At 71.8% G+C, this 40998-nt stretch carries 38 protein-coding genes; 19 read left to right on the top strand and 19 right to left on the bottom strand.

Going from position 1 to position 40998, the window contains the following annotated elements; genetic code table 11:
* Positions 1-825, bottom strand: an 825-nt coding sequence (locus EAD98_RS21905; RefSeq protein WP_147457463.1) for an AfsR/SARP family transcriptional regulator, incomplete at its 3' end; no start/stop codon positions are given.
* A 148-nt stretch (positions 826-973) separates the two neighbouring features.
* On the opposite strand from EAD98_RS21905, the gene EAD98_RS21900 reads away from it, so the two are divergent.
* Positions 974-1798: a hypothetical protein gene (locus EAD98_RS21900; protein ID WP_121655883.1), complete on the top strand. Its 825-nt coding sequence runs from the start codon at positions 974-976 to the stop codon at positions 1796-1798.
* 69 nt (positions 1799-1867) lie between these two features.
* On the opposite strand, the gene EAD98_RS21895 is transcribed toward EAD98_RS21900, so the two are convergent.
* From EAD98_RS21895 to EAD98_RS21870, 6 genes are all read right to left on the bottom strand, one after another.
* A complete protein-coding gene (locus EAD98_RS21895; RefSeq protein WP_121655884.1) occupies positions 1868-2986 on the bottom strand; it encodes a branched-chain amino acid ABC transporter permease in 1119 nt (372 codons plus the stop codon).
* Positions 2983-3873, bottom strand: coding sequence for a branched-chain amino acid ABC transporter permease (locus tag EAD98_RS21890; RefSeq protein WP_121655885.1), 891 nt, complete (start codon positions 3871-3873; stop codon positions 2983-2985). Before EAD98_RS21890 ends, EAD98_RS21895 begins: the two co-directional genes overlap by 4 nt.
* Positions 3873-4643 (bottom strand): ABC transporter ATP-binding protein, encoded by a 771-nt coding sequence (locus EAD98_RS21885; protein WP_121655886.1) that lies wholly within the window; start codon positions 4641-4643, stop codon positions 3873-3875. The genes EAD98_RS21890 and EAD98_RS21885 overlap by 1 nt, the downstream gene beginning before the upstream one ends.
* A complete protein-coding gene (locus tag EAD98_RS21880) occupies positions 4640-5383 on the bottom strand; it encodes an ABC transporter ATP-binding protein (RefSeq protein ID WP_121655887.1) in 744 nt (247 codons plus the stop codon). The genes EAD98_RS21885 and EAD98_RS21880 overlap by 4 nt, the downstream gene beginning before the upstream one ends.
* Positions 5384-5385: 2 nt before the next feature.
* The gene (locus tag EAD98_RS21875; RefSeq protein ID WP_121655888.1) at positions 5386-6591 is read right to left on the bottom strand and encodes a substrate-binding domain-containing protein; all 1206 of its coding nucleotides are present in this window, start codon (positions 6589-6591) and stop codon (positions 5386-5388) included.
* Positions 6592-6826: 235 nt separating this feature from the next.
* Positions 6827-7066 (bottom strand): hypothetical protein, encoded by a 240-nt coding sequence (locus tag EAD98_RS21870; RefSeq protein ID WP_121655899.1) that lies wholly within the window; start codon positions 7064-7066, stop codon positions 6827-6829.
* Positions 7067-7373: 307 nt separating this feature from the next.
* On the opposite strand from EAD98_RS21870, the gene EAD98_RS21865 reads away from it, so the two are divergent.
* A complete protein-coding gene (locus EAD98_RS21865; RefSeq protein ID WP_121655900.1) occupies positions 7374-7604 on the top strand; it encodes a GntR family transcriptional regulator in 231 nt (76 codons plus the stop codon).
* Positions 7605-8082: 478 nt separating this feature from the next.
* Here the strand turns inward: EAD98_RS21865 and EAD98_RS21860 are convergent, their stop codons facing one another.
* Entirely contained in the window at positions 8083-9204 is a 1122-nt protein-coding gene (locus EAD98_RS21860) for a glycerophosphodiester phosphodiesterase (protein ID WP_121655889.1), read from the bottom strand.
* A 140-nt stretch (positions 9205-9344) separates the two neighbouring features.
* On the opposite strand from EAD98_RS21860, the gene EAD98_RS21855 reads away from it, so the two are divergent.
* Together EAD98_RS21855 and EAD98_RS21850 are read left to right on the top strand one after the other, a co-directional pair.
* Complete coding sequence (locus EAD98_RS21855; RefSeq protein ID WP_121655890.1) at positions 9345-10679, top strand: TrkH family potassium uptake protein; 1335 nt, start codon at positions 9345-9347, stop codon at positions 10677-10679.
* A 17-nt stretch (positions 10680-10696) separates the two neighbouring features.
* A complete protein-coding gene (locus EAD98_RS21850) occupies positions 10697-11365 on the top strand; it encodes a TrkA family potassium uptake protein (RefSeq protein WP_121655891.1) in 669 nt (222 codons plus the stop codon).
* A gap of 47 nt (positions 11366-11412) precedes the next feature.
* Here the strand turns inward: EAD98_RS21850 and EAD98_RS21845 are convergent, their stop codons facing one another.
* From EAD98_RS21845 to EAD98_RS21815, 7 genes are all read right to left on the bottom strand, one after another.
* The gene (locus tag EAD98_RS21845) at positions 11413-13080 is read right to left on the bottom strand and encodes a serine/threonine-protein kinase (protein WP_121655892.1); all 1668 of its coding nucleotides are present in this window, start codon (positions 13078-13080) and stop codon (positions 11413-11415) included.
* 71 nt (positions 13081-13151) lie between these two features.
* Positions 13152-14714, bottom strand: coding sequence for a fused MFS/spermidine synthase (locus EAD98_RS21840; protein WP_233583916.1), 1563 nt, complete (start codon positions 14712-14714; stop codon positions 13152-13154).
* 36 nt (positions 14715-14750) lie between these two features.
* Positions 14751-15764 carry a hypothetical protein gene (locus EAD98_RS21835; RefSeq protein WP_121655894.1) on the bottom strand — a complete coding sequence of 338 codons (1014 nt, stop codon included), beginning with the start codon at positions 15762-15764 and terminating at the stop codon, positions 14751-14753.
* Between the two features lie 193 nt (positions 15765-15957).
* On the bottom strand, positions 15958-16767 hold the full coding sequence (locus EAD98_RS21830; RefSeq protein ID WP_121655895.1) for an inositol monophosphatase family protein: 810 nt from the start codon (positions 16765-16767) through the stop codon (positions 15958-15960).
* Entirely contained in the window at positions 16760-17212 is a 453-nt protein-coding gene (locus EAD98_RS21825; RefSeq protein WP_121655896.1) for a response regulator, read from the bottom strand. Before EAD98_RS21825 ends, EAD98_RS21830 begins: the two co-directional genes overlap by 8 nt.
* Positions 17209-18888 carry an ATP-binding protein gene (locus tag EAD98_RS21820; protein WP_199723490.1) on the bottom strand — a complete coding sequence of 560 codons (1680 nt, stop codon included), beginning with the start codon at positions 18886-18888 and terminating at the stop codon, positions 17209-17211. The genes EAD98_RS21825 and EAD98_RS21820 overlap by 4 nt, the downstream gene beginning before the upstream one ends.
* Before the next feature lie 62 nt (positions 18889-18950).
* Positions 18951-20150 carry a PP2C family protein-serine/threonine phosphatase gene (locus EAD98_RS21815; protein WP_121655898.1) on the bottom strand — a complete coding sequence of 400 codons (1200 nt, stop codon included), beginning with the start codon at positions 20148-20150 and terminating at the stop codon, positions 18951-18953.
* A gap of 698 nt (positions 20151-20848) precedes the next feature.
* On the opposite strand from EAD98_RS21815, the gene EAD98_RS21810 reads away from it, so the two are divergent.
* The 7 genes from EAD98_RS21810 (at position 20849) to EAD98_RS21780 (ending at position 29586) form a co-directional block, all read left to right on the top strand.
* Complete coding sequence (locus tag EAD98_RS21810) at positions 20849-22048, top strand: PP2C family protein-serine/threonine phosphatase (protein ID WP_121655898.1); 1200 nt, start codon at positions 20849-20851, stop codon at positions 22046-22048.
* A 62-nt stretch (positions 22049-22110) separates the two neighbouring features.
* Positions 22111-23790 (top strand): ATP-binding protein, encoded by a 1680-nt coding sequence (locus tag EAD98_RS21805; RefSeq protein WP_199723490.1) that lies wholly within the window; start codon positions 22111-22113, stop codon positions 23788-23790.
* Positions 23787-24239, top strand: coding sequence for a response regulator (locus tag EAD98_RS21800; RefSeq protein ID WP_121655896.1), 453 nt, complete (start codon positions 23787-23789; stop codon positions 24237-24239). The genes EAD98_RS21805 and EAD98_RS21800 overlap by 4 nt, the downstream gene beginning before the upstream one ends.
* Positions 24232-25041 carry an inositol monophosphatase family protein gene (locus tag EAD98_RS21795; protein WP_121655895.1) on the top strand — a complete coding sequence of 270 codons (810 nt, stop codon included), beginning with the start codon at positions 24232-24234 and terminating at the stop codon, positions 25039-25041. The genes EAD98_RS21800 and EAD98_RS21795 overlap by 8 nt, the downstream gene beginning before the upstream one ends.
* Before the next feature lie 193 nt (positions 25042-25234).
* The gene (locus EAD98_RS21790) at positions 25235-26248 is read left to right on the top strand and encodes a hypothetical protein (protein WP_121655894.1); all 1014 of its coding nucleotides are present in this window, start codon (positions 25235-25237) and stop codon (positions 26246-26248) included.
* A 36-nt stretch (positions 26249-26284) separates the two neighbouring features.
* A complete protein-coding gene (locus EAD98_RS21785; protein ID WP_233583916.1) occupies positions 26285-27847 on the top strand; it encodes a fused MFS/spermidine synthase in 1563 nt (520 codons plus the stop codon).
* Positions 27848-27918: 71 nt separating this feature from the next.
* Positions 27919-29586, top strand: coding sequence for a serine/threonine-protein kinase (locus EAD98_RS21780; RefSeq protein WP_121655892.1), 1668 nt, complete (start codon positions 27919-27921; stop codon positions 29584-29586).
* Positions 29587-29633: 47 nt separating this feature from the next.
* Here EAD98_RS21780 and EAD98_RS21775 read toward each other — a convergent pair whose 3' ends face one another.
* Positions 29634-30302 (bottom strand): TrkA family potassium uptake protein, encoded by a 669-nt coding sequence (locus EAD98_RS21775; protein ID WP_121655891.1) that lies wholly within the window; start codon positions 30300-30302, stop codon positions 29634-29636.
* Positions 30303-30319: 17 nt separating this feature from the next.
* Positions 30320-31654, bottom strand: coding sequence for a TrkH family potassium uptake protein (locus EAD98_RS21770; protein ID WP_121655890.1), 1335 nt, complete (start codon positions 31652-31654; stop codon positions 30320-30322).
* Positions 31655-31794: 140 nt separating this feature from the next.
* On the opposite strand from EAD98_RS21770, the gene EAD98_RS21765 reads away from it, so the two are divergent.
* Positions 31795-32916 (top strand): glycerophosphodiester phosphodiesterase, encoded by a 1122-nt coding sequence (locus EAD98_RS21765; protein ID WP_121655889.1) that lies wholly within the window; start codon positions 31795-31797, stop codon positions 32914-32916.
* A 478-nt stretch (positions 32917-33394) separates the two neighbouring features.
* Here EAD98_RS21765 and EAD98_RS21760 read toward each other — a convergent pair whose 3' ends face one another.
* Positions 33395-33625 carry a GntR family transcriptional regulator gene (locus tag EAD98_RS21760; RefSeq protein ID WP_121655900.1) on the bottom strand — a complete coding sequence of 77 codons (231 nt, stop codon included), beginning with the start codon at positions 33623-33625 and terminating at the stop codon, positions 33395-33397.
* Between the two features lie 307 nt (positions 33626-33932).
* Between EAD98_RS21760 and EAD98_RS21755 the strand changes: the two genes are divergently transcribed.
* From EAD98_RS21755 to EAD98_RS21730, 6 genes are all read left to right on the top strand, one after another.
* Positions 33933-34172 carry a hypothetical protein gene (locus EAD98_RS21755; RefSeq protein WP_121655899.1) on the top strand — a complete coding sequence of 80 codons (240 nt, stop codon included), beginning with the start codon at positions 33933-33935 and terminating at the stop codon, positions 34170-34172.
* 235 nt (positions 34173-34407) lie between these two features.
* Positions 34408-35613, top strand: coding sequence for a substrate-binding domain-containing protein (locus tag EAD98_RS21750; protein WP_121655888.1), 1206 nt, complete (start codon positions 34408-34410; stop codon positions 35611-35613).
* A gap of 2 nt (positions 35614-35615) precedes the next feature.
* The gene (locus tag EAD98_RS21745; protein ID WP_121655887.1) at positions 35616-36359 is read left to right on the top strand and encodes an ABC transporter ATP-binding protein; all 744 of its coding nucleotides are present in this window, start codon (positions 35616-35618) and stop codon (positions 36357-36359) included.
* On the top strand, positions 36356-37126 hold the full coding sequence (locus EAD98_RS21740) for an ABC transporter ATP-binding protein (protein WP_121655886.1): 771 nt from the start codon (positions 36356-36358) through the stop codon (positions 37124-37126). The genes EAD98_RS21745 and EAD98_RS21740 overlap by 4 nt, the downstream gene beginning before the upstream one ends.
* Positions 37126-38016, top strand: a complete 891-nt coding sequence (locus EAD98_RS21735) for a branched-chain amino acid ABC transporter permease (protein WP_121655885.1) — start codon at positions 37126-37128, stop codon at positions 38014-38016. The genes EAD98_RS21740 and EAD98_RS21735 overlap by 1 nt, the downstream gene beginning before the upstream one ends.
* A complete protein-coding gene (locus EAD98_RS21730; RefSeq protein ID WP_121655884.1) occupies positions 38013-39131 on the top strand; it encodes a branched-chain amino acid ABC transporter permease in 1119 nt (372 codons plus the stop codon). Before EAD98_RS21735 ends, EAD98_RS21730 begins: the two co-directional genes overlap by 4 nt.
* A gap of 69 nt (positions 39132-39200) precedes the next feature.
* Here EAD98_RS21730 and EAD98_RS21725 read toward each other — a convergent pair whose 3' ends face one another.
* The gene (locus tag EAD98_RS21725; RefSeq protein ID WP_121655883.1) at positions 39201-40025 is read right to left on the bottom strand and encodes a hypothetical protein; all 825 of its coding nucleotides are present in this window, start codon (positions 40023-40025) and stop codon (positions 39201-39203) included.
* A gap of 148 nt (positions 40026-40173) precedes the next feature.
* On the opposite strand from EAD98_RS21725, the gene EAD98_RS21720 reads away from it, so the two are divergent.
* Positions 40174-40998, top strand: an 825-nt coding sequence (locus EAD98_RS21720) for an AfsR/SARP family transcriptional regulator (protein WP_147457463.1), incomplete at its 3' end; no start/stop codon positions are given.

Raw genomic sequence — 40998 nt, 5'->3', positions numbered from 1 at the left:
GGTGGGGGTCGGTGCCGGCTCGGCTGCATCCGACACTGGCACGGCGGTGGGCGGCAACAACGCCGGATCGGCGCGCAGGACGCGGCGGTGCAGGTCCTGGAGCGCGTCACCCGGCTCGATGCCGTACTCGTCGCGCAACAGCCCGCGGAATTCCCGGTACGCGGCCAGCGCCTCGGCCTGCCGGCCGCTGCGGTACAGGGCCAGCATCAGCTGGTGCCGCAGCCGCTCCCGCAGCGGGAACTCAGCGGCCAACTCCTTCAGTTCGCCCACGAGTTCCCGTTGCCGGCCCAGCCGCAGCTCCAGATCGGCCCAGCTCTCCAGGGCGGTGGCCCGCAGCTCGATCCAGCGCTGGCGGGCGGAGTCGAAGAAGAGCCCGGTGAATCCGGTGAACGGGTCACCCCGCCACAACTCCAGCGCGGCCTTCAGCTCGGTCACCGCCTCGGCGGCCCGGCCCTCGGCGCGGAGCCGCTCCGCCCGACGGATCCCCCGCTCGAACCGGGTGGCGTCGACCGCCTCCGGCCCGACCCGAAGCTGATAGCCGGCGTCGGTCAGCGTCAGCACCTGACCGGGACTGCGGGGTGGGCGCTCGGGCTCCAGCACCCGGCGCAGCCCGGCGACATACTTCTGCACCACGTTCGCGCCGTTGGCCGGCGGCTCCTCGGGCCAGACGGCGTCGACGACCTGTGCGGTGGTGACCGGGCGACCGCCGGCGAGCAGCAGCACGGCCAGCACGGCCCGCTGCTTACCCGGCCCGAGGTCGACGTCACGATCGCCGTACCAGGCCCGCTGAGGCCCGAGAATCTCGAAGCGCAGCTCCCCTGACATGCGAGTTTCCGCTCCCTGACACCCCGCTGACCGCGTCTTGGCAGTGCACGGCAGTCGGACCGCAGCATATCGGCAGTGGTTCCGCCGTACCGCCCGGCAGTCTCTGTCTCGGCAGAAGCCAGGCACCGTCAAGGAAAGAGATTCAGTGATGACGAACGGAACCGGCCGCGCCGGCACCATCCGACGGACCGTCAGCGCCCTGGTTGGCGTCCTCACCGCGACCACCCTGCTCGCCGGTTGCGGCGCGGACGGGTCGGGTACCGGCGCCGACGCGGCCAGCCCCAGCCCGACCGCGACCCCCCGGGAGGAGTTGCTCGCGGCGGTGCCGGACGGCACCGAAGGCGCCTTCCGGTTCGCCGGCAAGGACTCCAGCTCGGACATCTCCGGCGTGGTGGACCCGGCTGCGAAGGGCATGGACCTCACCGCGGCGGTCAAGGACCCGGAGCACGGGTTCACCACCCGGATGTCGTTCCTGGTCGTCCAGGAACAGCTCTGGATGAAGGTCAAGTTCACCGGCACCGAGGGACTGACCGGGCTGCCCAAGCTGCCGAGCCGCTGGATGGAGCTGGACCGCACCAAGCTGACCGACGCCGAAAGCGCTCCGACGTACGAGGGCGTGGACGTCGGCAACGCCGGCCCGATCATCGAAGCCGCCACCTCGGTGCAGGAGAAGGCGGACCACACCTACACCGGCGTGGTCGACCTGACCAAGGGTGAGGCCAGCAAGGCGGTGGGCGAGGCGGAGGTGGCGGCTCTCGGCGAGGCGGCCCGGCAGGTCCCGTTCACGGCCGTCGTCGGCCCCGACGGCAACCTCGCCTCGCTCACCGTGGACGTCCCGGCCGCAGGCAAGGCAAAGGCCTGGACGTACGTGGTGAAGTACGTCGACTACGGCTCGGCGCCGAAGCTCGCCGCGCCGACCGGCAACGCGGCCCAGCAGGCGCCGAAGGTGGCGTACGAGATGCTCAACGGCTGACCGTCCACGCAGCAGGGAGACGGGGTCGCGGCCGCACGGGGGGTCGCGACCCCGTCTCCCTGTCGACGATCAGCGGGGGTCGGAGCGGGTGCGCAGGCTCCGGCGGAGATGGGCCAGGCGGGGTGCGAGGCTGGTCAGACCACCGGGGAAGAAGTAGACCGCCAGGATGAAGACCGTGCCCAGAACGAACAGCGGCTGGCTCAGCGGGTGGCTGAGAAAGGCTGGCAGGGAGTCGACCGCCTCGGAGGTGCCGAACGCGGTGAGCCGGTGGTCCAGGTACATGTAGAGGACACCGCCGAGCACCGGGCCCCACCGGGTGCCCGGCCCGCCCAGCACCACCATGACCAGCAGCGACAGGGTCAACTCGGACGAGGTGATGTGGGGTGACGCCCCGCCGACGATCAGGCAGTAGACCACCCCACCGGCCGACGCCAGCCCGCCGGCGAGGGTGAACGCCACCAGCTTGTAGCGGTACGGGTCCAGCCCGAGCACGCCGATCCGCCGCTCGTCGTCCCGCAGCCCGGCCAGGACCCGCCCGGTCGGCGAGCCGGAGACCCGGTGCACCACGAAGACCACCAGGGTCAGGTACGCGAGCGCCAGCCAGTACAGGTTGACCGTGTTGGTCACCCCGACCAGCCCGGCGGGCAGCCCGGACACGTCCAGCGGCAGGCCCTCCTCACCGCCGGTGAGGCCGCCGAAGTCCCGTGCCACCAGGATCGCCCCGACCTGGGCGAAGGCCAGCGTGACCATGGCGAACGCGATGCCCACCGTACGCAGCGCCACCGCGCCGAGCAGCGCCGCGAGGATGGTGCCGCCGGTGATCGTCAGCAGCGCCGCCTGCCAGAGTGGCAACCCGGCCCGGGTGACCAGGATGTCCGTGCCGTACACGCCGGCGGCGAAGTAGAGCGCGTGCCCGAAGGAGAGCATCCCGGTACGGCCGAAGAGCAGGTCGTAACCGGCGGCCAGCCCACCGAAGATCAGGCAGATGGCCAGCAGTTGCAGGGTGCCGGGCGAGTTGACCGGCCCCTCGAAGATCCCCGGCAGGGAGATCGTCGAGTACGGCAGGATCGCGAGGACGGCCAGCGCGACCAGCGGCAGGAACGGGCGTACCCGGTGCCACCGCCCCCGCTGCGGGGTCAGCTCGGCGGGCACCCGCGCCGGGGGCGCGTCGACCACGGAGTTCGTCATGCCGTTGCCACCTTTCCGGCGATGCCCTGCGGGCGCAGCAGCAGCACCACGGCCAGCAACCCGACCACGCAGATGTCGCCCAGCCCGGACGTGCCGTAGTAGTTGACGAACTGTTGCACCAGCCCGACCACGACCGCCGCGTACGCGGAGCCGACCACCGAGCCCATCCCGCCGATCACCACCACGATGAACGCGAAGATCAGCAGCGAGCTGCCCTGCCCGGGCGAGACGGTGCCGAAGTAGACCCCACCGAGCGCGCCGGCGAGCGCGGCTGCCGCCCCGCCGATCGCGAAGACGAGCGTGAACGCCTTGCGCACGTCGATGCCGAGCGCGGTCACCATCTCCCGGTTCTCCACCCCGGCCCGGATCACCAGGCCGTACCGGGTCCAGCGCAGGAAGGCGAGCAGCGCGCCGAGCACCAGCACCGCCGCGATGATCAGCAGCAGGCCACCGTTGGGCACCTGCGCGCCGAGGATCCCGGTGACCTGCCGGGTCCAGTCCGGCCGGGGGAACGGCCGGGCGTCGGCGCCCCACGTGGCCTGGAGCAGCGCCACCCCGGCCAGCGACAGGCCGACGGTGACCAGCACCTGCTCGATGGTGCGCGAGTAGAGCGGCCGGATCAGCACCAGCTCGACCAGCACCGCGACCAGCGTGCCGGCGGCCACCCCGAAGACGACCGCGAGCACGAAGCCGAACCCGTCCGACCCGGCGCCCGGCAGGTTGCCCGCCGCCCACCAGGTCGCGTACGCGCCGACGCCGAGGAACAGCCCGTGCGCGAAGTTGAGCACGTCGGCCAGGCCGAAGACCAGCGACAGCCCGGAGGCGACCAGGAAGTACAGCGCCGCCAGGCCGAGCCCGGTCAGCGTCAACAGGATCAGGGTGCCCATCAGTGCTGGTCCTTCCCCGCCGCGGCGCGGCCCGGCTCGGCCACGTGCTGCGATTCGCCGCTGCCCACGCCCAGCAGGGACCTGGTCAGCGCCGTCTCCAGCAGCAGCTCCTGCGCGTCACCGGTCCAGGCCACCTTGCCGGCGGCGAGCACCACGGCGTCCCTGGCGAGCCGCCGGACCACCGCCAGGTTCTGCTCGACGAGCAGCACCGGCACCGACTCCGCGACCCGTTCCAGCACCTCGGCCACCTCGGTCACCACCTTCGGCGCCAACCCCTTGGTCGGCTCGTCGACCAGCAGCAGCCGGTTGTCGTTGAGCAGCACCCGGCCGATCGCGAGCATCTGCTGCTGCCCGCCGGAGAGCGACCCGGCCCGTTGCCGTCCGCGCCGGTCCAGCTCCGGAAAGAGCGCGAAGACCTTGTCGTACGCCGGGCTGACGCCGCGCCGCTCGGCCAGCCGCAGGTTCTCCGCGACGGTCAGGCCGGCGAACACGCAGCGGTCCTCCGGCACGTAGCCGAGCCCGCCGCGGACCAGCCGGTGGGTGGGGCGGGCCAGCAGGCTCTGCGCGCCCATCCGGACGGTGCCGCGCACCTCTCCGGCGGGCGGGGTGAGGCCGACGATCGCCCGCAGCGTGGTGGTCTTGCCGACGCCGTTGCGGCCGAGCAGGACGGTCACGCCGGTGGGTGCGACCGTGAAGGACACGCCCTGGAGGATGTGCAGCCCGGAGATCCGGACCGACAGGTCCTCCACGTTCAGGATCGGCTCGGTCATAGCGCCTCTCCGAGATACGCCTCTTGCACCGTGGGGTTGGCCATCACCGTCTCGGGGGTGTCGCAGGCCAGCAGCGCGCCGTGGTGCATGACGGCGATCCGGTCGGCCAGCTCCAGGATGACGTCCATGTGGTGCTCGACCATCAGCACCGCCCGGCCGCTGTCCCCGGTCAACGACTTGATCACCGAGACCAGCTCGGGCACGTCCTCGGCGCTGACCCCGGCCATCGGTTCGTCCAGCAGCATCACCCGCGGTTCGCCGGCGAGCAGCAGGGCGATCTCCAACTTGCGCTTCTCGCCGTGGGCCAGGGTGCCGGCCAGCGCCGTACCCCGGTGGGCGAGGCCGACCCGGTCGAGCGCCGCGTCGGCGGCGGCGGCCACCTCCCGGTCGGCCGCCGCCCGCCGCCACAGTGCCATCGAGCCCCCGCGGTGCGCCTGCACGGCGAGCCGGACGTTCTCCCGCACGCTGAGCGAGCCGAAGACCGACGACGCCTGGAAGGTACGGCCCAGTCCGAGGCGGGCCCGCCGGTGCGGCGGAAGCGCCCCGATGTCCTGCCCGTCCAGGGTGATCCGGCCCTCCGTGGCCCGGCGCAGGCCGGTGATCAGGTTGAACAGTGAGGTCTTGCCGGCGCCGTTCGGCCCGATCACGCCCAGGAACTCCCCGGGCGCCAGGTCGAGGTAGACGCTGTCGACGATGGCGACCTCACCGATCCGCCAGGTCAGACCGCGGGTGGCGAGCATGGTCAGCCCTTCATGGCCACGGCCGGCGGCGCGGACTCGTCACCGGTGAGGCTCTTCTGCGCGGTCGCCGTGAAGGCGGTGCCGCTGCCGGTCAGCTTGGCCTGGAACATCGGCTGGAGCAGCGCGTGGTCCGCGGCCCGGATGGTCATCTTGCCCTTGACCCCGTCGAAGCTCCAGCCCTCCAGGGCGGTGACCATCTTGTCGACGTCGTCCCCACCCTCCTGCACCGCGCGGACCACCATCTGGGCGGCGGCGAAGCCGTCCGGGTGGAACAGGTCGAGCGTGCCGCCGGGGATCTTCGCCTTGGCCGCCTTGGACGCCTCGGTGTCGCTCGCCCCGTCGAAGTAGTGCGACAGGAAGGAGATCTTCGTGCCGGCGGCGCCGAACGTCGGCCAGGAGGCGCGGATGTCCAGGCCGGTGACGACCGTGGTGGTCGAGAGGACGCCCTGCTGGTCGAGGCTCTGCCACATGGCCGGGGCGGTGGTGCCCGCCCAGGCGACGAAGAGCAGATCCGGCTTGGCCGTCTTGATCTGGCTGGCGAACGGGGTGAACTCGGTGGCGCTGGCCGGGGCCCGGACGCTGCTCACGGTGGCGCCCGCGCCGCCGATGACCGTCTTGACCGCTGCCTCGTTCGCGTCGCCGAACGCGCCGTCCTGGGCGAAGACCACGACCTTCTTGCCGGCCGGGTCGCCGATGAACGACTTGGCCGTCACCACGTCCTGGTACGACTGGCGGCCCGAGCGGAAGGTGTACTTGTTCGCCCCGGTCACCGCGTCGGTGGCGGCCGGCCCGGAGATGAACAGGACCTTGTTCTGCGCCGCGATCGGCGCGACCTGGAGCGCCACACCGGAGGCGGTGGAGCCGGCGATGATCTTCGCGCCCTTGCCGATCAGGTCCTTCGCCGCGGAGACCGCCTTGGCCGGGTCGCCCGCGTCGTCGACCTCGGTCAGCTCGATCTTGCGGTCACCGACCTTGCCGGTGCCCTGGGTGGCGAAGTCCAACCCCGCCTTGAACCCCTCGATGTACTGCTTTCCGTAGCTGGCCAGGGCACCCGACTGGGAGTACACCAGGCCGACCTTGACCGGCGCGGCGCTGTCGCCGCCGCCGGTGGCGGTGTCCTGCGGGCTGCCACAGGCCGTGGCGGCCAACGCCGCGGCCATCATCGTGGCGGCGGAGAGGAACACCCGCCGCGTCGTCCGGACCGTCATTGCGACTCCACATGAGGACTCGGAGGGAGAGAACTTCTTCGTGACGGCTCACGCTAGAAGTGACGTCACCCACGAGCTATGTGGCCGAAACACACAAGTAACAGGAAGGGGGTGGCCGGACGTTACAACTGGCCGCACCGCCACCGGAGGGCTCGGCCTCTCGATGGCCCGTACCCCCACGGACCGCCCCGCCCGTGTGTCGCCCCGCGCCATCCGCCTATCACCGCAGGGCCGGTCAGACGCACGGTCCGTCGTGGGCCGCCGGGCGCAGACAGCGCCGGCGGCCGTCGAGCAGGTTGTCGCAGAAAACCCGATGACGTACGCACTGCGCGTCCTCCTCCGACACCGTCGTCTCGGCCCGGTCCACGTCGGCGAGGAAGCCCAACACCCGGGTGATCCCTTGAGCGAACCGCAGCGCGCCCGGCAGGTCGACGGCCATCACCGGCAGGTGCACGACGAACCGCTGCCTCTCGATGCTCACGCCACCACCCTCGACTCTTCTGTCCTGCCAGCCCTGGAGGGCGGTCCGGTGTGCGGGTAGGGGACGCCCACCGGACCGCCCGGCCCCACGCCCGCAGCCCTTTTCGGCGGCGGTACGGACGCAGAGCCCACCTCACGCCCGGACCCGAGGGGTTTGCCGAACCAACCGGAGCCGGACAGCCAGCAACCTACCCCAAATACTTGTGTAGGTCGACCCTGTGAGGCGACGACACCACAGCCTGTTGCAGTAACTGGTGTAGGCCGGCATGATCGGAGACGCCGAACCGACCGGAGTCCTCACCATGCCCACAGCAGAAGCCCCATACCGCCGCATCGCCAATGAGATCGCCGCGAGGATCAAGAGCGGCGAGCTGAAGCCGGGCGACAAGCTGCCCTCCACTCGTGAACTCGCCGAGACCTACGAAGTGCACATGAACACCGCCTCGCGAGCGCTCTCACTTCTCCATGACCGAGAGCTGATCACCGGCCAGCCCGGCCGCGGCACCTACGTCGCCGAGCAACCACACGGCTGACTCGTCCAACTGTCAGATCGAATGGGAAGGGTTGCGCGGCGTGTCGGCCAGTCATGTTCTGTGCGTGCGGGGCAGCCGACCTTGCGTCGGCAAGGCACGCCGCCACTGACACTCCCCGGGCCGATCCGGACCCACTCAGCGCGAAGATCACAGCAACCCCCTGATGTTGCTGCCTCGATCCGCACCGAAACAGCAACATCGGGGAAGTTGCTGCCGCAAGGCCGCTCCGCCCCCCTTCGCGATCGTGCTCGACCGTGGATGTAGTGGCCTCGGCCGCGCCGCGACACCACTACTTCCAGGATCAAGCGCGATCTTCGCGGCGCGCCCGGACGTGCCGCTGGCCCGCTGTCCGGGTGACGGACGGCGGGCCAGCGTGCGGGCCGGGCGTGGTCGGCCCGGCGGTCGGCTAGGAGCGGATCAGCTCCGGACCGAAGTCCGCTCGGCCTCGGCGAGCTACGCCCGAGGCCGACTCGGAAGATCAGCTCGTGGCGAGGCCGGCGCGGGCGGCGACGGCGGTGTCCGGGTGGTCGGTGAAGACGCCGTCCAGGCCCAGGCCGAGGAAGAGCTCGTACTCGGCGGTGATGTCGCCGCGCGCGTTCGGGTCGGTGCCGATCCGGAAGTCCACCGGCAGGAACTGGTTCTCCGCGCGGAACGTCCAGGAGTGGACGAGCAGCCGCTCCCGGTGCGCGTCGCGTACCACGTTGGTCGGGGCGAGCAGGGCGCCCGAGGCGTCCCGCGGCACGATCAGGTTCTTGTTCGCCCCGATGCCGTCGGCGTACGCGGCGATCCACTTCAGCCCGGCCGGCTGGGCCAGATCCTGGTAGGTGCGGGTGTCGCCGGCGACGGTGAAGTCGTACGGGCGACCGGTGGCGTCGAGCAACTGGGCCAGGTTGACGTCGATCATGAGGTTGAGCTTGCGCAGGTTGGCCGTCTCGAACGACTGGATGAAGACCGGCGCCTTGCGACTGCTCAGCTTGTTCTGCCGGAGCACCCGGACCAGTGGCTCCTCCAGGGCCAGGCCGATCGAGGCGAAGTAGCTCGGGTGCTTGGTCTCCGGGTAGATGCCGATGGTGCGGCCCCGTGCCCGCCCTTCGGTCCGGGCCAGGTCGATGACCTCCTGGAGGGTGGGCACCTCGAAGCGGCCGTCGAACGCGGTGTTCGCCACCCGCACCTGCGGCAGTCGCTCCTTGGCCCGCAGGGTCTTCAGCTCGGTCAGGGTGAAGTCCTCGGTGAACCAGCCGGTCACCGCGACACCGTCGATGGTCTTCGTCGCCTTGCGCGCCGCGAACTCCGGGTGGGCGGCCACGTCGGTGGTACCCGAGATCTCGTTCTCGTGCCGGGCGACCAGCACGCCGTCGGAGGTGGACACCAGATCCGGCTCGATGTAGTCGGCGCCCATCCGGATCGCCAGCCGATACGCCTCCAGGGTGTGCTCCGGCCGGTAGCCGCTGGCGCCGCGGTGACCGATCACGATCGGCCGGTCGTTCGCCCGGGCGTGGTCCGCCCTGGCCACCGGATCGGCGGCGGCCATGGTCGGCACGGCCACGGCGGCGGCGAGCAGCGCGCTGGCCACGCCGAGGGTCGAGAGGGTACGTCGCAACGCCGTCTCCTGTCGTTGAGGGAACCGGTTCAGCAGAGCGCCTCGGATTGACCGGGAGTTGGTCGATGACTGGCCAGCAGATGAATCTCCGGAATGGGCGTTCCCGCTCCCGCTCTGGCGTGAAAACGGAAGATTGTCTGGTGCGCCGGTATTTCCGCAACCCCGTGCGGCTGGTGCCGTTCGGGTTCCTGGTGCCGATCCTGCTCGGCACCGGTCTGCTGATGGCGCGTTGGGCGACCGTCGACCACCAGCGCCCGCCCCTGGTCACCGCGCTCTTCACCGCCACCTCGGCCGTGTCGGTCACCGGGATGGCGGTCACCGACACCCCCAACTACTGGTCCGGGGGCGGACTGGTGGTGATAACCGTGCTCACCCAGCTCGGCGGCCTCGGCATCCTCACCGTCGCGGCGCTGGTCATCCTGGTGGTGGCCCGCCAGCTCGGGCTGCGCAACCGGCTTCTGGTACAGGCCGAGACGGCGGAGTTCGGCATCGGTGACGTCGCTCGGCTGCTGCGCCGCATCGCGGTCACCGTCTTCGCCTGCGAGGCGGTGATGACCGCGCTGGTCGCCGGCCGGCTCTGGCTGGTCTACGACTATCCACTCGGGCGAGCCCTCTGGTCGGGCGTCTTCCACGCCGTCCAGGCGTTCAACAACGGTGGCTTCGCGCTCTACTCCGAAGGCCTGCTGGCATTCGACCGTGATCCGTGGGTGTCTCTCCCGCTGGCGTTCGGCGCGATCGTCGGTGGGCTCGGGTTTCCCGCCCTGTTCGAGGCGGCCCGCGAGTGGCGTCGGCCGGTGCGCTGGGCGGTGGCCACCAAGCTGACCATCTGGGGCAGTGCCGCGCTGCTGCTGCTCGGCTCCGCCGGGCTGCTCGCCGCCGAGTGGACCAACGTCGGCACCATCGGCTCGTACGACGTCGGCGGCAAGATGCTCGCGTCGTTCACGCAGATCGCGTTGAGCCGCACCGGCGGCTTCAGCGTCCTGGACATCGCCGCGCTCCAGGAGGAGAGCTACCCGCTGTTGATCGTGCTCATGTTCATCGGCGGCGGCAGCGCCAGCACGGCCGGCGGGATCAAGGTCTCCACGTTCTTCCTGCTGGCGTTCACCATCTGGGCCGAGCTGCGGGGCGAGCCCGACGTGAAAGTCGGGCGCCGCCGGGTGGCCACCGCCAGCCAGCGGCAGGCCATCACGGTGTCGCTGCTCAGCGTCGCGCTGGTCACGGCCGGCACGATGATCCTGCTGCTGCTCACCGAGGGCGTCCGCTTCTTCGCCGCCCTGTTCGAGGTCACGTCCGCGTTCAGCACCACCGGGCTGACCATCGGGCTCGCCGGCACGCTGCCGGCCAGCGGCCAACTGACCCTCACCGTGCTGATGTTCATCGGCCGGGTCGGGCCGCTCACCCTCGGGTCGGCGATCGCGTTGAACACCCGACGCCGGCTCTACCGCTATCCCCAGGAACAACCCATTGTCGGCTAGCAGCGAGGAGGGGCGAGGTGTCGGCTAGGCGAGCGAACGGCAGCGGCGTCGTGGTGGTCGGGCTGGGCCGGTTCGGTAGCCAACTGGCCCGGTCACTGACCCGGATGGACCGCGAGGTGCTGGCCATCGACCACAACCCGGACCGGGTGCAGCGCTGGTCCGACCAGCTCGACCGGGTGGTCCAGGCCGACTCGACCGAGGAGGGGGCGCTGCGACAGCTCGGCGTCGCGAGCTTCGAGCGGGCGGTGGTGGCCATCGGCGCCTCGGTGGAGGCGAGCGTGCTCACCGTGCTGGCGCTGGTCGAGCTGGGTCTGTCGCAGATCTGGGCCCGGGCCACCTCGCAGAAGCACGCCAAGATTCTCTCGTCGGTGGGCGCGCACCACGTGATCTTTCCGGAGGCGGAGACGGGCGACCGGGTGGCACACCTGATCGTCAGCCGGCTGCTCGACTTCATCGAGTTCGACGACGACTTCGCGATCGCCACCGTCCGCGTGCCGGAGTCCCTGGTCGGTCGCACCGTGCTCGACCTGCGCCCGGACGAGCGCTACGAGGTCCGGGTTATCGGCGCCAAGCTGCCGGGCGAGCGCTTCCGGTACGCGTCGGACAGCACCAAACTCCTCGAGGGTGGGCTGCTGGTGGTGGAGGGCGGGATCGACCAGGTGCAACGGTTCGCGGGGCTGCGCTGAGCCGGGTCACTTCTTCCCGCCGCCGTGCCCCCTCCCCTCACCCTTGGTCACTTTCCCCCTTTTCCCGAACCACCACCCGGCCCCTTGCCTTTGCCGGGCTTCTCGGGCTTGGCCTTCGGGGCGCTGCCCGGCCCGGACCCACCCGAGCCGGATCCACCGGAGCCGCCCCGGACCGTCGCCGCCCTGGGCGGGGCCTTCGTCGTGGCGGCCTTGCTCGTCGTGGCGGCCTTGCTCGTCGGGGCGGTGGACGGCGTGCTGCCGGCCACCCCGGAGACCCGTACCCCGCAGGTCGCGTCGCCGAGCCGGAACTCCACCGGCAGCGGGTTCGCCCCGCTGTACCTCCCCGTCAGGGTGAGCTTCTCGGCCTCGCCGGGCGCCAGGGTGGTGCGCTGGGCCGCCGGCCGGATCAGCACCGTGCGGCCCTGCTGGTGCACCGAGGTCGGCTCCGCCTTCGTCACCGTCTGCTGACCGGGGAAGGTGAAGCTCATCGTCCAGTCACGAAGCGCGCTGCCGCCGGTGTTCGTCAGGGTCAGCTCGGCGGCGAAGTCCTTGCCGGAGTCCGCGCGCAGTGCGTACGCCACCTCGCAGGGCGCCGCCTTCGGCAGACCCATCCGGGCCTCGGTCGGCGGCTGGTCCCCGCCGCTGGCCGGGCTGCGCGAGGTGACCCCCCACAGAGCGCCGGTGACCGCGAGCAGGCTTGCGGCGGCCACCCCGGCCTCGACCCGCCGGCGTCTGGTCACCCGCCTGCTTCGGTTACGGGTACGGGACAGCGGCAACGCGTCGGTCTCCGCCGACCAGGGCAGGATCGTGGTGCCCGCGTTGGCCAGCGCGGCCGCGTCGAGCGGCCCGGCGGCCGGCGAGACCGGCACCGCCGCCAGCATTCCGGCCGCGTCGGCGAGGGTACCGGCCACTTCGGCGGTGGTCGGCCGTTCCCCGGGCTGCTTGGCCAGACAGCGCCGCACCAGGTCGGTCACCTCGTCGGGCAGCCCCGGCACCTCCGGCATCGGGTCGGGGTCGTTGTACATGTGCGCGCGCAGCATCTGTGTGGTCGTGCTCGCCTGCCAGGGCAGCCGGCCGGTGAGCATCCGGTAGAGCAGCAGCCCGACGGCGTACACGTCGGTGGCCGGGGAGACCTGACCGTTGTCCAGCCGCTCCGGCGCGAGGTAGGCGGGTGTGCCCAGCAGCGCCCCGTCCGGGCCCTTCTCGCTCTCGCCCACCAGCGCGGAGATGCCGAAGTCGACCACCTTGACCCCGGTCGACGTGAGCATCACGTTGCCCGGGGTGACGTCCCGGTGCACCACGCCCCGGGCGTGCGCGGTGGCCAGCGCCGAGCTGACCTCCGCGCCGATGGTCACCGCCTCCCGCCACGGCAGCCGCCCCTCCCGGCCCAGCCGGCCGGCCAGGGAACCGCCGTCGACCAGCTCCATCACCACGTACGGCACGGTGAGGCCGGCCCGCACGGACTCCCCGTAGTCGTACACGTTGGTGATGTTCGGGTGGCAGAGCCGCGCGGCGGCCTGCGCCTCGATGCGGATCCGGTGCCGGAAGGCCCGGTCGCTGGCCAGCCGGGACGCGAGCACCTTCACCGCGACCTGCCGGCCGAGCACCTCGTCGTAGCCCCGCCAGACCACCGACATGCCGCCCGCGCCGAGCTGCTCGATCAGCCGGTACCGCTCATCGAGGAGTTGCGCGCCGTTCCGGTCCCCACCGCCCATGGTGGCCGTTGTTGCCCAGTGGCGGCCCGACTACACCTCAGGTATCGAATTCGGTCCCAAATGTCACCCGATCAGGCGGTGGCGAGCAGCTGATCCACCGGCGCGAAGTCGTCGGTCAGCACCAGCGCGTCCCCGGTGAAGTCCGTCAGGTCCGCGCCGGAGAGCAGGCTGACCCCCCGGTCAACCTCGTCCAGCCGGGCGCGGACGGCGGCCACCGGCAGCGGCGCGTCGGAGGCGACGATGAGGAAGTTCGCGCCCTGCTCCTCGGCGAGCGCCTCCGGCGGGGCGATCAACGCGACGTGCGCGAACTCGGCCGCCACCGTGGCCAGTTCGGCGCGGATGAACCGCAGCGGCGGGTAGTCGATGACGTTCTGCACGTACACCCCACCCGGGCGAATCACCCGCCGGACCTCGGCGGCCATCTCGCGGGTGGCCAGGTGCCAGGGCACCACCAGGTGGCCGAACGCGTCACCGACCACCAGGTCGCGGCTGTCGGTCGGCTCACCGACGACCAGCATCCGGGCGTCGCCCACCTCCGCCCGCAGTTCCGGCCCCGGGCGTACGCCCAACTCGCGCTCGCCCAGCTCGACCAGCCCGCCGTCGATCTCGAACACCACGTTGTCGGTGCCCGGCCGGGTGGCGCTCAGGTAGCGCGGCACGGTGAACCCGCCGCCGCCCAGGTGCAGCGCGTCCAACCGCTGCCCGGCCGGCGCGAACACGTCGGCGACCGCGCCGATCCACTTCGTGTACGCGTACTCCAGGTGCTTCGGGTCGGTCAGGTCCACATACGAGTGCTGGGCCGAGTTGAGCAGCAACGTCCGCCCGCTGGGCCGGTCCGGGTCCGCCGTCACCCGGGCGCAGTGGTACGCCGTCTCGATGTCGCACGGGTTCGGCGCGACGGTGGTCAGCCCCGCTCCGACCAGGCCGAGCACCGCCAGCGCGGCCCGGGTCCGGGCCGGACCGGGCAGTTGGGTGCGCGACTGCCGGCGCAGGTACCAGCCGAGGCCGATGCCGGCCAGCCCGAGCGCCACCGCCAGCGCCAGCAGGATCACCGTGCTGGGCAGCGCGGCGACCAGCACGAAGCCGGTGAGCAGCGTGGCGGTGATGCCGCCCAGGGTGCCGATCCCGGAGAGCCGGCCGACCACCTGGCCGGTCCGGCGCAGGTCGGCGAGCTGAAGCTTCACGACCAGCGGGGTGACCGCGGCGAGCAGCGCCGCCGGCACGAACACGGCCAGCGCCACCAGCAACAGGATGGCGCTGGCGGCACCGCCGCGCAGCACCTCACCGGCGTACCGGACCACGGGCAGGGTGATCGCGGTGGCGATGCCGGCCAGCACCAGCGCCGGCGCCAGCAGACCCCGCGGGTCGCGCCGGTCAGCCAGCCAGCCGCCGGACCACGCCCCGTACGCGATCGCGGCCAACGCGATGCCGATCACCGAACTGGTCACCTGGAGGGTCACCCCGACGTAGGGGCCGACCAGGCGCAGCGCGACGGTCTCCAGCACCAGCACGGCGCCGCTGGAGAAGAAGACCAGGAACGCGGCCAGGCCGTTGGGCAGCGCCCGGCCGGTGACCGGCACGGGCGAGGCCGGGGAAGCCGGCGGGGCCGCTACATCGGACGGTGGGGAGCTCATCGTCGCGATGGTACGCAGCCAACCTGGTGCTGCGGGTCAGTACATCGAGAGATGAACATGGTTCGTGTGGCTCGCGGCCGGGCTGCCGCTGCCGCTGTACGAGCGCCACCCGGTGCCGGGATGCCAGATCTGCCTGTACCAGATCACGTAGAGCACACCCAGCCGGTCGGCGTTGCGCACGTGCCAGGCGGCCAGGCTGTCCCCGTACGCCTTGTCGCCGCCGGTCGCGTTGCGGTCCTCGAAGCCGTTGGTGGCGGCCGCGAAGTCGCAGGCCCGTCCCTTCGGGTGCTCGCCACCGCCGCCGCTGCGTTTGCACGAGACGTGCCGCTTGTATCCGGCCGCCTGGGTCTGCTTCAGGGCGTTGAGGGTGCGCGGGGTGATACAGCCGGACGTGGTCGGGTCCTTCACGGAGCAGGATTCCGACGGCCACGATCCGTCCGAGTTGCGCGGCGCCGGCTTCGCCGAGGCGGAGCTGCCGCCGCTGAAGCCGTTGCTGCTGCCCGAGCTGACCTCGGCGAGCGCCGCCTCGGCCTCCTTCTTCTTCTTCGCCATCACGGCGAGCTGCTTCGCCTGCTCGCGGACCTCCGCGTCGATGGCGAGCTTGGCCTGCTGCGCCTGCTGCCGGGCGTCGGTCAGGGTGCGCAGCCGCTTGCCGTCGCGCTGGGCCATCAGGTCAAGGTCGGCCGCGCGTTGCAGGAACATCTGCGGGTCGGCGGAGTTGAGCAGCATCGACACCGGGGTGAGCCGACCCGCGCGGTACGACTGCGCGGCCACCTCGCCCACCTGGGCGGTGAGCCCCACCAGCCGGCCCTCGACGCTCTTCAGCTCGGCGGTGAGCGCCGTCTGCCGACGCTTGGAGTTGTTCAGCTTGGCCTTCGCCTCGATGTGACCCTTGGCGGTCAGCTCCAGCGCGTCCTGCAGCTTCTTGCTGCCGCCCTCGCCGGGTTCCGCGTACGCGGGCACCGCTCCACCGGCGAACACCAGCGCGACGGCGGCGACGAGAGCGAGCAGTGCGCGGCGACCGCGCCGGCTGAGCCTGGTCCTGGGCACGAAAGCGTCCTTCCGTCGACCGCCGGCCCCCGCTGAACCCCTGCGCGGCGGCGTCCCCGCCGGCGCCGATCGGCGGCCTGCTGGCGGAGACCGCCGGTCACGATACCGGAAGCCGTCCCGGTGACCAGCCCCCTGACCGCCCCGCGGCGCCGGTGTCGACGCAGCGTGCCACCACCGTCGCGGAGTGCGCGGATCAGGTGCCGAGCAGGGCGTCGTGCACCTCGGCCCAGACCTCTTCGTTGGCCGCGACGAGCAGGCCGTGGCCCTCGTCCGCCGGGTGGTAGTCGACGCCGTCGAACCGGCGGGCGACGCCGCCGGCCGCGCGGACCAGCAGGGCGCCCGGGGCATGGTCCCACGGCAGGGTGCGCCAGAAGAGGGCGAACTGCTGCTCCCCAATGAGGATGTCCAGGTACTCCCGGCCGGCGCAGTGCTGGCCGGGCAGCAGCTCACCGAGCCGCCGACCACCGGCACGGACCCGATCCCGGGTGTCCGGCGGCAGGAACCGGGTCATCGCGGCGCCGCGCAGCTCGCCCGGTCGCGGCACGGAAGCGGTGTCGCCCACCGGCCGGCCGTTGAGCAGGGTGCCGTCGTCGGCCCGGCCGCTGGCCAGGATCCCGCCCAGCGGGTCGAGGATCCAGCCGGCGACCGGCCGCCCCTCGGTCAGCAGCGCCACCATCAGCGCGAACGGCCGGCGGCCGGCGGCGAAGTTGGCCGTGCCGTCGACCGGGTCGACCAGCCAGACGTCTCCGCCGTCGCGCAGGTGCCGCAGCAGCCCCGGGTCGTCGGCGACGCCCTCCTCGCCGACCACCAGCGAGCCCGGCAGCAGCTGGCGCAGCCCAGCGGCGATCAGCTCCTCGGCGCGGCGGTCCGCGACGGTGACGATCTCACCGGGCGCCTTCTCCGAGACGTCGGCGTCGTCGAGCTTGCGGAAAAGCGGCAGCACGACCTGGTCGGCGGCCTCCCGGAGCAGGTCACCGACGTCGTCGAGCAGGGCGTCAGCCACGCGGCGGCAGCTTGACCACGCTGACGAAGAACTCGTCGATCTGGCGGACCACCGAGATGAAGCGCTCGAAGTCCACCGGCTTGGTCACGTAGGCGTTGGCGTGCAGCTGGTAGCTGCGCAGGATGTCCTCGTCGGCCTGCGAGGTGGTGAGCACCACGACCGGGATCCGACGCAGCTCCTCGTCCTTCTTGATCTCTTCCAGCACCTCCCGGCCGTCCCGGCGGGGCAGGTTGAGGTCGAGCAGGATCAGGTCGGGCGTCACGGCGTCGGCGTACTGGCCCTCCTGCCGCAGGTAGGCGAGCGCCTCGGCGCCGTCGGACACGACGGTGAGCCGGTTGCGCAGCTTGTGCTCCTCGAACGCCTCCTGGGTCATCAACACGTCACCCGGATCGTCCTCCACGAGCAGGACCTCGATCGGGCTCTTGCCGTCCGCCGGCGCGGTCATCCCACCGTCTCCCTCATGTCACCCGTTCTACCGCCTTCCGGGGATCCGTCGGCCCGGTCCGGCCGGTCCGCCCCGGCGGACTGCTCCGGGGGCGTTGCCGGCGTCTCATCCGAGGGCGCGGAGTCGCCGGTCGCGACACCGGCCGCAGCCGCCTGCGGCGACTCCGGCGAGTCGGCGGCGGCTGCTGCCTCGACGTCCTCCGGCAGCGCCGGCAGGGTGAACCGGATGGTGGTGCCCTCCGGCACGTCCGTGTCCACCCAGACCCGGCCGCCGTGGTATTCCACGATCTTCTTGGCGATGGCCAGGCCGATGCCGGTGCCCGGATACGCGTCCTTCGAGTGCAGCCGCTGGAAGATCACGAAGATCTTGTCGGCGAACTCGGGCTCGATCCCGATGCCGTTGTCCTGGCAGCTGATCTCCCACTCGGCACCGACCAGCCGCGCCGAGACGTGCACCTTCGGCGGCACGTCCGGACGGCGGAACTTGATCGAGTTGCTGACCAGGTTGGCCAGCAGGTTGGTGAGCAACGGCTCCTCGCCACGGATCACCGGCAGCTCGGTCCAGGTCAGTTCGGCGTCGGCGTACTGCCGGGCGGCCTCGGTCTGGCCCGCCACGTCGCCCATCACCTTGTTCAGGTCGACCTCGCTGAAGCCGGTGGTGAGCCGGCCGATCCGGGAGAACGCCAGCAGGTCGTTGATCAGACGCTGCATCCGCTGCGCGCCGTCCACCGCGAAGGCGATGTACTGGTCGGCCCGCTCGTCGAGCTGACCGGCGTAGCGGCGCTGCAGCAACTGACAGAAGCTGGCGACCTTGCGCAGCGGCTCCTGGAGGTCGTGCGAGGCGACGTACGCGAACTGCTCCAGGTCACGGTTGGACCGGGTCAGCTCCTCGGCCTGCTTCTGGAGCTGACTGTTGACCCACTCGATGCGCTCGCGGGCCTCCCGCACCTCGGCCAGGTCGGAGGCGATCTTCTGGCGCATCGCGTCCACGTCCGCGCCGAGTTGGACGAACTCCGGCGGGCCGGTGATGGCGATGCCGTGCTGGTAGTCGCCCTTGGCGACCTCGCGGACCTGGTCGGCGAGCCCGACCAACGGCCGGACCACCATCCGGTCCAGCGAGAGCAGCAGCACCGCGCCGGCCACGACCACCACCAACGCGGCGACGATCAGCAGCACCACCAGCACGTTGCTGCTGTTGCGTACGTCGTCCGCGGACTGCTCCCGGGCCGTCAGGATCTCCGCCTGGAGGTCCTCGATCGCCGCCCGGACCTGATCGAACTGCTGCCGGGCCCGTTCGGTGACCAGTGCCTGGCCCGCGCTGGTGCCGCTCTGCTCGGTGGTGGTGATCACCGGCACCGCCACCGACTGCCGCCACTGCTCGGCCCGCTCCTCGACGATCCGCAGCTCCTGGCCGACCTGCGGGTAGTTGTCGAGCAGCGCCCGCATCGCGGCGACGACGTTCTTCTCCTGGTCGAGCCCCGCCTGGTACGGGGTGAGGTCGTTCGGGTCGCCGCTGACCGCGTACCCGCGGACCGCCGTCTCCTGGTCGAGCACCGCGTTGAGCAGCTCCTGCGACTGCACCCGCAGCGGGCCGGTCTCGTTCAGGATGGCGTCGATCTGGGTGCGGTTGCGGGCGGCCATAGCCGCCTCGGCCGCAGCCAGGCCGATCAGCAGCATGCCCACGACGGCGAGCAGGGTGATGACCCGGCGGCGCAGACTCCAGGTGTTGACCACCGGCGTCACCGGCCACCGCCACGGCTGACCAGCAGCATGGCCACGTCGTCAGCGAGCGGGCCACCGTTGATCTGCTCGGCTCTGCCGACCAACCAGGCCGGCAGGTCCGGCAGTGCCACCTCGCGGTTGGCCGGCTCGTCGAGCAGCCCACTCAGACCCGGCACGTCGAGCCTTTCGTTGCCGGCGCCCACCCGTCCCTCGATCAGGCCGTCGGTGTACATCAGCAGGGACCAGTCATCGGTGTCGAACTCCAGGTCGTAGGCGATCGGCCGGCGGGGTCGTACGCCCAGCAGCAGGCCACCGGGCGCGGGCACCGGAGCGACCCGGCCGTTGGTGAGCAGCAGCGGCGGCGGATGCCCGGCGAGCCGGACGGTGGCCCGGTTGGCGTCCAGGTCCAGTCGGGCGGTGGCCACCGTCGCGAAGATCTCCTGGAGACGGCGCTCGCTCATCAGCACCTGCTCCAACGCGGGCAGCACCTCGTCGTCCGGCACCTTGGCCAGCACCAGGGCCCGCCAGGCGACCCGCAGTTCCACGCCGAGCGCGGCCTCGTCCACGCCGTGCCCGCAGACGTCCCCGACGATCAGGTCGATACGGTCCGGACTCGTCTGCACCACGTCGAAGAAGTCCCCGCCGATCAGCGCGGCGTGCCGGCCCGGCCGGTAGAAGGTGTGCACGGCCACCTGGTCGGTCGACATCAGCGGCTGGGGCAGCAGGCCGCGCTCGAGCCGAGCCGACTCGGCCTGGCGCAGCTCGACCTCGCGCAGCCGGCGGGCGTTCACGTCGGCGCGTTTGCGCTCCACCGCGTAGCGCAGCGCCCGGGTCAGCAACACCCCGTCGACCTGGCCCTTGACCAGGTAGTCCTGCGCGCCCTCGGCGACGGCCACGATGCCCAGGTGCTCGTCCGAGCGGCCGGTCAGCACGCAGACGGCGGCGCCACTGGACATCTCCAGCACCTGACGCAGCCCGTCCAGCCCCTGCGCGTCCGGCAGGCCCAGGTCGAGCAGGACGCAGTCGATGTCGGTCATCCGCTGCCGCGCCTCGCTGAGGCTGCTGGCGACCAACAGCTCGATCATCGAGTTCGTCTCGGCGAGCAGCTCACCGACCAGGAAGGCGTCGCCCTCGTCGTCCTCCACCAGCAGCACCCGCAACCGCTCACCCGGCGGCAGGTTGGCGTGCCGCGACAGGCCGCCGTGCGGGTAGGGCACAACGGGGGAACCGGCCGTGCCGACTCCCCGGTACGGCCGGGTCACCGCCGCGAGACGCGGGAGTTCGCTGGTGATGTCGGGCTCCTTCCGAGTGCCCTGCTGATCCTGTATTAGACAACGGTCGCACACAACACGACGGCCTCGGCGCGGCAGGGGATGGGCCGCATCACTGCCCGCCGAAGGACAAACCGGGCGCGACGGACGCTCGGGCGTCCGGCCGTCCCACCCGGCCACTGCCCGACCGGCCGTCCCACCCGGGGCTGCCGGAGGGCAGGATGATGCCACCCCAGGCCCCACCATCCCCGAGGAGTTCCCGTGGGCGCACCTCCCACCCCCGCCACGACCGGCGCGCCGGTCGTGGCGGGGGTGGGAGGTGCGCCCACGGGAACTCCTCGGGGATGGTGGGGCCTGGGGTGGCATCATCCTGCCCTCCGGCAGCCCCGGGTGGGACGGCCGGTCGGGCAGTGGCCGGGTGGGACGGCCGGACGCCCGAGCGTCCGTCGCGCCCGGTTTGTCCTTCGGCGGGCAGTGATGCGGCCCATCCCCTGCCGCGCCGAGGCCGTCGTGTTGTGTGCGACCGTTGTCTAATACAGGATCAGCAGGGCACTCGGAAGGAGCCCGACATCACCAGCGAACTCCCGCGTCTCGCGGCGGTGACCCGGCCGTACCGGGGAGTCGGCACGGCCGGTTCCCCCGTTGTGCCCTACCCGCACGGCGGCCTGTCGCGGCACGCCAACCTGCCGCCGGGTGAGCGGTTGCGGGTGCTGCTGGTGGAGGACGACGAGGGCGACGCCTTCCTGGTCGGTGAGCTGCTCGCCGAGACGAACTCGATGATCGAGCTGTTGGTCGCCAGCAGCCTCAGCGAGGCGCGGCAGCGGATGACCGACATCGACTGCGTCCTGCTCGACCTGGGCCTGCCGGACGCGCAGGGGCTGGACGGGCTGCGTCAGGTGCTGGAGATGTCCAGTGGCGCCGCCGTCTGCGTGCTGACCGGCCGCTCGGACGAGCACCTGGGCATCGTGGCCGTCGCCGAGGGCGCGCAGGACTACCTGGTCAAGGGCCAGGTCGACGGGGTGTTGCTGACCCGGGCGCTGCGCTACGCGGTGGAGCGCAAACGCGCCGACGTGAACGCCCGCCGGCTGCGCGAGGTCGAGCTGCGCCAGGCCGAGTCGGCTCGGCTCGAGCGCGGCCTGCTGCCCCAGCCGCTGATGTCGACCGACCAGGTGGCCGTGCACACCTTCTACCGGCCGGGCCGGCACGCCGCGCTGATCGGCGGGGACTTCTTCGACGTGGTGCAGACGAGTCCGGACCGTATCGACCTGATCGTCGGGGACGTCTGCGGGCACGGCGTGGACGAGGCCGCGCTCGGCGTGGAACTGCGGGTCGCCTGGCGGGCCCTGGTGCTGGCCAAGGTGCCGGACGACGAGGTGCTGCCCGCGTTGGAGCAGGTGCTGATGAGCGAGCGCCGTCTCCAGGAGATCTTCGCGACGGTGGCCACCGCCCGACTGGACCTGGACGCCAACCGGGCCACCGTCCGGCTCGCCGGGCATCCGCCGCCGCTGCTGCTCACCAACGGCCGGGTCGCTCCGGTGCCCGCGCCCGGTGGCCTGCTGCTGGGCGTACGACCCCGCCGGCCGATCGCCTACGACCTGGAGTTCGACACCGATGACTGGTCCCTGCTGATGTACACCGACGGCCTGATCGAGGGACGGGTGGGCGCCGGCAACGAAAGGCTCGACGTGCCGGGTCTGAGTGGGCTGCTCGACGAGCCGGCCAACCGCGAGGTGGCACTGCCGGACCTGCCGGCCTGGTTGGTCGGCAGAGCCGAGCAGATCAACGGTGGCCCGCTCGCTGACGACGTGGCCATGCTGCTGGTCAGCCGTGGCGGTGGCCGGTGACGCCGGTGGTCAACACCTGGAGTCTGCGCCGCCGGGTCATCACCCTGCTCGCCGTCGTGGGCATGCTGCTGATCGGCCTGGCTGCGGCCGAGGCGGCTATGGCCGCCCGCAACCGCACCCAGATCGACGCCATCCTGAACGAGACCGGCCCGCTGCGGGTGCAGTCGCAGGAGCTGCTCAACGCGGTGCTCGACCAGGAGACGGCGGTCCGCGGGTACGCGGTCAGCGGCGACCCGAACGACCTCACCCCGTACCAGGCGGGGCTCGACCAGGAGAAGAACGTCGTCGCCGCGATGCGGGCGCTGCTCGACAACTACCCGCAGGTCGGCCAGGAGCTGCGGATCGTCGAGGAGCGGGCCGAGCAGTGGCGGCAGTCGGTGGCGGTGCCGGTGATCACCACCACCGAGCAGAGCGGCACCAGCGCGGGCCAGGCACTGGTCACCGAACGGGCCCGGCAGCAGTTCGATCAGGTCCGGGCGGCGATCGAGGACCTCCAGGCGGAGATCCTGACGGCCCGGGAGCAGTCCGCGGACGACGTACGCAACAGCAGCAACGTGCTGGTGGTGCTGCTGATCGTCGCCGCGTTGGTGGTGGTCGTGGCCGGCGCGGTGCTGCTGCTCTCGCTGGACCGGATGGTGGTCCGGCCGTTGGTCGGGCTCGCCGACCAGGTCCGCGAGGTCGCCAAGGGCGACTACCAGCACGGCATCGCCATCACCGGCCCGCCGGAGTTCGTCCAACTCGGCGCGGACGTGGACGCGATGCGCCAGAAGATCGCCTCCGACCTGGCCGAGGTGCGGGAGGCCCGCGAGCGCATCGAGTGGGTCAACAGTCAGCTCCAGAAGCAGGCCGAGGAGCTGACCCGGTCCAACCGTGACCTGGAGCAGTTCGCGTACGTCGCCTCGCACGACCTCCAGGAGCCGCTGCGCAAGGTCGCCAGCTTCTGTCAGTTGCTGCAGCGCCGCTACGCCGGTCAGCTCGACGAGCGGGCCGACCAGTACATCGCCTTCGCGGTGGACGGCGCGCAGCGGATGCAGCGTCTGATCAACGACCTGCTGGCGTTCTCCCGGATCGGCCGGCTCACCACCGGCTTCAGCGAGGTCGACCTGAACAAGGTGATGGGCGACGTGGCGGGCCAGACCGAGGCCGCCCGGCAGTACGCCGACGCCGAACTGACCTGGACCGAGCTGCCGGTGATCCGTGGCGAGGAGCCGTTGCTCACCAACCTGCTGGCCAACCTGGTCAGCAACTCGATCAAGTTCCGCCGTCCGGACGTGCCGCCGAAGGTGCACGTCTCGGCGCGGCTGGTCGGTGCCGAGTGGGAGATCAGCTGCCAGGACAACGGCATCGGGATCGAGCCCGAGTTCGCCGACAAGATCTTCGTGATCTTCCAGCGGCTGCACTCGAAGGACGCGTATCCGGGCACCGGCATCGGCCTGGCCATCGCCAAGAAGATCGTGGAATACCACGGCGGCCGGGTCTGGGTGGACACGGACGTGCCGGAGGGCACCACCATCCGGTTCACCCTGCCGGCGCTGCCGGAGGACGTCGAGGCAGCAGCCGCCGCCGACTCGCCGGAGTCGCCGCAGGCGGCTGCGGCCGGTGTCGCGACCGGCGACTCCGCGCCCTCGGATGAGACGCCGGCAACGCCCCCGGAGCAGTCCGCCGGGGCGGACCGGCCGGACCGGGCCGACGGATCCCCGGAAGGCGGTAGAACGGGTGACATGAGGGAGACGGTGGGATGACCGCGCCGGCGGACGGCAAGAGCCCGATCGAGGTCCTGCTCGTGGAGGACGATCCGGGTGACGTGTTGATGACCCAGGAGGCGTTCGAGGAGCACAAGCTGCGCAACCGGCTCACCGTCGTGTCCGACGGCGCCGAGGCGCTCGCCTACCTGCGGCAGGAGGGCCAGTACGCCGACGCCGTGACGCCCGACCTGATCCTGCTCGACCTCAACCTGCCCCGCCGGGACGGCCGGGAGGTGCTGGAAGAGATCAAGAAGGACGAGGAGCTGCGTCGGATCCCGGTCGTGGTGCTCACCACCTCGCAGGCCGACGAGGACATCCTGCGCAGCTACCAGCTGCACGCCAACGCCTACGTGACCAAGCCGGTGGACTTCGAGCGCTTCATCTCGGTGGTCCGCCAGATCGACGAGTTCTTCGTCAGCGTGGTCAAGCTGCCGCCGCGTGGCTGACGCCCTGCTCGACGACGTCGGTGACCTGCTCCGGGAGGCCGCCGACCAGGTCGTGCTGCCGCTTTTCCGCAAGCTCGACGACGCCGACGTCTCGGAGAAGGCGCCCGGTGAGATCGTCACCGTCGCGGACCGCCGCGCCGAGGAGCTGATCGCCGCTGGGCTGCGCCAGCTGCTGCCGGGCTCGCTGGTGGTCGGCGAGGAGGGCGTCGCCGACGACCCGGGGCTGCTGCGGCACCTGCGCGACGGCGGAGACGTCTGGCTGGTCGACCCGGTCGACGGCACGGCCAACTTCGCCGCCGGCCGCCGGCCGTTCGCGCTGATGGTGGCGCTGCTGACCGAGGGGCGGCCGGTCGCCGGCTGGATCCTCGACCCGCTGGGCGGGATCCTGGCCAGCGGCCGGGCCGACGACGGCACCCTGCTCAACGGCCGGCCGGTGGGCGACACCGCTTCCGTGCCGCGACCGGGCGAGCTGCGCGGCGCCGCGATGACCCGGTTCCTGCCGCCGGACACCCGGGATCGGGTCCGTGCCGGTGGTCGGCGGCTCGGTGAGCTGCTGCCCGGCCAGCACTGCGCCGGCCGGGAGTACCTGGACATCCTCATTGGGGAGCAGCAGTTCGCCCTCTTCTGGCGCACCCTGCCGTGGGACCATGCCCCGGGCGCCCTGCTGGTCCGCGCGGCCGGCGGCGTCGCCCGCCGGTTCGACGGCGTCGACTACCACCCGGCGGACGAGGGCCACGGCCTGCTCGTCGCGGCCAACGAAGAGGTCTGGGCCGAGGTGCACGACGCCCTGCTCGGCACCTGATCCGCGCACTCCGCGACGGTGGTGGCACGCTGCGTCGACACCGGCGCCGCGGGGCGGTCAGGGGGCTGGTCACCGGGACGGCTTCCGGTATCGTGACCGGCGGTCTCCGCCAGCAGGCCGCCGATCGGCGCCGGCGGGGACGCCGCCGCGCAGGGGTTCAGCGGGGGCCGGCGGTCGACGGAAGGACGCTTTCGTGCCCAGGACCAGGCTCAGCCGGCGCGGTCGCCGCGCACTGCTCGCTCTCGTCGCCGCCGTCGCGCTGGTGTTCGCCGGTGGAGCGGTGCCCGCGTACGCGGAACCCGGCGAGGGCGGCAGCAAGAAGCTGCAGGACGCGCTGGAGCTGACCGCCAAGGGTCACATCGAGGCGAAGGCCAAGCTGAACAACTCCAAGCGTCGGCAGACGGCGCTCACCGCCGAGCTGAAGAGCGTCGAGGGCCGGCTGGTGGGGCTCACCGCCCAGGTGGGCGAGGTGGCCGCGCAGTCGTACCGCGCGGGTCGGCTCACCCCGGTGTCGATGCTGCTCAACTCCGCCGACCCGCAGATGTTCCTGCAACGCGCGGCCGACCTTGACCTGATGGCCCAGCGCGACGGCAAGCGGCTGCGCACCCTGACCGACGCCCGGCAGCAGGCGCAGCAGGCCAAGCTCGCCATCGACGCGGAGGTCCGCGAGCAGGCGAAGCAGCTCGCCGTGATGGCGAAGAAGAAGAAGGAGGCCGAGGCGGCGCTCGCCGAGGTCAGCTCGGGCAGCAGCAACGGCTTCAGCGGCGGCAGCTCCGCCTCGGCGAAGCCGGCGCCGCGCAACTCGGACGGATCGTGGCCGTCGGAATCCTGCTCCGTGAAGGACCCGACCACGTCCGGCTGTATCACCCCGCGCACCCTCAACGCCCTGAAGCAGACCCAGGCGGCCGGATACAAGCGGCACGTCTCGTGCAAACGCAGCGGCGGCGGTGGCGAGCACCCGAAGGGACGGGCCTGCGACTTCGCGGCCGCCACCAACGGCTTCGAGGACCGCAACGCGACCGGCGGCGACAAGGCGTACGGGGACAGCCTGGCCGCCTGGCACGTGCGCAACGCCGACCGGCTGGGTGTGCTCTACGTGATCTGGTACAGGCAGATCTGGCATCCCGGCACCGGGTGGCGCTCGTACAGCGGCAGCGGCAGCCCGGCCGCGAGCCACACGAACCATGTTCATCTCTCGATGTACTGACCCGCAGCACCAGGTTGGCTGCGTACCATCGCGACGATGAGCTCCCCACCGTCCGATGTAGCGGCCCCGCCGGCTTCCCCGGCCTCGCCCGTGCCGGTCACCGGCCGGGCGCTGCCCAACGGCCTGGCCGCGTTCCTGGTCTTCTTCTCCAGCGGCGCCGTGCTGGTGCTGGAGACCGTCGCGCTGCGCCTGGTCGGCCCCTACGTCGGGGTGACCCTCCAGGTGACCAGTTCGGTGATCGGCATCGCGTTGGCCGCGATCGCGTACGGGGCGTGGTCCGGCGGCTGGCTGGCTGACCGGCGCGACCCGCGGGGTCTGCTGGCGCCGGCGCTGGTGCTGGCCGGCATCGCCACCGCGATCACCCTGCCCGTGGTCCGGTACGCCGGTGAGGTGCTGCGCGGCGGTGCCGCCAGCGCCATCCTGTTGCTGGTGGCGCTGGCCGTGTTCGTGCCGGCGGCGCTGCTCGCCGCGGTCACCCCGCTGGTCGTGAAGCTTCAGCTCGCCGACCTGCGCCGGACCGGCCAGGTGGTCGGCCGGCTCTCCGGGATCGGCACCCTGGGCGGCATCACCGCCACGCTGCTCACCGGCTTCGTGCTGGTCGCCGCGCTGCCCAGCACGGTGATCCTGCTGGCGCTGGCGGTGGCGCTCGGGCTGGCCGGCATCGGCCTCGGCTGGTACCTGCGCCGGCAGTCGCGCACCCAACTGCCCGGTCCGGCCCGGACCCGGGCCGCGCTGGCGGTGCTCGGCCTGGTCGGAGCGGGGCTGACCACCGTCGCGCCGAACCCGTGCGACATCGAGACGGCGTACCACTGCGCCCGGGTGACGGCGGACCCGGACCGGCCCAGCGGGCGGACGTTGCTGCTCAACTCGGCCCAGCACTCGTATGTGGACCTGACCGACCCGAAGCACCTGGAGTACGCGTACACGAAGTGGATCGGCGCGGTCGCCGACGTGTTCGCGCCGGCCGGGCAGCGGTTGGACGCGCTGCACCTGGGCGGCGGCGGGTTCACCGTGCCGCGCTACCTGAGCGCCACCCGGCCGGGCACCGACAACGTGGTGTTCGAGATCGACGGCGGGCTGGTCGAGCTGGGCGAGCGCGAGTTGGGCGTACGCCCGGGGCCGGAACTGCGGGCGGAGGTGGGCGACGCCCGGATGCTGGTCGTCGGTGAGCCGACCGACAGCCGCGACCTGGTGGTCGGTGACGCGTTCGGCCACCTGGTGGTGCCCTGGCACCTGGCCACCCGCGAGATGGCCGCCGAGGTCCGGCGGGTGATTCGCCCGGGTGGGGTGTACGTGCAGAACGTCATCGACTACCCGCCGCTGCGGTTCATCCGCGCCGAACTGGCCACGGTGGCGGCCGAGTTCGCGCACGTCGCGTTGATCGCCCCGCCGGAGGCGCTCGCCGAGGAGCAGGGCGCGAACTTCCTCATCGTCGCCTCCGACGCGCCGCTGCCGGTGGCCGCCGTCCGCGCCCGGCTGGACGAGGTTGACCGGGGGGTCAGCCTGCTCTCCGGCGCGGACCTGACGGACTTCACCGGGGACGCGCTGGTGCTGACCGACGACTTCGCGCCGGTGGATCAGCTGCTCGCCACCGCCTGATCGGGTGACATTTGGGACCGAATTCGATACCTGAGGTGTAGTCGGGCCGCCACTGGGCAACAACGGCCACCATGGGCGGTGGGGACCGGAACGGCGCGCAACTCCTCGATGAGCGGTACCGGCTGATCGAGCAGCTCGGCGCGGGCGGCATGTCGGTGGTCTGGCGGGGCTACGACGAGGTGCTCGGCCGGCAGGTCGCGGTGAAGGTGCTCGCGTCCCGGCTGGCCAGCGACCGGGCCTTCCGGCACCGGATCCGCATCGAGGCGCAGGCCGCCGCGCGGCTCTGCCACCCGAACATCACCAACGTGTACGACTACGGGGAGTCCGTGCGGGCCGGCCTCACCGTGCCGTACGTGGTGATGGAGCTGGTCGACGGCGGTTCCCTGGCCGGCCGGCTGGGCCGGGAGGGGCGGCTGCCGTGGCGGGAGGCGGTGACCATCGGCGCGGAGGTCAGCTCGGCGCTGGCCACCGCGCACGCCCGGGGCGTGGTGCACCGGGACGTCACCCCGGGCAACGTGATGCTCACGTCGACCGGGGTCAAGGTGGTCGACTTCGGCATCTCCGCGCTGGTGGGCGAGAGCGAGAAGGGCCCGGACGGGGCGCTGCTGGGCACACCCGCCTACCTCGCGCCGGAGCGGCTGGACAACGGTCAGGTCTCCCCGGCCACCGACGTGTACGCCGTCGGGCTGCTGCTCTACCGGATGCTCACCGGCCGGCTGCCCTGGCAGGCGAGCACGACCACACAGATGCTGCGCGCGCACATGTACAACGACCCCGACCCGATGCCGGAGGTGCCGGGGCTGCCCGACGAGGTGACCGACCTGGTGCGGCGCTGTCTGGCCAAGCAGCCCGGGGAACGGCCGACCACCGCCGAAGTGGCCGGTACCCTCGCCGACGCGGCCGGAATGCTGGCGGCGGTGCCGGTCTCGCCGGCCGCCGGGCCGCTCGACGCGGCCGCGCTGGCCAACGCGGGCACCACGATCCTGCCCTGGTCGGCGGAGACCGACGCGTTGCCGCTGTCCCGTACCCGTAACCGAAGCAGGCGGGTGACCAGACGCCGGCGGGTCGAGGCCGGGGTGGCCGCCGCAAGCCTGCTCGCGGTCACCGGCGCTCTGTGGGGGGTCACCTCGCGCAGCCCGGCCAGCGGCGGGGACCAGCCGCCGACCGAGGCCCGGATGGGTCTGCCGAAGGCGGCGCCCTGCGAGGTGGCGTACGCACTGCGCGCGGACTCCGGCAAGGACTTCGCCGCCGAGCTGACCCTGACGAACACCGGCGGCAGCGCGCTTCGTGACTGGACGATGAGCTTCACCTTCCCCGGTCAGCAGACGGTGACGAAGGCGGAGCCGACCTCGGTGCACCAGCAGGGCCGCACGGTGCTGATCCGGCCGGCGGCCCAGCGCACCACCCTGGCGCCCGGCGAGGCCGAGAAGCTCACCCTGACGGGGAGGTACAGCGGGGCGAACCCGCTGCCGGTGGAGTTCCGGCTCGGCGACGCGACCTGCGGGGTACGGGTCTCCGGGGTGGCCGGCAGCACGCCGTCCACCGCCCCGACGAGCAAGGCCGCCACGACGAGCAAGGCCGCCACGACGAAGGCCCCGCCCAGGGCGGCGACGGTCCGGGGCGGCTCCGGTGGATCCGGCTCGGGTGGGTCCGGGCCGGGCAGCGCCCCGAAGGCCAAGCCCGAGAAGCCCGGCAAAGGCAAGGGGCCGGGTGGTGGTTCGGGAAAAGGGGGAAAGTGACCAAGGGTGAGGGGAGGGGGCACGGCGGCGGGAAGAAGTGACCCGGCTCAGCGCAGCCCCGCGAACCGTTGCACCTGGTCGATCCCGCCCTCCACCACCAGCAGCCCACCCTCGAGGAGTTTGGTGCTGTCCGACGCGTACCGGAAGCGCTCGCCCGGCAGCTTGGCGCCGATAACCCGGACCTCGTAGCGCTCGTCCGGGCGCAGGTCGAGCACGGTGCGACCGACCAGGGACTCCGGCACGCGGACGGTGGCGATCGCGAAGTCGTCGTCGAACTCGATGAAGTCGAGCAGCCGGCTGACGATCAGGTGTGCCACCCGGTCGCCCGTCTCCGCCTCCGGAAAGATCACGTGGTGCGCGCCCACCGACGAGAGAATCTTGGCGTGCTTCTGCGAGGTGGCCCGGGCCCAGATCTGCGACAGACCCAGCTCGACCAGCGCCAGCACGGTGAGCACGCTCGCCTCCACCGAGGCGCCGATGGCCACCACCGCCCGCTCGAAGCTCGCGACGCCGAGCTGTCGCAGCGCCCCCTCCTCGGTCGAGTCGGCCTGGACCACCCGGTCGAGCTGGTCGGACCAGCGCTGCACCCGGTCCGGGTTGTGGTCGATGGCCAGCACCTCGCGGTCCATCCGGGTCAGTGACCGGGCCAGTTGGCTACCGAACCGGCCCAGCCCGACCACCACGACGCCGCTGCCGTTCGCTCGCCTAGCCGACACCTCGCCCCTCCTCGCTGCTAGCCGACAATGGGTTGTTCCTGGGGATAGCGGTAGAGCCGGCGTCGGGTGTTCAACGCGATCGCCGACCCGAGGGTGAGCGGCCCGACCCGGCCGATGAACATCAGCACGGTGAGGGTCAGTTGGCCGCTGGCCGGCAGCGTGCCGGCGAGCCCGATGGTCAGCCCGGTGGTGCTGAACGCGGACGTGACCTCGAACAGGGCGGCGAAGAAGCGGACGCCCTCGGTGAGCAGCAGCAGGATCATCGTGCCGGCCGTGACCAGCGCGACGCTGAGCAGCGACACCGTGATGGCCTGCCGCTGGCTGGCGGTGGCCACCCGGCGGCGCCCGACTTTCACGTCGGGCTCGCCCCGCAGCTCGGCCCAGATGGTGAACGCCAGCAGGAAGAACGTGGAGACCTTGATCCCGCCGGCCGTGCTGGCGCTGCCGCCGCCGATGAACATGAGCACGATCAACAGCGGGTAGCTCTCCTCCTGGAGCGCGGCGATGTCCAGGACGCTGAAGCCGCCGGTGCGGCTCAACGCGATCTGCGTGAACGACGCGAGCATCTTGCCGCCGACGTCGTACGAGCCGATGGTGCCGACGTTGGTCCACTCGGCGGCGAGCAGCCCGGCGGAGCCGAGCAGCAGCAGCGCGGCACTGCCCCAGATGGTCAGCTTGGTGGCCACCGCCCAGCGCACCGGCCGACGCCACTCGCGGGCCGCCTCGAACAGGGCGGGAAACCCGAGCCCACCGACGATCGCGCCGAACGCCAGCGGGAGAGACACCCACGGATCACGGTCGAATGCCAGCAGGCCTTCGGAGTAGAGCGCGAAGCCACCGTTGTTGAACGCCTGGACGGCGTGGAAGACGCCCGACCAGAGGGCTCGCCCGAGTGGATAGTCGTAGACCAGCCAGAGCCGGCCGGCGACCAGCGCGGTCATCACCGCCTCGCAGGCGAAGACGGTGACCGCGATGCGGCGCAGCAGCCGAGCGACGTCACCGATGCCGAACTCCGCCGTCTCGGCCTGTACCAGAAGCCGGTTGCGCAGCCCGAGCTGGCGGGCCACCACCAGGATGACCAGCGCCGCGACGGTGAGGATGCCGAGGCCGCCGAGCTGGGTGAGCACGGTTATCACCACCAGTCCGCCCCCGGACCAGTAGTTGGGGGTGTCGGTGACCGCCATCCCGGTGACCGACACGGCCGAGGTGGCGGTGAAGAGCGCGGTGACCAGGGGCGGGCGCTGGTGGTCGACGGTCGCCCAACGCGCCATCAGCAGACCGGTGCCGAGCAGGATCGGCACCAGGAACCCGAACGGCACCAGCCGCACGGGGTTGCGGAAATACCGGCGCACCAGACAATCTTCCGTTTTCACGCCAGAGCGGGAGCGGGAACGCCCATTCCGGAGATTCATCTGCTGGCCAGTCATCGACCAACTCCCGGTCAATCCGAGGCGCTCTGCTGAACCGGTTCCCTCAACGACAGGAGACGGCGTTGCGACGTACCCTCTCGACCCTCGGCGTGGCCAGCGCGCTGCTCGCCGCCGCCGTGGCCGTGCCGACCATGGCCGCCGCCGATCCGGTGGCCAGGGCGGACCACGCCCGGGCGAACGACCGGCCGATCGTGATCGGTCACCGCGGCGCCAGCGGCTACCGGCCGGAGCACACCCTGGAGGCGTATCGGCTGGCGATCCGGATGGGCGCCGACTACATCGAGCCGGATCTGGTGTCCACCTCCGACGGCGTGCTGGTCGCCCGGCACGAGAACGAGATCTCGGGTACCACCGACGTGGCCGCCCACCCGGAGTTCGCGGCGCGCAAGGCGACGAAGACCATCGACGGTGTCGCGGTGACCGGCTGGTTCACCGAGGACTTCACCCTGACCGAGCTGAAGACCCTGCGGGCCAAGGAGCGACTGCCGCAGGTGCGGGTGGCGAACACCGCGTTCGACGGCCGCTTCGAGGTGCCCACCCTCCAGGAGGTCATCGACCTGGCCCGGACCGAAGGGCGGGCACGGGGCCGCACCATCGGCATCTACCCGGAGACCAAGCACCCGAGCTACTTCGCCTCGATCGGCCTGGCCCTGGAGGAGCCACTGGTCCGGGTGCTCCGGCAGAACAAGCTGAGCAGTCGCAAGGCGCCGGTCTTCATCCAGTCGTTCGAGACGGCCAACCTGCGCAAGCTCAACCTCATGATCGACGTCAACCTGGCCCAGTTGCTCGACGCCACCGGTCGCCCGTACGACTTCACCGTCGCCGGCGACACCCGCACCTACCAGGATCTGGCCCAGCCGGCCGGGCTGAAGTGGATCGCCGCGTACGCCGACGGCATCGGGGCGAACAAGAACCTGATCGTGCCGCGGGACGCCTCGGGCGCCCTGCTCGCCCCGACCAACGTGGTACGCGACGCGCACCGGGAGCGGCTGCTCGTCCACTCCTGGACGTTCCGCGCGGAGAACCAGTTCCTGCCGGTGGACTTCCGGATCGGCACCGACCCGAACGCGCGCGGCGACATCACCGCCGAGTACGAGCTCTTCCTCGGCCTGGGCCTGGACGGCGTCTTCACCGACCACCCGGACACCGCCGTCGCCGCCCGCGCCGGCCTCGCCACGAGCTGATCTTCCGAGTCGGCCTCGGGCGTAGCTCGCCGAGGCCGAGCGGACTTCGGTCCGGAGCTGATCCGCTCCTAGCCGACCGCCGGGCCGACCACGCCCGGCCCGCACGCTGGCCCGCCGTCCGTCACCCGGACAGCGGGCCAGCGGCACGTCCGGGCGCGCCGCGAAGATCGCGCTTGATCCTGGAAGTAGTGGTGTCGCGGCGCGGCCGAGGCCACTACATCCACGGTCGAGCACGATCGCGAAGGGGGGCGGAGCGGCCTTGCGGCAGCAACTTCCCCGATGTTGCTGTTTCGGTGCGGATCGAGGCAGCAACATCAGGGGGTTGCTGTGATCTTCGCGCTGAGTGGGTCCGGATCGGCCCGGGGAGTGTCAGTGGCGGCGTGCCTTGCCGACGCAAGGTCGGCTGCCCCGCACGCACAGAACATGACTGGCCGACACGCCGCGCAACCCTTCCCATTCGATCTGACAGTTGGACGAGTCAGCCGTGTGGTTGCTCGGCGACGTAGGTGCCGCGGCCGGGCTGGCCGGTGATCAGCTCTCGGTCATGGAGAAGTGAGAGCGCTCGCGAGGCGGTGTTCATGTGCACTTCGTAGGTCTCGGCGAGTTCACGAGTGGAGGGCAGCTTGTCGCCCGGCTTCAGCTCGCCGCTCTTGATCCTCGCGGCGATCTCATTGGCGATGCGGCGGTATGGGGCTTCTGCTGTGGGCATGGTGAGGACTCCGGTCGGTTCGGCGTCTCCGATCATGCCGGCCTACACCAGTTACTGCAACAGGCTGTGGTGTCGTCGCCTCACAGGGTCGACCTACACAAGTATTTGGGGTAGGTTGCTGGCTGTCCGGCTCCGGTTGGTTCGGCAAACCCCTCGGGTCCGGGCGTGAGGTGGGCTCTGCGTCCGTACCGCCGCCGAAAAGGGCTGCGGGCGTGGGGCCGGGCGGTCCGGTGGGCGTCCCCTACCCGCACACCGGACCGCCCTCCAGGGCTGGCAGGACAGAAGAGTCGAGGGTGGTGGCGTGAGCATCGAGAGGCAGCGGTTCGTCGTGCACCTGCCGGTGATGGCCGTCGACCTGCCGGGCGCGCTGCGGTTCGCTCAAGGGATCACCCGGGTGTTGGGCTTCCTCGCCGACGTGGACCGGGCCGAGACGACGGTGTCGGAGGAGGACGCGCAGTGCGTACGTCATCGGGTTTTCTGCGACAACCTGCTCGACGGCCGCCGGCGCTGTCTGCGCCCGGCGGCCCACGACGGACCGTGCGTCTGACCGGCCCTGCGGTGATAGGCGGATGGCGCGGGGCGACACACGGGCGGGGCGGTCCGTGGGGGTACGGGCCATCGAGAGGCCGAGCCCTCCGGTGGCGGTGCGGCCAGTTGTAACGTCCGGCCACCCCCTTCCTGTTACTTGTGTGTTTCGGCCACATAGCTCGTGGGTGACGTCACTTCTAGCGTGAGCCGTCACGAAGAAGTTCTCTCCCTCCGAGTCCTCATGTGGAGTCGCAATGACGGTCCGGACGACGCGGCGGGTGTTCCTCTCCGCCGCCACGATGATGGCCGCGGCGTTGGCCGCCACGGCCTGTGGCAGCCCGCAGGACACCGCCACCGGCGGCGGCGACAGCGCCGCGCCGGTCAAGGTCGGCCTGGTGTACTCCCAGTCGGGTGCCCTGGCCAGCTACGGAAAGCAGTACATCGAGGGGTTCAAGGCGGGGTTGGACTTCGCCACCCAGGGCACCGGCAAGGTCGGTGACCGCAAGATCGAGCTGACCGAGGTCGACGACGCGGGCGACCCGGCCAAGGCGGTCTCCGCGGCGAAGGACCTGATCGGCAAGGGCGCGAAGATCATCGCCGGCTCCACCGCCTCCGGTGTGGCGCTCCAGGTCGCGCCGATCGCGGCGCAGAACAAGGTCCTGTTCATCTCCGGGCCGGCCGCCACCGACGCGGTGACCGGGGCGAACAAGTACACCTTCCGCTCGGGCCGCCAGTCGTACCAGGACGTGGTGACGGCCAAGTCGTTCATCGGCGACCCGGCCGGCAAGAAGGTCGTGGTCTTCGCCCAGGACGGCGCGTTCGGCGACGCGAACGAGGCAGCGGTCAAGACGGTCATCGGCGGCGCGGGCGCCACCGTGAGCAGCGTCCGGGCCCCGGCCAGCGCCACCGAGTTCACCCCGTTCGCCAGCCAGATCAAGACGGCCAAGCCGGATCTGCTCTTCGTCGCCTGGGCGGGCACCACCGCCCCGGCCATGTGGCAGAGCCTCGACCAGCAGGGCGTCCTCTCGACCACCACGGTCGTCACCGGCCTGGACATCCGCGCCTCCTGGCCGACGTTCGGCGCCGCCGGCACGAAGATCTCCTTCCTGTCGCACTACTTCGACGGGGCGAGCGACACCGAGGCGTCCAAGGCGGCCAAGGCGAAGATCCCCGGCGGCACGCTCGACCTGTTCCACCCGGACGGCTTCGCCGCCGCCCAGATGGTGGTCCGCGCGGTGCAGGAGGGTGGGGACGACGTCGACAAGATGGTCACCGCCCTGGAGGGCTGGAGCTTCGACGGGGTCAAGGGCAAGATGACCATCCGGGCCGCGGACCACGCGCTGCTCCAGCCGATGTTCCAGGCCAAGCTGACCGGCAGCGGCACCGCCTTCACGGCGACCGCGCAGAAGAGCCTCACCGGTGACGAGTCCGCGCCGCCGGCCGTGGCCATGAAGGGCTGACCATGCTCGCCACCCGCGGTCTGACCTGGCGGATCGGTGAGGTCGCCATCGTCGACAGCGTCTACCTCGACCTGGCGCCCGGGGAGTTCCTGGGCGTGATCGGGCCGAACGGCGCCGGCAAGACCTCACTGTTCAACCTGATCACCGGCCTGCGCCGGGCCACGGAGGGCCGGATCACCCTGGACGGGCAGGACATCGGGGCGCTTCCGCCGCACCGGCGGGCCCGCCTCGGACTGGGCCGTACCTTCCAGGCGTCGTCGGTCTTCGGCTCGCTCAGCGTGCGGGAGAACGTCCGGCTCGCCGTGCAGGCGCACCGCGGGGGCTCGATGGCACTGTGGCGGCGGGCGGCGGCCGACCGGGAGGTGGCCGCCGCCGCCGACGCGGCGCTCGACCGGGTCGGCCTCGCCCACCGGGGTACGGCGCTGGCCGGCACCCTGGCCCACGGCGAGAAGCGCAAGTTGGAGATCGCCCTGCTGCTCGCCGGCGAACCGCGGGTGATGCTGCTGGACGAACCGATGGCCGGGGTCAGCGCCGAGGACGTGCCCGAGCTGGTCTCGGTGATCAAGTCGTTGACCGGGGACAGCGGCCGGGCGGTGCTGATGGTCGAGCACCACATGGACGTCATCCTGGAGCTGGCCGACCGGATCGCCGTCATGCACCACGGCGCGCTGCTGGCCTGCGACACCCCCGAGACGGTGATGGCCAACCCCACGGTGCAAGAGGCGTATCTCGGAGAGGCGCTATGACCGAGCCGATCCTGAACGTGGAGGACCTGTCGGTCCGGATCTCCGGGCTGCACATCCTCCAGGGCGTGTCCTTCACGGTCGCACCCACCGGCGTGACCGTCCTGCTCGGCCGCAACGGCGTCGGCAAGACCACCACGCTGCGGGCGATCGTCGGCCTCACCCCGCCCGCCGGAGAGGTGCGCGGCACCGTCCGGATGGGCGCGCAGAGCCTGCTGGCCCGCCCCACCCACCGGCTGGTCCGCGGCGGGCTCGGCTACGTGCCGGAGGACCGCTGCGTGTTCGCCGGCCTGACCGTCGCGGAGAACCTGCGGCTGGCCGAGCGGCGCGGCGTCAGCCCGGCGTACGACAAGGTCTTCGCGCTCTTTCCGGAGCTGGACCGGCGCGGACGGCAACGGGCCGGGTCGCTCTCCGGCGGGCAGCAGCAGATGCTCGCGATCGGCCGGGTGCTGCTCAACGACAACCGGCTGCTGCTGGTCGACGAGCCGACCAAGGGGTTGGCGCCGAAGGTGGTGACCGAGGTGGCCGAGGTGCTGGAACGGGTCGCGGAGTCGGTGCCGGTGCTGCTCGTCGAGCAGAACCTGGCGGTGGTCCGGCGGCTCGCCAGGGACGCCGTGGTGCTCGCCGCCGGCAAGGTGGCCTGGACCGGTGACGCGCAGGAGCTGCTGCTGGAGACGGCGCTGACCAGGTCCCTGCTGGGCGTGGGCAGCGGCGAATCGCAGCACGTGGCCGAGCCGGGCCGCGCCGCGGCGGGGAAGGACCAGCACTGATGGGCACCCTGATCCTGTTGACGCTGACCGGGCTCGGCCTGGCGGCGCTGTACTTCCTGGTCGCCTCCGGGCTGTCGCTGGTCTTCGGCCTGGCCGACGTGCTCAACTTCGCGCACGGGCTGTTCCTCGGCGTCGGCGCGTACGCGACCTGGTGGGCGGCGGGCAACCTGCCGGGCGCCGGGTCGGACGGGTTCGGCTTCGTGCTCGCGGTCGTCTTCGGGGTGGCCGCCGGCACGCTGGTCGCGGTGCTGGTCGAGCTGGTGCTGATCCGGCCGCTCTACTCGCGCACCATCGAGCAGGTGCTGGTCACCGTCGGCCTGTCGCTGGCCGGGGTGGCGCTGCTCCAGGCCACGTGGGGCGCCGACGCCCGGCCGTTCCCCCGGCCGGACTGGACCCGGCAGGTCACCGGGATCCTCGGCGCGCAGGTGCCCAACGGTGGCCTGCTGCTGATCATCGCGGCGGTGCTGGTGCTCGGCGCGCTGCTCGCCTTCCTGCGCTGGACCCGGTACGGCCTGGTGATCCGGGCCGGGGTGGAGAACCGGGAGATGGTGACCGCGCTCGGCATCGACGTGCGCAAGGCGTTCACGCTCGTCTTCGCGATCGGCGGGGCGGCAGCCGCGCTCGCCGGCGCGCTCGGTGGGGTCTACTTCGGCACCGTCTCGCCCGGGCAGGGCAGCTCGCTGCTGATCTTCGCGTTCATCGTGGTGGTGATCGGCGGGATGGGCTCGGTGGTCGGCTCCGCGTACGCGGCGGTCGTGGTCGGGCTGGTGCAACAGTTCGTCAACTACTACGGCACGTCCGGGCTGGGCGACATCTGCGTGGTCGGGTTGCTGGCCGTGGTGCTGCTGCTGCGCCCGCAGGGCATCGCCGGAAAGGTGGCAACGGCATGACGAACTCCGTGGTCGACGCGCCCCCGGCGCGGGTGCCCGCCGAGCTGACCCCGCAGCGGGGGCGGTGGCACCGGGTACGCCCGTTCCTGCCGCTGGTCGCGCTGGCCGTCCTCGCGATCCTGCCGTACTCGACGATCTCCCTGCCGGGGATCTTCGAGGGGCCGGTCAACTCGCCCGGCACCCTGCAACTGCTGGCCATCTGCCTGATCTTCGGTGGGCTGGCCGCCGGTTACGACCTGCTCTTCGGCCGTACCGGGATGCTCTCCTTCGGGCACGCGCTCTACTTCGCCGCCGGCGTGTACGGCACGGACATCCTGGTCACCCGGGCCGGGTTGCCACTCTGGCAGGCGGCGCTGCTGACGATCACCGGCGGCACCATCCTCGCGGCGCTGCTCGGCGCGGTGGCGCTGCGTACGGTGGGCATCGCGTTCGCCATGGTCACGCTGGCCTTCGCCCAGGTCGGGGCGATCCTGGTGGCACGGGACTTCGGCGGCCTCACCGGCGGTGAGGAGGGCCTGCCGCTGGACGTGTCCGGGCTGCCCGCCGGGCTGGTCGGGGTGACCAACACGGTCAACCTGTACTGGCTGGCGCTCGCGTACCTGACCCTGGTGGTCTTCGTGGTGCACCGGGTCTCCGGCTCGCCGACCGGGCGGGTCCTGGCCGGGCTGCGGGACGACGAGCGGCGGATCGGCGTGCTCGGGCTGGACCCGTACCGCTACAAGCTGGTGGCGTTCACCCTCGCCGGCGGGCTGGCGTCGGCCGGTGGGGTGGTCTACTGCCTGATCGTCGGCGGGGCGTCACCCCACATCACCTCGTCCGAGTTGACCCTGTCGCTGCTGGTCATGGTGGTGCTGGGCGGGCCGGGCACCCGGTGGGGCCCGGTGCTCGGCGGTGTCCTCTACATGTACCTGGACCACCGGCTCACCGCGTTCGGCACCTCCGAGGCGGTCGACTCCCTGCCAGCCTTTCTCAGCCACCCGCTGAGCCAGCCGCTGTTCGTTCTGGGCACGGTCTTCATCCTGGCGGTCTACTTCTTCCCCGGTGGTCTGACCAGCCTCGCACCCCGCCTGGCCCATCTCCGCCGGAGCCTGCGCACCCGCTCCGACCCCCGCTGATCGTCGACAGGGAGACGGGGTCGCGACCCCCCGTGCGGCCGCGACCCCGTCTCCCTGCTGCGTGGACGGTCAGCCGTTGAGCATCTCGTACGCCACCTTCGGCGCCTGCTGGGCCGCGTTGCCGGTCGGCGCGGCGAGCTTCGGCGCCGAGCCGTAGTCGACGTACTTCACCACGTACGTCCAGGCCTTTGCCTTGCCTGCGGCCGGGACGTCCACGGTGAGCGAGGCGAGGTTGCCGTCGGGGCCGACGACGGCCGTGAACGGGACCTGCCGGGCCGCCTCGCCGAGAGCCGCCACCTCCGCCTCGCCCACCGCCTTGCTGGCCTCACCCTTGGTCAGGTCGACCACGCCGGTGTAGGTGTGGTCCGCCTTCTCCTGCACCGAGGTGGCGGCTTCGATGATCGGGCCGGCGTTGCCGACGTCCACGCCCTCGTACGTCGGAGCGCTTTCGGCGTCGGTCAGCTTGGTGCGGTCCAGCTCCATCCAGCGGCTCGGCAGCTTGGGCAGCCCGGTCAGTCCCTCGGTGCCGGTGAACTTGACCTTCATCCAGAGCTGTTCCTGGACGACCAGGAACGACATCCGGGTGGTGAACCCGTGCTCCGGGTCCTTGACCGCCGCGGTGAGGTCCATGCCCTTCGCAGCCGGGTCCACCACGCCGGAGATGTCCGAGCTGGAGTCCTTGCCGGCGAACCGGAAGGCGCCTTCGGTGCCGTCCGGCACCGCCGCGAGCAACTCCTCCCGGGGGGTCGCGGTCGGGCTGGGGCTGGCCGCGTCGGCGCCGGTACCCGACCCGTCCGCGCCGCAACCGGCGAGCAGGGTGGTCGCGGTGAGGACGCCAACCAGGGCGCTGACGGTCCGTCGGATGGTGCCGGCGCGGCCGGTTCCGTTCGTCATCACTGAATCTCTTTCCTTGACGGTGCCTGGCTTCTGCCGAGACAGAGACTGCCGGGCGGTACGGCGGAACCACTGCCGATATGCTGCGGTCCGACTGCCGTGCACTGCCAAGACGCGGTCAGCGGGGTGTCAGGGAGCGGAAACTCGCATGTCAGGGGAGCTGCGCTTCGAGATTCTCGGGCCTCAGCGGGCCTGGTACGGCGATCGTGACGTCGACCTCGGGCCGGGTAAGCAGCGGGCCGTGCTGGCCGTGCTGCTGCTCGCCGGCGGTCGCCCGGTCACCACCGCACAGGTCGTCGACGCCGTCTGGCCCGAGGAGCCGCCGGCCAACGGCGCGAACGTGGTGCAGAAGTATGTCGCCGGGCTGCGCCGGGTGCTGGAGCCCGAGCGCCCACCCCGCAGTCCCGGTCAGGTGCTGACGCTGACCGACGCCGGCTATCAGCTTCGGGTCGGGCCGGAGGCGGTCGACGCCACCCGGTTCGAGCGGGGGATCCGTCGGGCGGAGCGGCTCCGCGCCGAGGGCCGGGCCGCCGAGGCGGTGACCGAGCTGAAGGCCGCGCTGGAGTTGTGGCGGGGTGACCCGTTCACCGGATTCACCGGGCTCTTCTTCGACTCCGCCCGCCAGCGCTGGATCGAGCTGCGGGCCACCGCCCTGGAGAGCTGGGCCGATCTGGAGCTGCGGCTGGGCCGGCAACGGGAACTCGTGGGCGAACTGAAGGAGTTGGCCGCTGAGTTCCCGCTGCGGGAGCGGCTGCGGCACCAGCTGATGCTGGCCCTGTACCGCAGCGGCCGGCAGGCCGAGGCGCTGGCCGCGTACCGGGAATTCCGCGGGCTGTTGCGCGACGAGTACGGCATCGAGCCGGGTGACGCGCTCCAGGACCTGCACCGCCGCGTCCTGCGCGCCGATCCGGCGTTGTTGCCGCCCACCGCCGTGCCAGTGTCGGATGCAGCCGAGCCGGCACCGACCCCCACC

The sequence above is a fragment of the Micromonospora sp. CV4 genome, from assembly GCF_003667455.1.
Lineage (GTDB): Bacteria > Actinomycetota > Actinomycetes > Mycobacteriales > Micromonosporaceae > Micromonospora.
Note: the sequence above shows the minus strand (reverse complement) of the source record. Positions and strands in the feature narration are given on the sequence as shown.

Excerpts from the sequence above, each read along its gene's own strand:
- EAD98_RS21900 (WP_121655883.1), top strand. The coding sequence starts at position 974 with ATGACGAACGGAACCGGCCGCGCCGGCACCATCCGACGGACCGTCAGC.
- EAD98_RS21895 (WP_121655884.1), bottom strand. The coding sequence starts at position 2,986 with ATGACGAACTCCGTGGTCGACGCGCCCCCGGCGCGGGTGCCCGCCGAG.
- EAD98_RS21890 (WP_121655885.1), bottom strand. The coding sequence starts at position 3,873 with ATGGGCACCCTGATCCTGTTGACGCTGACCGGGCTCGGCCTGGCGGCG.
- EAD98_RS21885 (WP_121655886.1), bottom strand. The coding sequence starts at position 4,643 with ATGACCGAGCCGATCCTGAACGTGGAGGACCTGTCGGTCCGGATCTCC.
- EAD98_RS21880 (WP_121655887.1), bottom strand. The coding sequence starts at position 5,383 with ATGCTCGCCACCCGCGGTCTGACCTGGCGGATCGGTGAGGTCGCCATC.
- EAD98_RS21875 (WP_121655888.1), bottom strand. The coding sequence starts at position 6,591 with ATGACGGTCCGGACGACGCGGCGGGTGTTCCTCTCCGCCGCCACGATG.
- EAD98_RS21865 (WP_121655900.1), top strand. The coding sequence starts at position 7,374 with ATGCCCACAGCAGAAGCCCCATACCGCCGCATCGCCAATGAGATCGCC.
- EAD98_RS21845 (WP_121655892.1), bottom strand. The coding sequence starts at position 13,080 with ATGGGCGGTGGGGACCGGAACGGCGCGCAACTCCTCGATGAGCGGTAC.
- EAD98_RS21840 (WP_233583916.1), bottom strand. The coding sequence starts at position 14,714 with ATGAGCTCCCCACCGTCCGATGTAGCGGCCCCGCCGGCTTCCCCGGCC.
- EAD98_RS21825 (WP_121655896.1), bottom strand. The coding sequence starts at position 17,212 with ATGACCGCGCCGGCGGACGGCAAGAGCCCGATCGAGGTCCTGCTCGTG.
- EAD98_RS21820 (WP_199723490.1), bottom strand. The coding sequence starts at position 18,888 with ATGCTGCTGATCGGCCTGGCTGCGGCCGAGGCGGCTATGGCCGCCCGC.
- EAD98_RS21805 (WP_199723490.1), top strand. The coding sequence starts at position 22,111 with ATGCTGCTGATCGGCCTGGCTGCGGCCGAGGCGGCTATGGCCGCCCGC.
- EAD98_RS21800 (WP_121655896.1), top strand. The coding sequence starts at position 23,787 with ATGACCGCGCCGGCGGACGGCAAGAGCCCGATCGAGGTCCTGCTCGTG.
- EAD98_RS21785 (WP_233583916.1), top strand. The coding sequence starts at position 26,285 with ATGAGCTCCCCACCGTCCGATGTAGCGGCCCCGCCGGCTTCCCCGGCC.
- EAD98_RS21780 (WP_121655892.1), top strand. The coding sequence starts at position 27,919 with ATGGGCGGTGGGGACCGGAACGGCGCGCAACTCCTCGATGAGCGGTAC.
- EAD98_RS21760 (WP_121655900.1), bottom strand. The coding sequence starts at position 33,625 with ATGCCCACAGCAGAAGCCCCATACCGCCGCATCGCCAATGAGATCGCC.
- EAD98_RS21750 (WP_121655888.1), top strand. The coding sequence starts at position 34,408 with ATGACGGTCCGGACGACGCGGCGGGTGTTCCTCTCCGCCGCCACGATG.
- EAD98_RS21745 (WP_121655887.1), top strand. The coding sequence starts at position 35,616 with ATGCTCGCCACCCGCGGTCTGACCTGGCGGATCGGTGAGGTCGCCATC.
- EAD98_RS21740 (WP_121655886.1), top strand. The coding sequence starts at position 36,356 with ATGACCGAGCCGATCCTGAACGTGGAGGACCTGTCGGTCCGGATCTCC.
- EAD98_RS21735 (WP_121655885.1), top strand. The coding sequence starts at position 37,126 with ATGGGCACCCTGATCCTGTTGACGCTGACCGGGCTCGGCCTGGCGGCG.
- EAD98_RS21730 (WP_121655884.1), top strand. The coding sequence starts at position 38,013 with ATGACGAACTCCGTGGTCGACGCGCCCCCGGCGCGGGTGCCCGCCGAG.
- EAD98_RS21725 (WP_121655883.1), bottom strand. The coding sequence starts at position 40,025 with ATGACGAACGGAACCGGCCGCGCCGGCACCATCCGACGGACCGTCAGC.